Below are 57,671 nucleotides of genomic sequence, written 5' to 3'. Positions count from 1 at the left end.
AAACAATCCAAAGTTTACAACATGAGCGGTAAGCAAGTCTTAATTTTTGGTAACCAAAACAAGTTAGATGTTTCCCAATTATCATCAGGCATTTATTTTTTGGAATGTGAATTATGGACTGGAGAAAGACACATTAAAAAATTTGTAAAAATCTAACAGACAATCCGTCTTTGACCAAAAATTTAAAGCATAAAAAACCCGAGATAATCTCGGGTTTTAGTTTTAATAATAATCTTAAAACTCTACATATTTCGTCGATACTGTCCTCCAACCTCAAACAGTGCCGAGGTAATTTGCCCTAAAGAACAAACCTTTGCCGCTTCCATCAATTCCTCAAACATATTTTCATTTTCTAAAGCAGCACGTTGTACTTTTTTCAAAGTATCTTCAATTCTATCAGCATAGGTGGCATGCAATTGCTCCAATGTTTTTATTTGGTTCTGCTTTTCTTCCTCTGTTGCTCTAATGACCTCTTTTGGCTGAACCGTTGGTGATCCCTTGCTACTTAAAAAGGTATTCACTCCAATTATCGGAAAATCACCATTGTGTTTTAAGGTTTCGTAATACAGACTTTCTTCTTGAATCTTGCTGCGTTGATACATCGTTTCCATAGCACCCAAAACACCTCCACGTTCGGTAATACGATCAAATTCTTGCAATACTGCTTCTTCCACAAGATCAGTTAATTCTTCAATAATAAAAGCACCCTGAATAGGATTCTCATTTTTAGCCAATCCCAGCTCTTTATTAATAATCAACTGAATCGCCATAGCCCTTCTTACAGACTCTTCAGTTGGCGTTGTAATTGCTTCATCATAGGCATTGGTATGCAATGAATTACAGTTGTCGTATATCGCATAAAGCGCTTGAAGCGTTGTACGAATATCATTGAAATCAATTTCTTGAGCATGCAAACTCCTACCTGAAGTTTGAATGTGATATTTCAACATTTGAGCTCTAGCATTGGCTCCGTATTTATTTTTTAAGGCCTTAGCCCAAATTCGTCTAGCTACACGACCTATAACAGCATACTCGGGATCGATTCCATTACTAAAGAAAAAGGACAAATTAGGACCAAACTTATTGATATCCATCCCTCTACTCAAATAATACTCGACGTAAGTGAACCCATTAGCCAGTGTAAAAGCCAACTGGGTTATAGGGTTTGCACCGGCTTCCGCAATATGATAACCTGAAATGGAAACCGAATAAAAGTTCCTTACATTATTTTGGATAAAATATTCCTGAACATCCCCCATCAAACGTAGGGCAAATTCTGTAGAAAAAATACAAGTGTTTTGAGCTTGATCTTCTTTCAAAATATCTGCCTGAACAGTTCCCCTAACTTGTGAAATGGTTCTAGCTTTTATTGTTTCATAAACCTCTTTTGGCAACACTTGATCCCCTGTTACACCTAGCAGCATCAACCCCAAACCATCATTTCCTTCTGGTAGTTCTCCAAAATATCGAGGCCTTTCCTTACCTTCATAAATAGCATTTATCTTGGCCTCAACCTCAGCTTCCAAGTTATTTTCCTTAATATAAAGCTCACACTGTTGATCAATAGCTGCATTCATAAAAAAACCTAACAACATAGGCGCCGGACCATTAATGGTCATACTCACAGAAGTCATTGCATCAGCCAAATTAAATCCGGAATACAATTTCTTAGCATCATCCAAACAACAAATACTCACCCCTGCATTACCAATTTTCCCATAAATATCGGGGCGGTAGTCAGGATCATTTCCATATAAAGTCACACTATCAAATGCTGTTGAAAGTCTTTTGGCCGGCATGCCTAAACTCACATAATGAAAACGTCTGTTTGTACGCTCTGGCCCTCCCTCACCGGCAAACATCCTGGTAGGATCTTCCCCTGTTCTTTTAAAAGGGTACAAACCGGAAGTGAACGGAAACTCACCAGGAACATTTTCCTGTAAGACCCACTTCAGAATATCTCCCCATGCCGAATACTTTGGCAATGCTACCTTCGGAATTTGTGTATGGGATAAAGACTCAGTATGTGTTTCTATTTTAATTTCCTTATCCCTTACCATGAAGGAATAAATCGGCTGTCTGTATTTATTAACTTTTTCATCCCAGCCTAAAATAACCTCCCAATTGTAAGGATCCAAATTCATTTTTACTCTATCAAATTCTTTCTTCAAGAGGTCAATAAATTCAGAATTCCCATTTTCTTTAGAAGCCTCCAAAACCTCATCGTCAATGCCATAGGCATTTAGTTTCAGTGAAGCATTTGAAACGCTTTCCAAAGCGGTAAAAATTCCAAATAATTTTTGGGCTACCTCAACCTGAGCTTCAACTTGCTTATCATAAGCCCGATTATTTTCTGAAATTTCAGAAAGATAACGGGTTCTAGCCGGTGGAATTACAAAAATCTTCTCACTCATTTCTTTAGAAACTTCAAACGTAGATTCTAAATCAGCTTGAGCTTTATCCACTAACTCATCCATAACGGCTTTATAAAGGGAATTCATTCCAGGGTCGTTAAACTGAGATGCAATAGTACCAAAAACCGGCATATCATCTGGATTGGCATGCCACAGGTTGTGATTACGCATATATTGCTTTTTCACATCCCTAAGAGCATCTTGAGCTCCTCGTTTATCAAATTTGTTGATTGCTACCAAATCAGCAAAATCCAACATATCTATTTTTTCCAACTGTGTGGCAGCTCCAAACTCAGGAGTCATTACATATAGAGACACATCGCTATGTTCCAAAATTTCGGTATCGGACTGGCCAATACCTGAAGTTTCCAAAATAATTAAATCAAACTGAGCGGCTTTTAAAACTTCAATAGCTTCATTCACGTGCTTAGATAGGGCCAAATTGGATTGACGTGTTGCCAAACTACGCATATAGACTCTTGGCGAATTAATGGCATTCATTCTGATTCGGTCTCCCAATAGGGCTCCCCCTGTTTTTCTTTTAGATGGATCTACAGAAATAATACCGATGGTTTTTTCAGGAAAGTCAATAAGGAATCGACGCACCAACTCATCTACCAAACTAGATTTACCAGCACCTCCTGTTCCTGTGATTCCTAAAACAGGTGATTTAGCTGTTTTATTTCTATCGTGAATAATATTTAGTGTATCCTTTGCAACTTCCGGGAAATTCTCAGCCGAAGAAATAACTCTAGCAATGGATTTAACATCTCTGGATTCCAAATGATTTACTTCACCATTTAAATCATTGCCAACGGCAAAATCTGACTTCTCTACCAAATCATTGATCATTCCTTGCAATCCCATTTCCCTACCATCATCAGGGGAGTAAATTCTAGTGATTCCATAAGCCATAAGCTCCTCTATCTCTTCTGGAAGGATAACACCACCGCCACCACCAAAAATTTTGATATGGTCAGCACCTTTCTCCTTTAGTAAATCATACATGTATTTAAAATACTCATTATGCCCACCCTGATAGGAGGTCATTGCAATAGCATTGGCATCTTCCTGTATCGCTGTATTGACAACTTCCTCAACACTTCTGTCGTGACCTAGGTGAATAACCTCAACGCCAGTAGCTTGAATAATACGACGCATGATATTGATAGCTGCATCATGACCATCAAAAAGAGAGGCCGCAGTAACAATTCTAACTTTATTTTTGGGTTTATATGGTGTTATTTGTTCCATTGATAAAAAAACAGTTTTAAAGCGGAACAAATTTAAAGAATATTCAACAAAAGGAAGTATCTACTTTAAATATTCTAAAAAAATAGATTAAAAAAATGGGATATAAAATAAGTTAATTGATATGCTGATTGCTTAACCCGTCCTCCAATAGTTTCTGAAATGCTGGATATGAGTGATTATGAAGGATAAAAATTTGTTGGACCGCTCTTATAAATGGTAAAACTTTAAATAAGATTGGACCATTTTCTGAGGATTCCAAAAGTTCCTTCTGCCAGACCAAAAACAGCTCATTGAATAACTCTTTATGTGCCTCATAATTATTTTCAATCTGGAACAGCATACTTCTGGAATAACTCTTAAACAATAACGGCATATTAATGATGCGATTAAAAAAACATTTGGTTTGCTCAGCAATTTCCAATTCACTGTTCATGGTTCTAACTATGAAATCGTTCCTTTTCCTACCTTTAGTAGTCACCAATAGCAAAAAGGCACTAACAATCAAATCATCATGTGACACTTCACTTCTGTAATAAAAATCAACTCCTATATTAGTATTGATAATCATGACATTTCTTTTTAGCAAATCCTTTAAAAAATGTTGTAACGTAAAAACATCTTTTGGTGTAACCAACAATTGACGTTTGTAGGCCTTATCAGAAATGCTAATTATTTTTAAATGAAAATGAGGTGTCATAACTTTTATCGAATTACTAAATTTAAAAATAAAAAGCGATATAATTAAACATTTATCAAAATACGACCCTGTTTTTATCTATTTTGATAATTATTTAATGTGAAATTGGCACTCCTTCTTAAATTATTACGCTTTGGCACACGGGTAACAAACCAATAATTCGCAATGAAGTTGATTGGCAATTAGTATCTTTACTCTCAAATTTAACCTCAAAATACGAATGAAAACAAAATTTCTAGCCCTTTGCTTAACCTTTACTATTTTTAGTTGTGCCGAATTGCAAGATGTAGTCAACAACCTTCCAGACACTACTCAAACTCCCGGTATAGGAAATTCAGAAATTGCTGCTGGCTTAAGACAAGCCTTAGATAAAGGCATACAAGAACAAGTAAGCAAACTCACTCAAACAGATGGTTTTTATAAAAATGACATAGTCAAAATTTTGCTTCCTGATGAATTGAAAAAAGTTGACAAAACATTAAGAGACATAGGCCTAGGTAATCTAGCTGATGAAGGTTTAAAACTTTTGAATAGAGCTGCTGAAGATGCCGTTAGTGAAGCCACCCCTATATTTGTTGATGCGGTAAAAGGAATCACCTTTAATGACGCTAAAAACATTTTACTAGGATCTGACAATGCCGCCACCCTTTACCTTGAAAATAAAACACAGGTAGCTCTATATGAGAAGTTCCATCCGGTTATCAATAAGTCTTTTTCCAAAGTAGGTGCAGACCAAATTTGGGCTACCTTAATTCAGAAATATAATTCAGTTCCATTTACTGATGACGTAAATCCAGACTTAACCGATTATGTGACTACCGAAGCACTTCAAGGTGTCTACAAAATGATTGCTGTTGAAGAAAAGGACATCAGAAACAATATAGGATCCAGATCCACCGATCTGCTGAGAAAAGTATTTGCTCTACAGGATTAAATCTGAAATCATAGACCACAGAACCGAATAGCGTAAGTTATTCGGTTTTTTTATATAAACCGTCAAACACGATCTTAGGATCTTTTCCTTCTGTAAAGGTTTGCCAAAACTGCCTTACGGTTCCATCGGGATTATTAGTCCAAGTAATTTGATGATAGCTCTTTCTACCTTCTTGATCCATAAACCCATCTGATTTTAAAATCATTTGATTTCCACTCAAACCGCCTCTTAAATGTAATTGCCCGCCTTGATTATCAATCCATAATTGTTCCCATTGGTCAGTTGCAGCATTATAAAAACTGTAACTACTACCGGTAAAATTACCATTAGCACTTTTCCAGTTTTCTTGAAGCGCACATCCATCCTGAACTTTAACAATTTTATTTGAACCTGCCTTAGTGCCATCGAGTTTATAAACCTGCCAATTTCCTACCCAAAAATCAAAGGCCTGATGGCTTTCTGCGCAGCAACCACAATTTGGTTCTGTTTGAGCAGAAAGCTGCAAACCGATAAAAACAAACACAAGATTAATTAATCTACTCATAATCTATCATTTACAGTTAAAATTATTTAATTACAATTAATAAAAAGCTAATATTAACATAACATTAGACTTGAATTTTTACAACATCTTTGCACTACGCTATCAAGGCGTCACTTCACCATAAAATTTGAATTAGTAAGAGTTAGTTAGTTTAAGGAATCGGGTCAAGTCCTTTGACCCGATTTTTTTATCAACAATTACAAAATTTAACTTGCTGTTTTCCAAGTTTTTAAATATATTTAATTTCTAACGCGTTGTTACAATGAAAAATCTCACAAAAATTAGGACAACCCAATCTCGACTACTTAAACGCTATAAACAACTTATGGAGCAGGCTTATAATTTTCGAGAAACGGATTCAGCTTTGAGTGATATTTCAGAGTATGATGCTATCAAGCTTTTAAATAAAATAAATCGATTAAAGTACCTTCACATCGATGAAGTTACAAGCATACCTCCCCCTTTGAATAATTAATATAATTTTAACCTTTTAAATACATCTAGCACACTTTAATTAACGTAATTACATATAAAATTCAATCCTTTATATGAAATCACATTTTTGTAGAGTTGGCAGAAGAACAGTAAGCCCTCTAAGCAATAACAATTTAGACGAATTGAAAAAAAATCACGATAATATGGTGGAGCAAGCATATAGCACTATGCATACTGATTCTAGTTTAAGTGATTTACTTTTTCATGAAGCGTCAAAAATTAAGAAGAAAATTTTGAGCCTTAAGAATGATCTTAATGCGTCAAATCTAGATGCAGCGTTTTAAAGTATTTAAACGCATATTGCAACCTGGATCCATACCAGGAAAAAAATTCGCCATCAGCAAGGACTAATTGGGAATTGGGGAAATTTTTTCTTAATAAGTTTTTATGCTCTACATTGAAGGGGTAAGGCTCCGAAGAGAGTAGTACCAAATTAACCTCGTCATACACTTCATTCAACGCCACCTCTGGATATCTCTCCAATGATTTGAAATAATTTTCAAAATGATTTTGTTGCAACATGGCATTTATAAAAGTTTGGTTGGCAGCAACCATCCATGGATCTTTCCAAATAAAATAAGCAACCTTTTTTGAAGGCTTCCCATCCATCCAATAAGTAAATTTTTGATACTCTTTTGTGATTGTTGAAATAAGATCTTGTGCCCTTGTTTGAACTTGAAAGACCTCTTGATACATCCCTATTAATTCAAACACATCCTCCAAATTGAAAATATCACTTAAATGTATTGGAGCAATTTGTACCAGTTCCTGAATCATTTCTAGTGTATTCTCTTCTTTGTTGCACAAAATTATATCTGGCTGAAGCGACTTTATTTTTTCAAAATTCACTTGTTTAGTTCCTCCCACAACAGTCACTTCTTTTCGTATGTGTCTTGGGTGTACACAAAATTTTGTAACACCAACCAATTGACTTTCTAGTCCCAAGTCACAAATAAGCTCTGTAATACTTGGCACTAAGGATATGATTCTAGTTGGAGATTTGGAAAAGTATAGTTTTCTATTTAGTTGGTCTCTAAACTCCATTATAGATTTTCCAGAAAAGACTCCATTTGCCTTTGTAATTCTTGCGCTTTTTGACACGCAACTTCTGCATAATCCGCTTGATTGGAAGCATAAATAATTCCTCTGGATGAATTGACCAACAGGCCGCAGTCTTTAGTCATTCCATATTTACAAACATCTTCCAAACTTCCACCTTGGGCACCAACTCCTGGCACCAATAAAAAGCTTTCTGGAACAATTTGCCTGATCTCCTTTAGATACTCTGCTTTGGTTGCACCCACCACATACATCAAATTTTGAGCATTCTCATAGGATTTAGACGTTTCCAAAACATGTTTGTAAAGCTCTGTACCATCAATTTTTTTTGTCTGAAAATCAAATGCTCCTTCGTTGGAAGTCAAGGCTAACAAAATGGTGTGTTTATCTGGAAAGGATAAAAAAGGCTCAACAGAATCTTTCCCCATATAAGGTGCTATTGTCACACTATCAAATCCTAAGTCTTCAAAAAAGGCTTTAGCATACATCTTACTTGTGTTTCCAATATCTCCTCTTTTAGCATCAGCTATCGTAAAAACCTCTGGATACTTATCATTGATATAGTCTATGGTCTTTTTCAAAGATTGCCACCCTTTGATTCCATAGGCTTCAAAAAAAGCAATATTAGGCTTATAAGCCACAGCCAAATGATGGGTTGCATCAATAATAGCCTTATTAAATGAGAAAATGGGATCTTCCTCCTTCAATAAAAATTCTGGAATTTTGTTTAAATCGACATCCAATCCAACACATAGAAAGGATTTCTTTTTTTTGATTTGCTCAATGAGTTGTTGCGTAGTCATAATCAGTTATAAAAAAAGCCCCGTTAGAGGCTTTTTATTAAATAGTTTCATCACTTGCTTTTAATTTCTGAGTGTTTTCAGCAAGCATTAATTCATCTATAATTTTTTGAATGTCGCCATTCATAATATTTTGTAAGTCGTATAAAGTCAAACCAATTCTGTGATCTGTTACTCGTCCTTGAGGGTAGTTATAAGTTCTAATTTTAGCACTTCTATCACCAGAACTTACCATACTTCCTCTTTTGGCTGCTTCTTCCTCCTGCTTCTTAGCCAATTCCATATCATATAATCTGGAACGTAATACACGGAAGGCCTTCTCTTTGTTTTTGTGCTGCGATTTTTGATCTTGACATTGCGCTACCAACCCAGTTGGAATGTGAGTCAATCTTACCGCTGAATAAGTGGTATTTACCGATTGTCCACCAGGACCAGACGAACAGAAATAATCAATTCGCACATCCTTTGGATCTATTTCCACATCAAACTCTTCAGCCTCAGGAAAAACCATACATGTAGCTGCACTGGTATGAACCCTCCCCTGAGTTTCTGTTTGAGGAACACGTTGCACGCGGTGCACTCCTGCCTCAAATTTTAATGTGCCATAGACATCCTCACCGTTTACTTCAAACTGAATTTCTTTGAATCCACCATTGGTTCCTTCACTAAAATCCACGGTACTTACAGACCAACCTTTGCTTTCACAATATTTGGTATACATTCTGAACAAATCACCTGCAAAAATACTTGCTTCATCACCTCCGGTTCCTGCACGTAACTCAACCACCGCATTTTTAGAATCCTCAGGGTCTTTTGGAATTAAAAGAAACCTAATTTCATCTTCCAGAACTGGAATCTGTTCCTTGGCTTCATCATATTGCATTTTGGCCATTTCAACCATTTCAGCATCACTACCATCAGAAATAATTTCTTCAGCTTCTTCCAATCTATCTAAAACCTGCTTGTACTCATCACGCTTGTCAACTAGTACTTTCAGGTCTTTATATTCTTTATTTAACTCAACATAACGTTTTTGATCTGCAATAATATCAGGCTGAATGATTAAATCACTCACCTCATCAAAACGCTGTTTAACTATGTTTAATTTATCTAACATACAGATACCTCGAATTAGGCTGCGAAATTACGAAAAAATAGTTTAAGCCTAATGTTCGTATTTAGGAGTTGTCATTATTTTTTATATTCGCCTAAAACCAATTATTTAACACCTATTGAAACTCCTTAGACTACTATTATTTTGCCCCCTACTCATCCTTGCACAAACACCAAACACCTCTTACCTGGCCCCTGAAATTCAGTTAGGAAAAACTCTGGAAGCCAATGATGGATTTCCCAACACCCAGCTCCAAAAAAGCTTTTTTTTAAGCTGGGGAAATTATAATAATCACAGGGATCAAGAATGGGTTTACAGACTCAACCAACCAAAAACAGGAGTTACTTTAGGCTTCATTGACTTTGGAAATAGCGAAGCTATTGGCACCGGTTTATCTGCTATGACTTTCATTGACTTTTCATTGAACAAATCCAAAAAACTAAGATTAAAGATGGGCTTAGGTACATCCTATTTTAACAAACAATATGATAGCATCTACAACCCAATGAATAGAGCTATAAGCACCAATTTTACCTGGTCTTTCAATTCCTTTCTCTACTATCACATACATCAATCTGAAAATATAGACTATAACTTAGGCCTAGGATATTACCACCATTCTAACGGCCACACCAAACTGCCCAACCAAGGCTTAAATTCCCTATTAGTGAGTTTCTCAGCAGATATTAGATGGCAACCCATAAACCAAACCGAGGAACCAATAACTAATGATTTTAAGAGAAATAGCTATAGATACTTTTCGAGTGCATTTGGTCTGGGTTGGAACACCTTATCAAATAAATTCAATTCCACCAAAAATGTTTACAACCTGACTCTTTCTTATGGTAAGGTGATCAATAGAACCTTCAAGTTTGGTTTTGGAGCTTATTATAGATTCTATGAACATTATTATGACTATATTAAAAATGAAGAAACACTAATATTAGATGAATATCCACAATTTAAAGACAATCCTTATGGATATGCTACTAATATTGGTCTATTAGGAAAAGGTGAATTACTTCTGAATCATTTTGGCTTGGAATTTCAAATTGGAATAAATATTTACAAACCTTTTTACGCGATTGATTGGAAACTAAACCAAGGTTATACTTATGAAAGACCTACAGAAAATGGACCTGTAACCGTTGAAGTTCTGGGTGAACTCGACTGGTATTATGAAGTAAAACGAACGATCTCCAGTAAAATGGGAATCAATTATTACTTTATTGGAACTGATAAAACTCCCAAACACAATTTTTTCATTGGCGCCCATATCAATGCTAATTTAGGGCAAGCGGATTTCACAGAACTTTCAGCTGGCTATGTTTACAGTTTTCATTTTAGAAAATAAATCTTTTATCTAGTCGTTTTTAATACATGAATCAATTGGGAGCTATACTACTTTTCTACAAACCCTATGTTTTATGGTCTTTCGCCATTAATACTTTATTACTGGCCTACAATCCGGATATCATCCCTCTCATATTTACTAAATTCTTTCTTGTTCTTTTATTGTGGTTCATCATTAAGGAATCCCATGCCAGAAAAAAGCTCGTTTTTTACAAAAACTTAGGTATTAGTACCTTCAAATTATTCTCCACTTTATTTTTCATAGACATTTTCGTTTCCTTAACTTTCATCTTGACTTTAAAAGTATTTATATGATCCTGGAAGTTGATAATGTTGAATTATCATTTAACAACAAAACCATTCTTAACAGCGTCTATTTTAAGGCAGAACAAGGGAAAATCACTAGTTTTATTGGTAAAAACGGCTCTGGTAAAAGTTGCTTGCTTGAAATCATTTTTGGTTCGTTACAACCTAAATACAAACTAATAAGAATAAACAAAAAACCCTTTTTAAAGCCTTTACACTTATACAAGAATAAAGTTGGCTTTCTACCACAACACCAAATTAGCCCAAATAGGTTAAAAATTAAATCAATTTTCAAGTTGTTTGGAGTTTCATTAAACCAATTTATGATTGACTTTGAGAGCTTTAATAAATACAGAAACTCAAGAATCAATGAGCTTTCAAGTGGCGAGATTAGAATTCTTGAAACGTATGTGATTTTAAAAAGCCAGATGGATATTATTTTGCTAGACGAACCCTTTTCTTATCTAGCCCCCATAGCCGTTTTTAAATTAAAGGAATTAATAAAAGAAGAAAAGGAGAAAAAAATCATCATTCTCACCGACCACCAATACCGAGAGGTCTTAGATATTTCAGACACCTGTTACTTTTTAAGTCAAGGAGGAACAAAATTGATTTCATCAGAAAAGGATCTACAAAACCAAAACTATATATCATAAAAAAGCGCTTCGTTATCGAAGCGCTTTTCATTTGAATTAGCCTTGGCTTAACCACATTTGGAGGACCCACAATCTGTACAGGTCAAACATCCTTCTTGGTAAACCAATTTATCTGAATTACAATTACTACATCTTCCTTTGGCTTGTGTACCATCTTCCACAAAACGCTTCAAAGCTCTTACAACACCATTTTTCCACGTATTAATTGACTCGTTATCCAATTGCAAACTATTAATCAAGTCAACAATCTTGTCAATTGGCATACCGTGTCTCAAGGTACTTGAAATCAGTTTTGCATAGTTCCAAAACTCAGGATTAAATTTATGGCTTAGGCCTTCAATGGTAGTTTTGTAACCTCTCTTATTCTTGTATTGGAAATCGTAACGAGAAGTTCCATCTTCATTTCTATTTTTGATGATTAATCCATCGGTAGCCCAACGAGGAATCAGGATGCCATCTTCATCATCAGCTAGCCCGGTGAAAATTTCATATGGCTTACCATCAATCAAACCAATAAATGCAATCCACTTTTCCTTATTGTTTTGGAATCTTACCACATCAGCCTCTAGAACCTGTGGACGTTTCGTTGGGAAAGCAGTCAATGTTTCTTGATCTTCTTCCTTTTTTTCTTCATTGGTAATCAAAACTCCAGAACGAGATCCATCACGATAAACAGTCACACCTTTACAACCAACTTCCCATGCTTTAAGATACAAATCACCTACCAAGTCCTCTGAAACATCATTTGGTAAATTAATGGTCACACTAATGGAATGATCTACCCATTTTTGGACCGCTCCCTGCATGCTCACCTTACTTAACCAATCCACATCATTTGAAGTAGCCTTATAATAAGGAGATTTCTTAACCAAAGCATCTAATTCTGACTGTGTATAATTTTTATCGGTATCAATACCGTTAACTCTCATCCACTCCTTGAACCTGTGATGGAAAACCACATACTCTTCCCAAGAATCACCAACTTCATCAACAAAATCAACTCGAACACCTTTGTCATTAGGGTTCACTTTACGACGACGTTTATAAACAGGAAGAAAAACAGGTTCGATTCCAGAAGATGTTTGAGTCATTAAGCTTGTTGTTCCCGTAGGAGCAATCGTTAACAACGCAATGTTTCTACGGCCATATTCCATCATTTCATAATAAAGTTTTTCATCAGCTTCCTTCAATCTTAAGATGAACGGGTTGTCTTTTTCACGTTCTGCATCAAAAATTGAAAAAGCACCACGCTCTTTAGCTGTATAAACAGACCCACGATATGCTGCTATAGCCAATGTTTTATGGACTTCAACAGAAAAAGCATTTCCTTCGTCAGACCCGTATCTGATACCTAAAGCCGCCAACATATCGCCTTCAGCCGTGATCCCTATTCCAGTTCTTCTTCCCTCATAGGCTTTTTGACGAATGTTCAACCAAAGGTTTTTCTCCACAGATTTAATTTCCTCATTCTCAGGATCGGCATCAATTTTAGCTAAAATAGCATCAATTTTCTCCAATTCCAGATCAATAATATCATCCATCATTCTTTGAGCAAATCCTACATGCTTTTTGAATAATTCAAAATTGAATTTAGCTTTATCCGTAAACGGGTTTTCTACATAGGATAACAAATTGATAGCCAATAAACGGCAAGAATCATAAGGACACAAAGGAATTTCACCACAAGGATTTGTGGAAACCGTTTTATAACCTAAATCGGCATAGCAATCGGGCACAGACTCTTTGGCAATGGTATCCCAAAACAAAATACCAGGTTCTGCAGATCTCCATGCATTATGCACTATCTTTTTCCAAATACCATTGGCGTCAATCGTTTTTGAAAATTGAGGGGATTCACTGAAAATTGGATATTTTTGCGTGTATTCGCTACCATTTTTAACCGCTTTCATAAAATCATCATCGATACGCACAGACACATTGGCTCCTGTGACTTTCCCTTGCTCTAATTTGGCATCAATAAAATCTTCTGAATCTGGATGGTTAATAGATATGGATAACATCAATGCTCCTCGACGCCCATCCTGCGCCACTTCTCTGGTAGAATTGGAATAACGCTCCATAAAAGGAACAATCCCCGTTGAAGTCAACGCAGAATTCTTCACATGACTCCCCTTTGGTCTAATATGAGACAAATCATGACCTACACCACCGCGACGCTTCATCAATTGAACCTGTTCTTGGTCAATTTTCATAATCCCACCATAAGAATCAGAATCTCCATTATTGCCTATCACAAAACAGTTGGATAATGATGCAATTTGGTATGGATTACCAATACCCGCCATAGGACTTCCTTGAGGAACGATATACTTAAATTCCTTAATCAAATCAAACACCTCATCTTCCGTCAATGGATTGGGATATTTTGCCTCAACTCTTGCAAGTTCTTTTGCAATTCTGCGATGCATATCATCTGGGGTTAATTCATAAATATGCCCTTCAGAATCTTTGAGAGCATACTTATTCACCCAAACCCTTGCAGCTAAATCATCTCCTTTAAAATATTTGAGGGATGCTTCAAATGCTTCTTCTGGTGTATAAGTCTTCTTAGACACGCCAACTGTATCTGTCTTCATTTAGTAATAGTTTGTTTGGATTAATATGAGTATTGAACAAATCGAATTTCGATATGTGAACTTACTAAAAATTTAAAACACCACACATGATAAATATCAGAAAGTTATCAAGATAAATGTGTTAATTTATTAATTATCAATAAGTTATTTATTTATCAACATAAAAAAGTTGACAAATTTTTATTTTTTGTTTAAAATTAATTTGGATGTTTTTTTTGGAAATACGAACTAAAAATCTACTACTACCCCTAGTCCTAAAATTTGTTTCCACTGAATTCTAGCGCCTTTCTCCACCAAATCCCCATCCTCAGCTTCTTCAAGGATTTTAATATCATCATCATACTTGAGGTGTGATGCCAAAGTGGCCCTTACGTAGTTATTCACTTTACAATCTAGACTAACTTGCCAATCTACATCTACATTTCCAAAGTTATTGATGTAATCTGTATAAAGGCTAATCCCATTCTTGAGATAGATGTTGTAGAAAATCTGTGATTCATAGGCGCTTGTAAACAAAATCCCTAATTCACGCCTTACTTTTTGGCCTCTTCTAATTAGGTTACCCTCTTCATCGTAAACAGCTGGATCAACACCAAAAGACCCCAAATTTGCCAAACGCTCATCTAAAACGAAGGTTGACTTGAGGGTTAAGGGTGAAAAATACATTGAAAACTTTTCTATATTCTTGCCATATTCCATACCGCCCCCAAGGAATAAATAACCTGGAGCCATAAATCTAGAAATAGCATTTTCGGTATCTGGATAATTATAACCATTGGAAAACTGGGACTTAAAATTGAATCGTGCAGAGAAATACCAATTACTTAAGGTATCCCTTCGATACCCTAAGTTTGATGTGATATCCATTAAATCATCAGTCTTCCTTAGCGTTTGCTCCTCCTGCTTATTAACACCATATCGTGCTGTTGCTACGTTAACCCATGTTAAGTTCTTCGTCTCATACTTCAGTGAGCTTTCAAACCCTAGTAACCCAGAAATAGAGTTGGTACCCCCTGCATTCCAATTCACAAATGCCACCTGAGTTATATCAACACCAGCCTTGTTTTTAAGTGTCCAAAGCGGCTCCTCAGTCTTCAGCTTTTCTTTTTCAAAAAAAAGGGAGTCCGGTTGACCCACCATATTTTTCGAACAAAGAACAACCAAAAGGAGAATAAGTCCTTTAACAAATTTCTGCATTCAATCAATAATTAAATTCTCCAAATTCACTTTTGATAGTTAATTTTTTGACTTCAGAAGCCTCCACTCTACCAATGATTTGAGCATTAACGTTAAATGATTTTGAAATTGCTATAATATCATCTGCAATCTCTGGCTTCACATACAATTCCATTCTGTGCCCACAATTAAATACTTGGTACATTTCTTTCCAGTCGGTATTAGACTGCTCCTGTATCAATTTAAACAACGGCGGAACCGGAAACATATTATCTTTTACAATATGAAGATTCTCAACGAAATGAAGTATTTTAGTTTGAGCTCCACCACTACAATGCACCATTCCATGCAGAGACTCTTTATCGTATTTAGAAAGAATAGCTTTTATTATTGGAGCATAAGTTCTGGTAGGCGACAAAACCAATTTACCTGCATCGATTGGCGAACCTTCGACAGCATCGGTCAATTTCACACCTCCAGAATATATCAACTCTTCCGGAACAGAAGGGTCAAAACTTTCAGGGTACTTCTTCATTAAATAATTATGAAAAACATCATGACGCGCAGATGTCAGCCCATTACTACCCATACCACCATTATACCCTTTTTCATAAGTAGCTTGACCGAATGATTCCAGCCCTACAATCACATCGCCTTCATCAATATTTGAATTATCTATAACAGCATTTCTTTTTATTCGAGCAGTTACGGTTGAATCCACAATAATCGTCCTTACTAAATCCCCTACATCAGCGGTTTCTCCACCCGTAGAATGTATGGTTACTCCAAATTCTTTCAACTCAGAAATAAGGTCCTCTGTACCATTTATTATGGCAGATATCACTTCTCCAGGAATCAAATTTTTGTTTCTCCCTATCGTTGAGGAGAGCATAATGTTATCAGTAGCCCCAACACATAGAAGGTCATCCACGTTCATTATCAAAGCATCTTGTGCAATTCCTTTCCAAACGGACAAATCCCCAGTCTCCTTCCAATACATATAAGCCAAAGAGCTCTTAGTTCCAGCACCATCTGCATGCATAACTAAACAATAATCATCATCATTGGTTAAATAATCTGGAACAATTTTACAGAAAGCCTTAGGAAACAATCCTTTATCAATATTTTTAATGGCATTGTGAACATCCTCCTTTGAAGCCGAAACACCTCTCTGAGAATATCTTTTGCTTACTTCTTCGCTCATAAGTTTGGTTTGAAATGCAAAAGTAATAATTGTAATTTATTTAACGCTGAAGAATCGTTTTGGAATTTTTTCAAAATGATAGAATCCGAAACCAAAATAGAATTGGATTCTAATCCCTCTTCCCTCTCAAGAATAAAAATAAAAAAAAGATCTATCGCCCATAATAGCAACAGATCCTCGTCTCTTAAAATTGGAACATAAGAATATTATTTTCCTTGCATTTGTTCCAAGTGAATTTCGTCTAAATTTGATTTCGCAACTTTCTTATCAACTGACCTCTGAGAAAAAATCAAGGTTGCAGCCATAAGCATAAGAACACTTACAATAAGCCTTTTCATGTTAAAATTAAGAATTGATTAATAGCAGTACTAAAGTACAAATAAATATCCTATGATATTTGTCATACTTTTCCTTTTCGTTAATCGCACATGAAATCAAGATGAAATGCAACGCTCAAAAAAAACCCGTAAAAAATACGGGTTTATAACATTTAAAAAACACCAAAGCTTATTTGGTAAATAGTAGTTCTCTATACTTGGTAAGAGGCCAAAGCTCATCATCAACTTCCAGCTCCAATTTATCACAATGGTATCTTATCTCCGTTAAGTAAGGCTTAACATTTTCGCAATAACCATGGGCCTTTTTATCAAGATCAATCAATTGATTCAATGTTTTTCGTTCCTCAATCATTTTAGTGACATTGGAATTGATTGCTGCAATATGTGATGATATATCTTCGATAAGACTTAATTGCTCGTTCGCTAATTTTTTATAATCCTTTCCATATATCTCCTTTAGTCCTCTCACGTTTTCTATAAGCAAATTTTGATATCTAACTGCCGTGGGGACCACATGATTTCTTGCAATATCACCCAGCACTCTACTTTCTATTTGAAGTCTCATGATATATTCTTCCACTTCAATCTCATACCTTGCCTTAGACTCCACTTCATTCATGACCCCAAGGTCTTTAAACAACTTGATGGCTTCCTTGGAAATCTTAACCTTTAAGGCTTCGGGAGTTGTCTTATTATTGCTTAAACCACGTTTGTGCGCTTCCTTTTCCCAAGCTTCACTGTACCCATTACCCTCAAACAAAATGTTACGGGATTTTTTGATATAATCTCGTAATATATTAAATATCGCCTCATCCTTTTTTAGGTTTTTCTTAGCGATAAGCTTATCCACTTCCCCTTTAAAATCGATTAATTGTCTGGCAACAATCGTATTTAAAACCGTCATCGGACTGGCACAATTTGATTTTGAACCTACAGCCCTGAACTCAAATTTATTCCCTGTAAATGCGAAAGGGGAAGTCCGGTTCCTATCTGTGTTATCTAATAAAATTTCAGGAATCTTTCCAACAACATTCAATTTAAGATCTGTTTTTTCCTCTGGAGAAAGTTTTCCAGAAGTGACATTCTCCAATTCATCCAACACCCTAGTCAATTGCTCACCTATAAAAACAGAAATAATAGCAGGAGGCGCTTCATTGGCTCCCAAACGATGGTCATTGCTGGCCGAAGTTATAGAAGCCCTAAGCAACTCTTCATAATCATAGACCGCCTTTATGGTATTTATAAAGAAGGTGAGAAATTGCAAGTTACTCATAGGTGTTTTACCTGGACCAAGCAAATTAACCCCAGTATCTGTACTTAAACTCCAGTTGTTATGCTTTCCTGAACCATTAACTCCTGCAAACGGCTTTTCATGAAGCAAAACTTTAAAATTATGACGCTCTGCCACTTTCTCCATGACATCCATTAGAAGGGAATTATGATCAACAGCCAAATTAGCTTCTTCATAAATTGGAGCCAACTCAAATTGGTTAGGTGCCACTTCATTATGCCTGGTCTTTACCGGAATACCCAACAAAATACACTGATGCTCTAAATCACGCATATAAGCCATCGCTCTATTGGGAATAGTACCAAAATAATGATCATCTAATTGCTGCCCTTTTGCAGCAGAATGCCCTAACAAGGTTCTTCCGGTTTGTACTATATCTGGTCTGGATGCTGCCAAACCACTATCAATAAGAAAATACTCCTGCTCCCAACCTAGGGAAGCATTTACTTTCTTTACATTTTTATCAAAATATTTACAAACCTCTACCGCAGCATTATCCACAGCTTGAAGTGCTCTCAAAAGCGGGGTTTTATAATCTAAAGCTTCACCTGTATATGCTACAAATACGGTAGGTATACAAAGCGTTGTTCCATAAATAAAAGCGGGAGAAGTAGGATCCCATGCCGTATAACCTCTCGCCTCAAAAGTGTTTCTTATACCTCCATTTGGAAAACTAGAAGCATCAGGTTCTTGTTGAACCAACTGTCCGCCACCAAATTTCTCTATTGCCTGCCCCCCGCCTATTGGCTCAAAAAAGGCATCATGCTTCTCTGCTGTAGAACCCGTCAACGGTTGAAACCAATGCGTGTAATGCGTTGCTCCCTTTGATATTGCCCACTCCTTCATTCCTGTAGCAATATGCTCTGATACTACCCTATCAATTTTAGCCCCCTTCCTAATAGCGTCCATGACACTAGTGTAGGCCTCTTTAGTCAGATACTGAAGCATGGAGTGCTCGTTAAATACGTGGTTACCAAAAATTGAAGACCTACGCTCATCTTCATTGACACTTAATGGCCTTTTATTAATAGCTTCTTTTAAAGCATGAAATCTTAAAGTTGACATATAGAAAAATTATTATTCTGATTACAATATTAAAAGCTAAGAAATTACGAAAAAAACAGATTAAGACATAATTATTAACAAATATTCACCCGAAGCCTATCAAAATTAAAATTTATCAAACACACCCCTATCTTTCATAGGGCACCCTAAAAAGAAATGTAAAATTTATCAAAAACCACCCTTCATAAATAGCAGATAAGTTAAAATAACATATATTTGCCCCATTATTGAATTATCAAAAATTAATTTAAAAAATGGCAAAATCTAAACTTGAGTATATATGGTTAGATGGTTACTATCCAACTCAAAACATGAGAAGTAAAACCAAAGTTGAAGATGACTTTAGCGGGAAGTTGGAAGACTGCCCAATTTGGTCATTTGATGGAAGTTCTACTAAACAGGCAGAAGGCGGGTCATCTGACTGTCTTTTAAAACCGGTTGCAATTTATCCAGATCCTGCAAGAAGAAATGGATACTTAGTAATGACAGAAGTTTTAAACGCTGATGGAACTCCTCACGAATCAAATGGAAGAGCTACTATTGACGATGATGATAATGATTTTTGGTTCGGTTTTGAACAGGAATACTTCATCATGGATAAGAAAACACAATTGCCATTAGGATTTCCAGTAGGTGGATATCCAGGACCACAAGGATTATATTATTGCTCTGTAGGCGGGTTAAACACCCACGGAAGAGCCTTTGTTGAAGAACATGCTGATTTATGTATAGATGCTGGATTAAACTTCGAGGGAATTAACCAAGAAGTCGCTTCAGGTCAGTGGGAATTCCAATTGTTTGCAAAAGGAGCTAAGAAAGCAGGAGATGAAATTTGGATTGCCCGTTACTTACTTGACCGCTTAACTGAAAAATACGGTTATTATATTGAATACCATCCTAAACCAGTTAAAGGAGACTGGAATGGTTCTGGAATGCATGCAAACTTCTCTAATTCAGTATTGAGAACATGTGGAGACAAAGAAACCTACATGAAAATTTGTGAAGCTTTCAGACCAGTGACTAAAGAACATATTGAAGTTTATGGTGAGTTTAACGACCAACGTTTAACTGGAAAACACGAAACCGCTTCAATTAACGATTTCAGCTATGGCGTATCAGATAGAGGAGCTTCTATAAGAATTCCTATTATCACTGTAGAAAAAGGATGGAAAGGATGGTTAGAAGACCGTCGTCCAGCTTCTAATGGTGATCCTTATAAAATTGCAGGTAGAATTGTTAAAACAGTTAAATCTGCTATTTTAGACTAGACTGCCTCATTAATTTGTTCATAATAAAAAAGCTTACGGTATCGTAAGCTTTTTTTTATTTTAAATAATTCTACAAACAAACTTATTTTATAGCCATATAAACAAATAAAATGTAGGCTCCTAATAGAACAAAACCCTTATACCTATAAATTTCAAATCGACGCGGGATATATACCATAGGTAATAGTACAGCAGCAATTCCTATCATCCAAAAAATATTAGTGGATAGAATTTCAGGAGTTGCAGGATTAACTTGAATTGGTTTAATGATAGCTGTTAGCCCCAAAACAGAACAAATATTAAAAATATTGGATCCTATCAAATTACCAAGTGAAATGGCCTTTTCCTTTTTCAATGCCGCAATCACCGATGCCGCTAGCTCTGGAACACTCGTACCAATAGCAATCACCGTAACTGAAATAGCATATTCAGAGACCCCTAGCGCTAAGGCCAATTCCTTGGCTCCAAAAACCAACCATTCACTACCAAAATATAATGCCAAAGCACCTATCAACAACCACATAAATATTTTAAAACCAGATACTTCTTTTAAAGCATCGTCTACTTCTTCCAAATTAATTGTCAAAGTCTTTCGGGAATCCCTTATCAGAATGATTAAAAACAGGATCAAAACAGCCATAAAAGAAACGCCCTCCCATTTGCTCAATAACTGATCGTTTTTTAGAAAAACATAAAGCAACAGAGACATTATCATCATCATGGGCCAATTTAATTTGAAAAAACTGCGATCCACTATCAAGGGCGAAATTATCGCTGTCACTCCTAAAACCAACCCAATATTAGCTATATTAGAACCTATAACATTACCCAAAGAAATATCTGAAGAACCATCCAAGGCTGCCTGAAGACTCACCAACAATTCTGGCGCTGAAGTTGCAAACGACACAACAGTCATCCCGATGACCAGTTTAGATAATTTCAGCTTAAAAGATAGTGCGACTGACGACCTTACCAAAAATTCTCCTCCCACGACTAAAAGTAAAAGCCCTAAAAGCACCCAGACAAAACTCATATTACATTTTTGTGCGAAGATAGACAACAGGAATTTCTTTTCACAATGGAACTAGAAAAAGGTAGAATTGAGTACTTTTTAAAATCATATTAATATTCTTTCACAGTATTTAACAATTAAGGTCATTTTCGACCTAAAGTCATGTTAAACTTTTACAGAAATCAAACTTCCGTTGTAATTTTGACTAAGAAATTTAAATGAGATTATAATATACTACATGACCATGTAGTTGTTTTCATAAATAGTTAGTTAGTTAAGAGTTAAAAACGTGCCGATGGCACGTTTTTTTTTACTCCTTCTTGAAAAAACTAAAAAAACAGTTAAAAAACTACAAATTTAGTTGTGTAACTATTTTTTTAGTTATATGTTTGAATTAGAACAGTCAAATTTTAGATCGTTATGCAAAAGCTCACAAACAAAGAAGAAGAAATCATGCACATTTTATGGAGGCTTGAAAAAGCCTTTGTAAAGGATGTTTTAGCTGAAATTCATGACGACAAGCCACACTACAACACCCTTTCCACTATAATTAGAAACCTAGAAGATAAGGGCTATGTAACCTATAATGCCTATGGCAAGACCCACCAGTACTACCCTATTGTTTCTAAAGAGGATTACAAAAAGAAATTCATGAACACGGCCATTGAAAGCTTTTTCAATAATTCTTATAAAAATGTCGTATCCTTTTTTGCCAAAGAAGAGAAAATAAGTGTAGAGGAGCTTAAGGAAATAATCGATTTAATCGAAAATAAGAAATGATATGGAATATTTCATTAAGGCTTCGAGCATTTTAACCATTTTCTATTTGGTTTATTTCTTATTCCTAAAACAGGAAACTTTCTTCCAAAGCAATCGGTTATTTTTGCTGACTGGGATTATATGTGCAATCATTTTACCTAATATTCTCATTCCTATTTATGTTGAACTAGAGCCTCAAACAATAAATTTAGACTTACCACAAGGCGTCTTGATTGAACCTACTGAAATTACCTCAAAGTTCGATTGGCTTATTCTTATTCCTTATACCTATTTTACTGTTACCATCGTTTTATTGGGTAAATTTTTAATAGAGATTACCTCAATTTTTGGTCTTATAAAACGGGGGGATGTAAGAGATTCGGAAGATTTCAAAATGGTAGAGACCATTGATCCCATTTCGCCCTTCTCCTTTTTTAAATGGATTTTTTACCATCCAAAACAATTTCACCTTAGTGAACTCGAGTTAATCATAAACCACGAAAAGGCTCACGCAAAACAATACCACTCCCTAGATGTCCTATTTATGGAACTGACATGTATTATATTCTGGTTTAATCCTATTTCATGGATTTACAAAAAATCTCTAAAACAAAATTTGGAGTTTATAGCTGATAAGGAAACGCAAAAATCATCTCATTGTCAAAAGACCTATCAAAGATTACTTTTAAAAACAAGTCTCAAAAATCATCACATGGCCCTGGCCAACCCTTTTTATAATTCATTAATCAAAAAACGAATAGTTATGTTACAAAAATCAAAATCAAGTAAAATTAAGGCATGGAAATACATCCTTATTCTTCCCCTTTTAGCAGGGTTTCTTATGAGCTTTAATACCAAGGAAGTGTTTCTAACCAAGAAGACAGAACCTACTAGTACCAATCAAATAACAGTGAGGGCTTCATCAACCACTCAAGAATTGAATAAGATAGAGGATATGTTCACCAACAAGAATTTACAATTTAAATTTACAGATCTTACAAGAAATTCAAATCAGCTTATTGAAACGATTTCTATCAGCACCAAAAAGTTTAATGATTCAAAATTTACCAAACGCCTAACTATTAATAAACAAGATAATGCAGAAGGGATTGCTTCCTTTAAAATTTCAAAACAGGGTGATGGCGATGACATTTTATTTCAATTAGCAGACAATAAACGTTTTCCCCAATCGAATCCAACCGTGCTTTTGGGAGAAAGAACAATAGGAATGTTTAAAGAAGCGGAAAAAGAGGAAAAGACGTTAGGAGACTCTCCACTTTACATTGTTAATGGAAAACCTTTAAAAACACACCAAATTCCCTCCAAACAATTTACTGTAGACAGCTCTATCAAACTTATACCAAAAAAAGAAGCTATTAAAACCTACGGTAATCAAGCGAAGGATGGAGCAATCATTTTTAATGGAAAGGTTTCCTTTGACCAAAATAAAACAATCACAGAAATAATTATTAATAAGGATTTCACAGAAGCAGACTTGGTCAAGGTCAAGAATGATTTCAAAAAGGAAGGTATTGAAATTAAATTCAAAGGAATTAAGCGTAACGAAACAGGTGAAATAATAGCAATTAAAATAACGGCCAAGGGAACCAATTTAAGCGCCAATTATCAAATATCAACAAGTACTCCCATAAACCCAATCGTTATTCAATACAATTCAGATGGCAACAAAATATCAATCGGTAATTGGAAACAAAAAGAAAAGGGAGAACCTATATATGTCATAAGGAAACCTCAGGATGACACAGTAGAAATCAAGGTTGATGGAAATGGTGAAGGCGATATGATCTTTATAGATGAAGATGGAGAAAAACAAACAGTCAAAGTTGCGGGTACAACTAAATTTCGAAAAAAAGATTCACAAGAAATAATTGAAATCAAAACCGATAAAGATGGAAAAGTGTCAAAGAATGTTTGGGTTACTAAATCTGAAGGTCAACCTCTGATTTGGAGATCTGATGAAAACGTAGAGATTGAAATTAACTCAGAAAAATCTGGTGATTTCTTCTTCACCAGTCCATCAAATGCAAATCCGCTTTACTTAATCAACGGAAAGGAAGTTTCTAAAGAGGAGGTCTTGAAAATAGATAAGGAGAAAATTGAATCTATTGATGTGCTTAAGGGCAAAAAAGCCCTAGAAACTTACGGTGATAAAGCCAAAGATGGTGTCATAAGCATTAAAACGAAGTAAAGAAAAATAAAGTTTATTTATTTAAAACCAGCTAAATTTAGCTGGTTTTGTGCTTTCATTGCGATTCTTTTTCTTTCCTATACAACTATTGTTTTCTTCACACAGAAAGATGAAACACACCCAAAACCATCCAAAATGTGTCCATTTTTAGAAGATAGAGCCAAAAAACCATCAAAAATCACCTAGAAAAGTTACAAAACAAAACTTAAAGAACGAATTTAAACTATATTTTGAAACCACCCTCAAGGGATTAATGTTTCTTTTTGAAATAATAAACAACCAAAACACTTTTAAATCAGAAATCAATTTCATCAATTTCAAGCAAAACATTTGGAGACAATTATTCGGTCATTGTATATTGAAAAAACAATTAAACTATTAACCTTTAAAACCTCAAAATTATGATCGTTATTGCTTTGTATCTCATTGACCTTATTTGTTCAATGTTCTAAAAATGTTTCTGTAAAACTTAGTTCTAGAATAAGTTTTACTATTTTTAAACATTACAGAGTATTACGAAACATGAAATCCAGGTTTTTTAAGTTTTTAGCTTCAATAAATAAGTACGTCTTACCAAGTTTCACCAAACAAAAATTAGATCTTGCAAAAGCTAAAAAATGGCAATTAGCCATTATTGGGTGGCGGGCTTATGTGACCAAACAAGCCTTAGATTAAAAAAAAACCACGAAAAGATTCCGTGGTTCATCGCTATTAATAATTACCTAGTTCTTAGTGTGGTAATTTATTTCTTAATAATCCGTAAACATAAGTTCCTAAAAGAGCAGATACGATCACTACCAAGATTGGCAGAAACCCTGCTCCCAATAAAGTAAACATAGGACCCGGACAGGCTCCTGCAAGTCCCCATCCCAGTCCAAAAATAATGCCTCCTATTAAATAGCGGCTAATACTCATGTCCTTAGGCGAAAAGCTAATTTCCTTTCCAGTTGTATCTTTTATATGTTTTCTTTTAATGACTTGAACCATAACTACGCCTATAGCCAATGCAGATCCAATTATACCATACATATGGAAAGCATCAAATTGAAACATTTCATAAATCCTAAACCATGAAGCCGCTTCTGATTTAAACATGGTAATTCCAAAAAGCATTCCTATCACCAAATATGTTATTGTTTTCTTCATCATAATCTAAAATATTAATGGGAATAATAAATGCACCATCACTAAACCTCCAATAAAGAAGCCTATAACAGCAATTAATGAAGGTAGTTGTAAATTACTCAAACCCGAAATGGCATGACCCGAAGTACATCCACCTGCATATCTTGATCCAAATCCAATGAGAAAACCTCCAATAATCAATAATGACAAGATTTTAAAATTTGATAAAACAGATAAATCAAACATTTCTGAAGGCAAATAAGAAGAGCCTGCACTGTCAAAACCCAACTCCTTTAAAGAAGCTATAGAATTAGCACTGATATCAACTGCTGTGGAGTTAGATAAATAATGAGAGGCAATAAAACCTCCAATGATTGTACCTACAACCACCACCAAATTCCAACGTTGCTTCTTCCAGTCAAAACAAAAGAACTCGCAATTCTTATCTGCACCACATATGGTACATAAAGTTCTCAAGTTAGAAGACATTCCAAATTCCTTTCCTACTTTTAAAAGTAGAAACATCACAAACGCTATTAATGGCCCAGACACATACCAAGGCCATGGCTCCAAAATAAAATCCATAATTTTATTCAAATTAATTATTGTACAAAGTAACGGCAATATAAGCCTATTGTATGTAACATTTGTTACTTAATCACCCAAAAACTTAGTGTTCTCCATAGCTCACATGATCCATTTTACCTTTAAAAACCTTGTATTGAATGAAAAAATAAACTGCCACTAATAGAATCGCAACAACAAACCACTTAATCCCTACGGACAACCCATAATCATCGGCTGCCATATTGTAAATAGTTAATGAGGGGTTTAAAGAATTGGTAGATGGCAACAAGTTTGGAAAGATGGAAGCCGCAGTTGATGCAAAACCACCAACAAGAAATAACGTTGAGAAAATAAGTCCTGTACCGTCCTTCTTAAAGCTTCTAATACGAAACAATCCAAATAGCCCGACAACCATTAAAACTGGAAACACCCATAAATATGGGTTCTTTATAAAATTATCAAATGGATTTGGTTCAATAATATGCCATGTTAAAACAGAAACAATTACCAAAGCCATTAGAATAAAGTTCAAAATAAATATGGCCTTTCTTAATTTCTTATTCAAAGAAGAATTGGTTTTAAAAATGATCCAATTGGCTCCATGGATGGTTAAAATAACAACTGCAATTATACCCAGAAGAATGGTAAACCAATCTATAATACCCAAATGCACCGCTTTCGGACTAAAAGTAGGATTCCATAATGGCAGAAAAAAATAATGAGGTTCATGTGCAGACACTCCATTTTCAACCATTCCCAAGTTCACACCTCTTACCACATTTCCTAGAGCTATCCCAAAAAACAATGCCAACAATAAACTTGAGATACCAAATGCCTTATCCCAGATACTTTCCCACATTTTATTGTGAACTTGCCCTCTCAATTCCAAACCTACGGCTCTAAAAATTAACAACCATAAAATCATCATTAAGGGCAAATAAAAACCACTGAATGAAGAGGCATACAACGTAGGGAAAGCAAAAAACAAAACACCCCCAGAAGCAATCAACCAGACCTCATTAGCATCCCAAAATGGACCTATAGATTTAGTAATTGCTTTTTTATCTTCCTCTGATTTTGCGAAAAACAAATGAATAATACCAGCTCCAAAGTCATAACCATCTAAAACCACATATATGGCTAACATAAACATAAGTACGATATACCAAAATAATTCCATAATTACGATTTTACGGGATGTGGCCCTTTATAAATAATTTTCCCCACTAAAATTAAAAACAACATTCCTAACAGTAAATAAAGGCCGATAAACCCTAAAAGCGTAAACAAGGTATTCCCTGAAGACACTGTTGGTGAGGCCCCTTCTGAGGTTCTCAGTAAATTATAGACCAACCATGGTTGTCTACCCAGTTCTGCCGTATACCAACCTGTAGTATTGGCGATATACGGAAATGGAACCATAAACAATAGCGCCCATAATAACTTTTTGGTTTGAAATAGTTTCTTTCGCTTCAACTGTATAAAAGCTAAAAGCATTAACCCAATAAAAATGGTTCCCAGACCCACCATAATGTGGTAAGAATAATACAATCCAGGAATATTGGTTGGATACAAATCGGCATCAAATTCATTTAATCCTTTAATTTCAGCATCCCACTTTTGATAGGTCAAAAAGCTTAAAATGTTAGGAACCGCAATTTTATTGTCTAACTTCTTATCTAAGATATTAGGTTGTCCTATAAGGATTATTTCAGAACCCCCATCTTCTGTTTCAAAAATACCTTCCATAGCAGCAAAGGTTACCGGTTGATGTTCCACCACATTTTTAGCTGCTAAATCTCCAGTAGGAAATGCTACCAAAATTGTTGAAATCAAACCAAAAATAATGCCCGTTTTTAGGAATAATTTTCCAAACTCAAGATGTTTATTATTCAAAATATAGAAGGCTCCAACAGCAGTCACTACAAAGGAACTAGTCACTACAGAAGCAGCTTGATTATGTAAAAACGAGGGCCACAACCAAGGATTTGAAAATAGTGCTGAAAAATTGTTCAAAACAAACTTTCCGTTTTCTAGAATCTCATACCCCACTGGATATTGCATCCAGGAATGAGTGGCAATGATAAGGAAACCACTTGCCCAAGAGCCAAGAAAAACCAAAAAACCAGTTACAAAATGAAGTTTATGGCCTAAAAGTTTTTCTCCAAAAAGAAACAAACCAAGAAAAGAAGATTCCAAGAAAAAGGAAAACATCCCCTCCATGGCTAAGGTTTGTCCTATAATACCTCCAGTTAGTTCCGAAAATTTAGCCCAATTGGTTCCAAATTGAAATTCCATTGGGATTCCTGTCACCACTCCCATAGCAAAATTAAGAGCAAAAATTTTCATCCAAAACTTGGCGGCATCATTGTACTTCTCTAAATGAGACCGAAGATATTTCCATTTAAAGTAGACAATCATTAAAGACAGTCCCATGGTAAGTTGTGGAAATAAATAATGGAAGGTTATTGTGAACGCAAATTGCATTCGATCGTAGAAAAGCATATCCTCCATAAAGGCAATTAATTTTAGCTTATCAAATTTAAGAATTTAACTAAGGAACACAGCCATAAATACCAATAATAAAACTTCATTTCTAGCTGTAATTAAAAATTTAACACAAGTGATTTTTAGTAAAAAAACTCTAACTATCATTTCATACTTCAAAAGGCTTTTTTTGCAAAAAACCTGATGACTGAGGCTTCACCTTGATGATATTCACCCTCATCAAGAATAATAAAATCTTTTCTCAATTCTAAAAATTCCAGACCATCAAAATAGTCCTTTACCTCATCCAGTGAGAACAACATATCTTTATCTTTTGGTCCACCAGAACTAAAATTCAATTGTTCTTTTGAAAAACCCTCAAAAATCACATGCCCCCCTGGCTTCAAAAATTTCAATAGGTTTTGGAATACTTGTTTTTGGATGGATACAGGAAAATGAGTAAAACTAAATCCTATCACATCAAACAGTGTTTCTGATTCAAAATCTAAAGCATCGCAGACTTGATATTTAAATTCCACCCCATTCTTGGTAGCCAATTCAAGTGCTTTCTTCCTTCCTACTTCACTGTAATCAAAGGCCGTAACCCCCCAATTTTGTAATGCGGCATAAACCGCATTTCTACCTTGACCTTCGGCAGGTAATAGAAGGCTTCCCTGATTTAAATCCCGCAACTTTCCCTTAAGATATTCATTGGGCCTTGTGCCATAGGTATACTCCTCTTCTTGATATCTGTTATTCCAAAAGTCTTTCATACTCAAATAACGTTAAAAGAGAAGAGATGGATTCTACCATCTCTTCCCTACCTAACTAAAAATCTAATTACATCAATCTAATTATACATTTTGGCCTTTTAACATTTTGTTCCAATACAAATAAGGCAATCCATATTTTTTCAACAACCACAATCTATAATGCTCCTTAGAACTATCAAAAATTAGCATTTGTTTTAACTTAGGGTCTGGAGTAAAATTGCCGTCATAGTCAAATTCAGCCAAAGCCATTTTACCATATCCAGTTATCAAAGGACAAGAAGAATATCCGTTATATTTCTTGTTGGTTGCTTTCTGTGACGCCATAAGTTTTTTTATGTTATCAATTACTACAGGCACTTGTTTTCTAACTGCAGCCCCTGTTTTTGCGGTTGGCAACCCTGCAACATCTCCCAAGCCAAATATGTTTTCATACTTGTTATGCTGTAACGAGTGTAAGTCAACATCTAACCAGCCATCAGCGTTTACCAGACTTGATTCCTTAACAAATTTTGGTGCCGTTTGAGGTGGTGCTAAATGCAACATATCAAATGGCATTTCAACTACTGTTTCTCCAGACATTTTTTCTCCTAAAGAATTGTCTTCAGTCACATAACAATTGCTTTCATCAGGGTCAACATTTTTAAAATAAACCAATTTTTTATCCGCATCAATCTTCACTGGAGCATAAAAAGGTTTGAAATGCATACCATATCTATTGATAACCTTCTCTAATGTTTTTTTAATGGGTTTCACACCAAAAATAACACTACCTGGGGTAGCAAATACCACATTAGTTTTATCCAAAAGATCATGTTTTCTGAAATAATCAGCAGATAAGTAAGCTATTTTTTGTGGTGCCCCACCACATTTTATTGGCGTTGTTGGCTGGGTAAACACGGCATTACCTCCTTTAAAATTTTTCAAGGTTTCCCATACATGTTTTGGATTGGTATAAATACTACAAACCACTCCTTTCTCCATAGCTTCAGGAAGTCCTTCAATGAGCTCTGGTGCCATCACCAATCCTGGTGCAACCACTAGATAATCATAGGAAATATCCCCATTCTCTTTGGTTGAAACAGTATTATTCTCTGGAATAAATCCAGTTGCAAAATCCTTAATCCAAGTCACCCCAGAAGGAATAACCTCTTTCATAGGCTTTGAGGTATCTTCATAATCATAAGTCCCAGCTGCTACCAAAGTAAATGCTGGTTGATAGTAATGAGTATCTGATGGCTCTATGATTGCAACATCAAAATTTTTATTTTGATTTTTTAATTGGGCTGCAGTCATAATACCAGCCGTCCCTCCTCCAATAATAAGTATTTGATAATGTGATTTCATCTCGTCAAAATTTTACACTATAAAGATACCTCAAGGTCACAATTTATTCAGTAACCTTTGTTACAGATTGTTTATTTACAAAGAACTTAGAAATCTGACTAAAATCTATTTCTTACAAGTATTTATTCCTAAAATAGGATATAGCGGACAAAAACCGACCAAGCTGGTTAGGATAAAAACTGCTGCCAAAACGTACAGAATAATTGCAATCGTACCTTCTATGATATTAAAAAACCCTAAGGCAATAAAAACGACAGCCAATAAAAGTCGAATGGTCCTGTCTGGATTTCCCATGTTATTTTTCATGACATTAATCTTTTAGCAAGTTTATAGTTTATCTAAAGTTAAGCAATAATATGCTCTAAAACATACATTTACACTTATATCTAACCAAAAACATTACATTCCTTTTGATCCTTTATTATAAAAGTCCTAAATGGATGTTAGAATTTTCTGGGTCAAATCTCTTTCTTGAAGAACACCAGGTTGTTTCCACAAAATTTCCCCTTGCTTAAATAACATAAGGGTAGGTATGCTTCTAATGGCATATTTTGCTGATAAGGCTTGATTCTTGTCCACGTCAATTTTGATAATCCTAACCTTATCACCCAAGCTTTCTTTAACCTGTTCTAGGATAGGAGCCATCATTTTGCACGGACCACACCAATCGGCATAAAAGTCAACCAAAGTAGGTTGAGATGAAGCAACTATTTCTGAAAATTTTGCCATAACTAATTGCGTTTAAATTTTTAAATAATTTTATAAGTCAAAGTGGTTTCCCAAATATGATTTGTCACAAATGAATCTGAGTTGAGTTTCAAATACACATCGTGATACCCACTTCTGATTGATACCTTATCATTAATTCGATACTTCAATCCCAAGAACATCCAATTCTGATTGAGCGACTTAGGCCTTACACCCTGATCCAAATTTAATAAAACCTCATCATAAGCCGTAACCTGTAATTTGGTTTTCAATTCCTCCTTAAAAATGGGAATATTAACTATGAAACGGTATCGAAACCTATGATTAAACTTAGTTCCCTCAATTTGATAAACGCCTTGGTTGTTCACCAAGCGATCTTTAAATCGTTGTTCCAATCTTAATCTATGCGCCAGATTGAAGTTCTTATACTTATTTTTGAGTATCAACTGCTCCCAGACATTATTTTCCAATACATCAAGTCTAGTGCTAAAACTTGAATACGCATAATTTTTAATGTATGAATATCCGATTGAAAGATCCACTTCCTCTTTTGAAATATAATGAAACGAGGGTCTAACAATAAACTGCTCCCAATCTGTCGTAAAGTTGGTGCGTCTAAAATTAAATTCGGTACTCACATAATATTTAGCACTAATAGCACCTTCTAAGATTAGGGTATTCCAACTACTATAATGCTTGTAATTTGTATCTTGAGATTGTGCCTGTGGTATTACTAAAAGTAATAAAATACCCCACAAACAACTTTTTAAATTCTTCATTTAGCTTTTTAATTACAGAAGAAAGCTTATTGGCTAAAGTCTTTTGTTCTGACATCCCTGCTTTTGATGGTCTTTAAACCATTCTGGCTGGTTCAATTCATTGTCAAACATATAATCTGCAATCAACCTAATGTCTTCCTCACTAAATGCTTGTTTGGGCATCAATTTAAACTTCCTGACGGCCCCAGGCATTTGGGATTTTTCCAGAGTAGGTTCTTTAACAAACTCCCAAATCGCAGATTTAAAATCTTCTTTACTAGTTTCTGATCCCAAATAGTGCATTTTCACAGCTTGCATAGGTGGAGCCAACCTATTATCCATTGTAGCCGTAGGACTGTGACAAACTGCACATTTTGAATCTAAAAGTGCTTTCCCTGGATGATTTTCACGACTAGTCTCTACACGGTCTGCCGCTAGTAGATAGTTCTCTTTTTTTTCGGGTTGTTCACAAGCATTCAAGCCTATAAAAACCATTACTAATGCCACTATTTTTTTCATAATTAACTTATTTTACCTGTCATACAACTTACCATTGACTTGGCTTTTGCTGTTAGACCATTTTCTTCATCAATTGATGGATATCCCAATGACTTTAAAGTCTCTTTTACCTTCAAACTATCTGCTTCTGAATTACTGTGAAAAGAAACTTTGGATTGCATCACGTCAACCTCAACGTCAGAAATATTCTGTATTTCAGACACTTTGGAAATGATTGTTTTTGCACAACCTCCACATTTTAGATTTTGAACTATTATTGCTGTTTTCATTTGAATTAAAAATTTTTCTCCCAGGCGAGATATCCTCCTTTGAGATCATATATTTGAATGAATCCCATTTTTTTCAAAACTTTTGCAGCATTGAAGCTACGCTGTCCTGATCTGCAAAAAACATAAACGGGTTTTGATTTGTCCATTTTGGAAAAACCTTCTCGAAAAGATCCCTGATCAAAATAATCTAAATTCAAGGCATTTTTAATAGTGCCTCTTTGGTATTCTTCAGGTGTTCTGACGTCTACCAGTTGCACATTGTCTTGAATAGCCTTTTTATATTCTGAAATTTCAAGGACATCTATTCCTTCTATATTCTGGGCACCTAGCCCCATTAAATCACTTAAAAATGACATACTTACTAATTTTTGTTTAATGAATTGAGTTTGGGTTTATTGGTTTAAAGTGGATGGACATACATAATCTGTAACAGGAACTCCCGCTTCTTTAAGACCATCAATCCCTCCATTTATATCAATTAAATTATGATATCCTCTACTTTTTAAAATTGAAGCTGTAATCATACTTCTATAGCCTCCAGCACAATGCAGATAAAATGTATCATCCTTAGGGAACTTTGATAAATAATCATTAAGATAATCTAAAGGTGTATTTTCTACATCCAACAAGTGCTCTGAAAAATACTCGCTCTCCTTTCTAACATCAAAAACTTCAATGGGTGCTTCAGTTTCCAAAATTTCCTTAAAGGTTTCTGAAGAAATGGAGCAAACCGAATCATAATCTTTTGATTCTGTTTTCCAGGATTCAAACCCACCTTTTAAATAACCTAAAGTTTGGTCAAATCCTACTCTTGACAATCTAGTAACTGCCTCTTCGACACGATCCTCTTCAACTACCAACAACAAGGGTTGAGCAATATCTGCTATCAATGCTCCTACCCAAGGTGCAAAATTGCCATCTAAACCAATAAATATGGACCTTGGGATATGACCTTTTGAAAATTCTTCTTCTGATCTAACATCCAACACAATAGCTCCTGTTTCATTAGCTGCCAATTCAAACTCATTAGGTGTTAAAGCTCTAGTACCTTGAGCCAAAACCTTATCTATATCCTCATAACCTTCTTTATTCAATTTGACATTCAAAGGAAAATATTCAGGTGGAGGCAAAAGACCATCTGTTACTTCTCTTACAAACTCCTCTTTGGTCATATCTGCTCTCAAAGCATAATTCATTTCCTTTTGGTGACCTAAGGTATCTACAGTTTCCTTCATCATGTTTTTACCACAGGCTGAACCAGCACCATGTGCCGGATAAACCACTACGTCATCTGATAAAGGCATAATTTTATCCCTTAAGGAATCAAAAAGGGTTTCTGCTAATTGTTCTTGGGTCATATCTGCCGCCTTTTGAGCTAAATCAGGTCTTCCTACATCTCCCAGAAACAAGGTGTCTCCACTAAAAATAGCATGATCCTTACCATGTTCATCTCGCAACAAATAGGTCGTACTTTCCATTGTATGACCTGGAGTATGCAAAACTTTAATGGTAACAGCCCCCAAAGAAAATTCTTGCCCATCTTTTGCTATAATAGCATCAAAACTAGGGTTCGCATTTGGACCATATATAATTGGGGCTCCTGTTTTCTTGGAAAGGGTAACGTGTCCGCTAACAAAATCAGCATGAAAATGCGTTTCAAAGATATATTTGATTTTAGCATTTCTGCAATTAGCTTTTTTTATATATGGCTGAACCTCTCTAAGCGGATCAATAATAGCGACCTCACCATTGCTTTCAATATAATAAGCTCCTTGAGCTAAACATCCGGTATAAATTTGTTCTATAGTCATTCGTTCTATTTTATTTTCAAAAATAATTTCAAACCTATTGTCTTACAGTAACATTGGTTACATTCCCGTGATACCCACAAAAAAAAGCAGCATTGACATAATCAATGCTGCTTTCTAAGAAAATGAGTAGGTACTTTGACGAGTACTTTATAATAACGTTGTGGGACAGACGTAATCTGTTTTCGGAATTTGGGTGTTGGCAGAGATTTCATCAAGACCTCCTTCAACATCTACAAAATTTTCCCATCCTCTTTGTTTTAAAATAGAGGCTGCAATCATACTTCTGTAACCTCCTGCGCAATGTAAAACAAATGGTTTGTCCTTCGGAAATTCGGACAAGTGTTTATTGATTTCATTTAAAGGTACATTTACCGCATCGATAATATGTTCAGAATCAAACTCACTCTTTTTTCTGACATCAATAATAAGTGGTTTGTCTTCATATCTTTTTTCTAACTCTTTAGGAGAAATTCGGGATACGGAATCAACTTCCTTTCCGCTTTCTTTCCAGCTTTCAAATCCACCTTTTAAATAACCTATAGAATGGTCATACCCCACTCTAGATAATCTTGTGATCGTTTCTTCTTCCTTCCCTGGATAAGTGATAAATAATATTTCCTGTTTCACATCGGGGATCATTTCTCCTACCCACATAGCAAAATTACTTTCCAAACCAATATTGATACTATTTGGAACGAACCCTTTTGCAAAGTCTTCATTCTCTCTAGTATCTAACAACAAGGCCCCAGTTTCATTGGCTATGACTTCAAATTCCTCTGGCGTTAAAGCTTTGGTAGCGCGATCCATAATGGTATCCAAACTTTCATACCCCTTGATGTTCATTAAAACGTTCTGAGGAAAATAACCAGGAGGTGTAGTAAGCCCAGTAAGCAATTCCTTAATGAATTCCTCTTTGGTCATATCTGCTCTTAAAGCATAATTGGTTTTCTTTTGATTTCCTAAAGTATCTGTTGTCTCAGTACTCATTTTTTTCCCACAAGCTGAACCAGCTCCATGGTTAGGATAAACAATTAGGTCATCACTTAAAGGCATAATTTTATTACGCAAGGAGTCAAATAAATGAGCCGCCAACTTCTCTTCTGTCAAATCTGCCACCACATGTTGGGCCAAATCAGGTCGTCCTACATCTCCAATAAATAAAGTGTCACCCGTAATAATACCGTGTTCCTTTCCTTTATCATCGATTAAAAGGTAAGTCGTACTTTCCATAGTATGCCCAGGGGTATGAATTACTTTTACTTGATAATTTCCAACCTTAAATATTTGACCATCTTCAGCTACAATAGCTTCATAACCTGGTTTGGCGTTAGGTCCAAAAACAATATCAGCTCCAGTTTTTGCTCTCAGGTCAAGGTGACCACTTACAAAATCGGCATGGAAGTGAGTTTCAAAAACATATTTGATTTTAGCTCCATCTTCTTTAGCTCTGTCAATATAGGGACCTACTTCCCTTAACGGATCAAATACCGCTGCTTCCCCATTATTTTCAATATAATAGGCGGCATGCGCTAAACATCCTGTATAAATTTGTTCTACTTTCATTGTAATTAGATTTAAATTAATTTGATATAATTCAAAATTAAAAGGTAAACTCCTTCTTTTCAGTAACTTTGGTTACATTTAATTTTTCACAAAGAATTCCATATAAAATATGAAAAAAGCCATTACGAAAATGAAATATCCAAATCCTTTTTTTAGTTTTTTACCATCTATAAAATTACTTAAATAGCTTCCGATAAAAATTCCTACAAAAGAGATTGATGTAAAGACCAAAAGAAAGGTCCAGTCAATATTCATAGTTAATGCATCTCCCAAGAAAAAGCCCATTAGTGATTTTAAAGCAATGATAATAAGAGATGTCCCTACCGCCACTTTCATTTCAACATTGGCTAAGATCACTAAGGCTGGAATAATTAAAAATCCACCACCAGCACCAATCATTCCTGTGATTCCTCCTACAATTAATCCTTCCAAAAGAATTAGTGGATAATTATATTTGACTTCTTGTTTTTCAACAGCCTTTAATTCTTTTTTGACTTTCTTGTTTTTTAACATAGAAAACGCCGCCGGAATCATTAATGCAGCAAAAAGCCCAAACATTCCCATCCTTCTTGTAAACTCGAAAGAACCTATTTCAAACAAAACTTCTGGTAGTGCTGGAACTACATAATGTCTTACAACAGACACTCCAATGATGGCTGGCGCTCCAAAAACAAAAGCAGTCCTCCAATCTACATATCCCTTGAAATGTTGTTTTATCCCTCCTACTAAAGCACTTGCTCCCACAATAAAAAGGGAATACGCTGTAGCTGCTTTTTCATTAATTAAAAACAAATAAGCTAAAACAGGGACCGCTAAGATGGATCCTCCTCCACCTATAAGGCCTAAAGAAATCCCAATAATTAAAGCGCTGATATAGCCAAAAATTTCTAGTAGTGTCATGATTTTGATTTCGTTTTAAGGCAAATTTATGGGGAGACACTCAGGCTCGCAGTAACAAGTGTTACATAAAACTACAAATCAATTATTTCAAGATAATTTCTATGCAGCTCTATCTTTCCCATTTGCTCTAGCTTTTTCAGCAACCTAGATATGACCACCCTTGATGTATGCAAATCATAGGCAATTTCTTGATGGGTATTTTTAATAATATTTTCCTTATTTACACGAGCCTTTTCCTTTAGATATTGAATAAGGCGTTCGTCCATTTGGTAAAAGGCTATACTATCTATTGTTGATAACAGCTCGTTGATGCGATTATGATAACTTTCAAAGATAAAGTTCCTCCAACTTTTATATTTGGAAGTCCACTCTTCCATTTTGGCTATAGGCACCATAATCAATTTTGAATCGACTTCGGCAATCGCTCTAATCTGACTTCTATGCTGCCCCATACAGCAAGCCATAGTCATAGAACAGGTATCTCCCTTTTCTAAATAATATAAAAGTAGTTCATCACCATCTTGATCTTCTCTTAAAACCTTAATAGCCCCAGATATCAATAGAGGCATAGACTTTACAAACTCACCTATTTCCATCATTTTATGACCTGCGGGAATTTCCTTAAAGGTTCCAACCTGAATGATATCGTTGATTAAAGCTTTTTCAAATATATGACCGTATCCTTCGGTGAGTTCCTGTATCATAATTAATGTGAAGTTTTTTGATCTTCCTTTTTAAACTTAAAAAAAAGATTGGCCCAAATAATTTTGGACAATCTATATAATATTGGAGCTAAGATAACCAAAGATACCAAGAAAGTCACAAAAAGAAACCCAGGACCTTTATCTGGGAAAAACAATAGTTTTAAAACCCATATGGCTACAAACAATGCCACTCCCAAACTATAAGAAACATAGTATGAGCCCTGATAAAAACTTGGCTCCATATGATATTTCATTTGGCATTTAGGGCAATGGTCTCTCACTTTTCCAATATTGGAAACATCAAAAATAGACCCTTCAAAAAAGGCTCCCTCTTGACATCTTGGACATGTCATAGTAAATATGCTGTACAGTTTTGTTCCTTTCAACATTTTTAAAAATTTGAAGTAAAACTAAACCTTTCAAAAAGGTTTAAAAGTAACATTGGTTACATATAAGTCTGCCGGGAAATAAAAAACCCTATCAAAATTGACAGGGTTTTATGTTGTGACCTCGGCAGGATTCAAACCTGCAACCTTCTGAGCCGTAATCAGATGCGCTATTCAGTTGCGCCACGAGGCCTTTTTAAAGTGGGTGCAAATATAAATCAATTATTTATTATCCGAAAGGGATTTAAAAAAAAATAAAAGTTTATACAATTTCTGCACTCAAACCAGCATCCAATAACATACTGCAACGCGGTCTTAAATCATCAAAATCACCTGTTTTTACCGTACACTTTCCTTTATAGTGAACTATAATGGAACACTGTTCTGCCTGTTCAGGAGTGTGGTCACAAGCATAAATTAAGGTGTTAATTACATGATCAAAGGTATTTACATCATCATTGTACAAGACAATCTCATTTTGGTTTTGTACTTCTTCTTCAAGGAGTACATCGACTGAAACTTTTTCCTTGATACTCATAAGCTATTAATTTCTACTAATTTATAAATTTTAGGGCAACCCAATGGTTCTTTTCCAGAGTTTCAACGAGTTTTAACATATGCTTATTGCACTCAGCCTCAATGGATGGGATGTCCTCTCGGTAAAAACCACTCAACAAAAGTGTGCCATTCTCATTCAACGAAGCCACATATGTCTTTATGTCATTAAGAAGGATATTCCTGTTGATATTGGCAATGATGACATCATAGCTTCTATTAGCAAGCATATTGGCATCTCCTTCATAAACATTAATATGGCTGCAATTATTACGCTCAACATTCTCCAAACTATTGATATAGCACCAATTATCAATATCTATGGCGTCCAAATGTGTTGCGCCTCTCATTTCTGCCAAGATGGCCAAAACACCTGTACCGCACCCCATGTCCAGGACCGATTTCCCTTCAAACTCATTTTTCAATACGTATTGAATCATCATATGGGTTGTTTCATGATGCCCTGTACCAAAACTCATTTTGGGCTCAATAACAATGTCATACTTGGTATCAAATTTCTCGTGAAAAGGCGCTCTAATAGCACAAAGGTCATCAACAATAATTGGAGAAAAATTCCGCTCCCATTCCTCATTCCAATTCACCTGTTCTATATCCTCAAAATGATAGGAAATTTCAAACTCATCAGATTTTAAAATCTGTATATCGTCCAATATGTTTTCCCTCCATTCGTCTTTAAGAATATAAGCAGACACACCTTCTTCGGTTTCAACAAAGCTATCAAATCCTACATAGCCTAATTCTGCGATTAAAATCTCAACAGCAGGTTCCAAAGGTTGAACCTTAAAATAGTAGCCAATATAAATCATGGGAGGTTAATTTTTTGGCAAAAGTACTAATCGTTTTAGTGCCAAATAGAATTTTATATTTCTTTTTGCATTTTCCCATTATACCTTCCTGCAAAAAATCTAGTTTAGAAAGGTTGCCATCAGAATTGAAACATAAATCTTGAAGAGACCCTATAGAAATTTCCAATGGCTACAAGAAAGGTTGAATAAAAAAGGGGTGAAAATTTCACCCCTTTTGATCTATTTAAAATGCGTTTACAATCGCAAAGAAATCGTCTGCTTTTAAGGAGGCTCCTCCTATAAGACCTCCATCAACATCCGGTTTTGAAAAAATCTCTTTCGCATTATCAGGTTTAACACTACCTCCGTATAAAATGGAAACCGAATCTGCGACATCTTCTCCATACTTATCAGCCAAGGTCTTTCTGATAAAAGCATGCATATCTTGAGCTTGTTCTGGAGAAGCAGTTTCTCCTGTACCAATAGCCCAGACCGGCTCATAAGCTAAAACAATACTCTTAAAAACCTCTTTTGGTAAATGGAATAAGGCTTCTGAAATCTGGCTTTTTACTACATCTTCTTCTTTCCCCGATTTTCTATCACTTAATTCTTCACCAAAACAATAAATCACACTCATATCGTTATCCAAAGCAGCATCTACTTTCTTGGCCAACAATTCATTCGTCTCATTAAAATATGCTCTTCTTTCACTATGACCTAAAATAACCGTGGTTACCCCAATACTCTTTAGCATTTGCGCGCTTATTTCTCCCGTGTATGCTCCACTTTCTGCAAAGTGCATGTTTTGCGCGATTACCTCAATATCACTTTGACGCAATGATTCAAAAGCCATCCAAAGATTCGTAAAAGTTGGTGCAATCATTACCTCAGCAATGGAGGTGTTTTTTTGTTTTTTAAGGTCCGAAATCAAAGACTCGGTATGTGCCAAATCATTGTTCATTTTCCAGTTACCTGCAACAATTTTTTTTCTCATTTTAATACAGATTTTAAATTGGTATCATCAGCCTTAATGGCTTTGTAAATTTTGATGTTGCCTTTTTCATCAACAACCATATATCTTGGAATCCAATCCAGTTTCAAGAAAGTACCAAAATCTCCTTTCCAACCAGATTGCATAAAATAGTGCTCCCCTTTAACTTCATATTTGTCGATACCCTTTTCCCAACTCTCGATGGACTTATCCAAGGACAAGAACACAAAGTCTATTGCCTCATTTTCCTTTTGCAGTTCTTTTACTTTAGGCATGCCTTTAATACAATCACTGCACCAAGAAGCCCAAACTTCAATGAAGAGCATTTTTCCCTGATGTTTCTCAAGAATGGATTGAAAGCTAACAGAATCACCATCCAAAGTAATGAAAGTATCATTAAGGGCTTTTTCAGAAAAAACTGTTGGATTTTCCTGCGCCTGAGTTGTTATATACATTAGGGCAGCTACAAATAAAAGGGCTATTTTTTTAATCATGTTATTCTAATTTGACTTTAGGATCTAGGTAAACATAGATGATATCTACAAAAATATTGATAATAATAAACAAAAGCGCAATAATTAACACGGAACCCATTATAACCGGTAAATCTAGCGTGTTCAAAGCGTTGACGATTTCTTTTCCAAGACCATTCCAACCAAAAATATATTCAACAAAAACAGCTCCTGCCAGCATGGATGCAAACCATCCTGAAATAGCTGTCACCACAGGATTCAAAGCATTTTTGATTGCATGTCTCTTCACTATTTGAAATTCACTTAATCCCTTGGCTCTTGCCGTTCTGATATAATCTTGATTGAATACTTCCAACAACGAATTTCGCATTAATTGAATTACCACCGCCAAAGGCCGAATACCCAAAACTACGGCTGGAAGCAATAAGTTTTTCCAACGAATGTGTATGGATTCCCCAAAATCATCCAACTCAAATAAGCTACCTGTCATTTCCAAATGGGTATATTTATGCAACACAAATCCAAAAAACCAAGCAAAAAGAATAGCACTAAAAAAAGAAGGTATACTCATCCCAAAAGTGGAACCTATTTGAATGACCTTATCCAGCAATTTATCCTTAAATAGAGCCGAAACAATTCCCAAAACAACCCCAAGGAACATAGCCATCGTAATCGCTGAAACCGCTAAAACAAAAGTATTGGGAAGTGTTTCCGCCAATACGGAACTAACTTTTTTTCCTTGTTTTGTAAATGACTCTCTTAGGTAGGGAAATTTAACAACAATAGTAGAACTCCCAATTGAAAAAAGTTGAGAAGCCGTATATTTCCCTTTTTGTAAATAGGTATAATCGCCTTCATTTTTTGAATGAAAAGAAATGGGACTTAAATCATTCAAGTAATAAAAGTACTGAGTCAATAAGGGCTTATCAAAACCATATTTGGCCTTAACCATGGCCAACTGCTCACTATCTTCATTTTGACCCAACATCATTTGCGCTGGATCCCCTGGTAGCACATTAAAAAGAAAAAAGATGACCGTCACTACACCAAACATAGTGAGGAAGGCATAAAAAGCTTTATTTAAAAAATACTTGATCAATTACAACTTCAAATCTTCTACATCATTCCAATGAACTTTTTGGGTAATGGTTCCATTATTTAGAACCAAAATTCCCGGACTAGCCCTTACAATAGTTTTTAAAGCAGTTTCATCGCAGAAATAGAAATCAAAATCTAAACTGTAGTCTTTTTTTACCCTATTTTGGGTTTCTGGACCACTAGCTGTCATCCCTATCACTTTATAACCTTTAGCTTTTGCTTCCTTTTCCAAAGAACTTAATTTGCTCAAACCTTCAGCCTCTGCATTTTTCAAGTTGTAAGTCACAATCATAACCAGCTTGTCCTCATTCAACATATCCTCTGTATAGTCTTCTCCATCCCTTTCAATTGAAAAATCATGAATAGGCGGTTCGTATCCTGGAGTGACTTCCTCGGTATCCACACCAATAAACTCACCGTTAACCGTTGGATACTCCCCTCTGGTTGTAATGATTTTTTCCTCTCCATTTACTTTGAATTTCCAATGGTAATCATTGACCGCTTTTGGAGCCCCTTCAGGGACTATCATATTTTCGTTGATATTAGCACCCACTTTATATGGTCTAAAATCTTTTGAAGGCAAATGCATTAAAACGTGATATCCAAACCATAAACTACCTAAAAATCCAACCAGCGCAACAACAGTAACCACAAAGGTGCTAAATATGGGTTTGATATATTTTACCCCAATAAACAAAAATAGTATCATGACCAGTAAAGCCACATCCTTCCAAAAACTTTCCCAAGGAGTCAATTTTAAAGCATCACCAAAACATCCACAATCCTTTACCTTATTGAAATAGGCCGAATAAAAAGTAAGAAACGTGAAAAACACTATCATCCCCAGTAAGCTCCAAACTGTGAATTTGGGTTTATATCCAATAAGAAGAAAAACACCCAAAACAACTTCAAAAACAACCACGAACACCGAAATTAACAAAGCATAAGGCTCTAACGCCGGAAGGTTTAAAACTTGTTCACTAAAATACTCTTGTAACTTGTAGGAGAAACCTAAGGGGTCATTCAGTTTAATTAACCCTGAAATAATGAATAATACACCAACTAAGATTCGGAAAACAGTAACTAATATCTTCATAATTTAATTTAAATGGATTAAGGCAAAAACGGCATAGTTGATCATGTCTTGATAATTGGCATCAATTCCTTCACTCACTAAGGTCTTTCCTTGATTATCTTCAATTTGCTTGACCCTCAATAATTTTTGCAGAATCAAATCGGTTAAAGAACTTACACGCATATCCCTCCAGGCCTCACCATAATCATGATTTTTGTCCATCATTAAGTTCTTGGTCACTTCTACTTTTTCATCATATAGTTTGGTAGCTTCTTCCACGGATAAATCGGGTTGCTCAACCACACCTTTGTCCAATTGAATCAAAGCCATCACGCTGTAATTAATGATTCCAATAAACTCACTGACTTCGCCCTCGTTTACTTTCCTTACATCATTTTCTTGCAAGCCGCGAATTCTTTGGGCTTTAATAAAAATTTGATCAGTAAGGGAAGGTAATCTTAAAATCCTCCAGGCGCTTCCGTAGTCTTTCATTTTATTCACAAAGAGGTCCCGACATGTTTTAATAACATCGTCGTATTGTTTTGAGGTATCCTGCATAAATTGAAATGAATTTTGTGTAAATTTCGCTTAAATTGTTTAAAGTTTCAAGTAATCCAAGCCTAAAGTTGATACCTCTTTGCGATTCCATATTTTTGTTGCATCATTCAACCATTGCAATGTTATTTAGACTCTAATTATTATGACCATAAACTGTAAAGGCAACTTAATTGATCTTTCCATCCCTAAAGTGATGGGAATTTTAAACGTCACTCCTGATTCCTTTTTTGATGGTGGGAAATATAAATCTGAAAGTGACATTTTAAGCCAAGTTGAAGCAATGCTTGAGCAAGGTGCCACTTTTATCGATCTTGGAGCTTACAGCTCTCGTCCCAACGCGAATTTTGTTTCGGAAAGTGAAGAACTTCAAAAAAGCATTCCCATTGTTGAGTTATTGATAAAAGAATTCCCTCAAATTCTCATCTCAATTGACACCTTTAGAAGTAAAGTAGCCAAGAACTGCATTGAAGCAGGGGCAGCCGTAGTAAATGATATTTCAGCTGGTCATCTGGACGACCAAATGATAGAGGTGGTTGGAAAATTAAAAGTGCCATACATCATGATGCACATGAGGGGAACACCCCAAACGATGCAGCAAATGACTTCCTATGACGATTTATTGAAAGAAATGATCTATTACTTTTCTGAAAGAATCCAATTGGCAAAATCCAAAGGTATTGTTGATATGATTATAGACCCAGGGTTTGGATTTGCAAAGAGCACCAAACAAAATTTTGAATTGCTGAACAAATTAGAATTATTGAATATCATCGATAAGCCTTTACTAGTGGGAGCATCTAGAAAATCCATGATATACAAAACTTTAGAGACCACCGCAGATCAAGCATTAAATGGAACCACCAGCATTAATACCATCAGCCTTTTAAAAGGGACAAAAATATTGAGAGTTCATGATGTAAAAGAAGCTATAGAGACTGTGAAATTATTTAATGAAATGATTTCAAACTAATTGGAAATTTTTATTTTTACCTAAACGCCTTTCACTTGGAAATCTTTAATGAGCTTTTAAAATTCACGGTTGTCGACATCATTGATGTCATACTGGTCGCCTTCCTACTCTATTACATATACAAGCTTCTTAAAGGCACTGTAGCCATCAATATTTTCATAGGTATTGTAATCATATATTTTATCTTCTTAATTACAGATGCGCTTCAAATGAAAATGCTTAGTAAAATATTGGGCGGATTCATGAGTGTGGGTATTATTGCGTTAATCGTGGTTTTCCAACCAGAAATCAGGAAATTTTTATTGATGATTGGATCTACTAATTTCAGAAAAGGCGGGAACTTTTTCAAGCAATTCAATTTTTTGAAAACAGAACAAGTTTTAGATATGGATGTGGATTCCATAATCTCTGCTTGTAACAAAATGGCAACCACAAAAACCGGAGCTTTAATTGTTTTAGAACGAAACAACAACTTAGATTTCCTCTGTAAAACGGGAGACGACATGAATATTAAAGTAACACAGGCCATTCTAGAAAGCATCTTTTTTAAAAACAGTCCGCTTCACGATGGCGCCGCAATAATTTCTGGAAATATCGTGAAAGCTACAAGGGTTATTCTTCCAGTAAACAATGAAAAAAGTCTACCAAATCGTTTCGGCCTAAGGCATAGAGCGGCAGTTGGTGTTACTGAAAAAACTGACGCCTTGGCCATAGTGGTAAGCGAAGAAACTGGACAAATCTCCTATTTCATGGATGGTGAATTTATCATGTTCAATGATACCCAAGAATTGATTGATATGATTAAAAAAGATCTGTCCTAGGAGCGTATGACTTGTAAAAATTGTGAATCCCATCTTGAAGAAACCGACAACTTTTGTAGGAACTGCGGTGCTCAAATCATCAGAAATAGGCTGACCATTGGAAACATTTTCAACTACATTGGTGAACAATATTTCAATATAGACAATAGATTTCTTCAAACCTTCATCACCTTGTTTACCAAGCCCGAAGAGGTTATTGAAAGCTACATTAATGGAACAAGAAAAAAATATGCAGATGCGATTAGTTACTTTGCGGTTGCTGTTACCATGGCCGGTTTGCAACTTTTTGTAATCAACAAATTCTTCCCAGATGCCATGGATTTTTCTAAGATGAATAAAGATGGTAATCAGTTTACTATTGATATGCAAAATGACATTCAAAATTGGACAAGTGAATATCATACCATCATTATGATGTTTTACATTCCCCTTTATGCACTTTTCTCAAAATTGATTTTTATAAATATTAAGAAATTTAATTATACAGAGCACTTGGTGATCTTCATGTATATCCAATCTCAATATTCTATATTCTCCTTTTTCTATACCATAATACTTCTAGCTTTAGATTTACCGTTCACTATTGTCGGCTTCTCTCTTATGCCCCTTCTCATTCTCTATTCGGCATATTGCTTGAAGCGGCTTCACAGCTTAAGTTTGGCTGGAATTATTCTTAAAACCATAATTTTCAGCATAACCTTCTTCATTTTATTTGTTCTGGCTTCTCTTGCTGTAGCTGCCGTTTACATTTTAATCAATGGTGTTCCTGACACTCTTTAAGCAGTTTCCTTTTGCAAAAATTGAACTTCATAAAGATTCTTGTAGTATCCGTTTTCTTTTTTAAGAAGTTCTTTGTGTGTCCCCTGCTCCACAATTTGACCAGAATCCATAACAATAATTTTGTCAGCCTTTTTAACGGTAGCCAATCTATGGGCAATAATGATAGATGTTCTTCCTTGGGTGATTTTCTCTGTAGCCGTTTGAATTAATTTTTCTGAATAGGAATCCACCGATGAAGTTGCTTCATCCAGCACCAAAATACTCGGATTGGTTACATAAGCCCTTAAAAAAGAAATGAGCTGCCTCTGTCCAGATGACAACATAACTCCGCGCTCTTTTACGTTGTAAAAATAACCATTTGGCAAACTCATGATAAAGTCATGAATCCCTATATCCTTAGCTGCTTGTTGCACATCCTCTAGTGTAATTTCCGGATGATTTAAAGTAATATTACTGAAAATGGTGTCAGCAAATAAAAACACATCTTGCAGCACAACTGCTATTTGAGTCCTTAAAGAAGCTAGTGTAATGTCTTTAATATTTGTGTTATCCACTAAAATGGTTCCGTCAGTAATATCATAAAAGCGATTCAACAGATTAATGATAGTCGATTTACCAGCTCCAGTCGCCCCTACTATGGCCACAGTTTCTCCTGCCTTTACATCAAAGGAAATACCTTTTAAAACTTCTTCATCTGCTACATAGCTAAATCTAACCTTATCAAAATTGAGATCACCTTTCAAGGCATCAATTTCCGTGGTTCCAGAATCATCAATCTGCGAGGTGGTATCCAAAACCTTAAAGACTCTGTTAGCGGCTACCATTCCCATTTGTAGGGTGTTGAAATTATCGGCAATTTGTCTTAATGGTCTAAACAACATGGGAATCATCATAATAAAGGCCGTTAAATCTCCCAAAGACGTACTTTGGTCCAAAACAGCATTGTTCCCTCCGTACCATACTACCAATCCAATAGTTATAGAAGAGGACAATTCTGCAATGGGGAAAAATATCGAATTATACCAAACGGTTTTTAACCATGCTTTTTTATGGCGTTCATTGATTTCTTTGAATTTTCTATATTCTGTATCTTCTCTTGTAAAAAGTTGAAGGATTTTCATCCCCGTTAAACGTTCCTGAACAAACGAATTAAGATTGGAAACCTCGGTTCTCACCTCTTCAAATGCCAATTTCATATACTTTTGAAAGACACGAGTAGCATACAACACCAACGGCAGCATCAGAAATACGATAAGACTTAATTCCCAATCCATAAAAACCATCACTATAGACACGACTATCATGGTTAAGAAATCCCTAAAAATCATAAAAAGACCTTCACCAAACACATCGGCTATACGTTCCATATCCGTTACGGCTCTTGTAATCAAAACCCCTACCGATGAATTATCAAAGTATTTCATTCGGAAGCGGATCATGTGATTGAAAAGCTTAACCCGAATATCCCTAACCACATTTTGCCCTAAAAAGCCCGAGTAAAAAATAAATAAGTACTGACACAAGACTTCACCAATCAACATAGCTCCCATAATTAATATATAGGGCATGAAGCCTTCCAAAGTTCTAGTTGCAATGTTGTTGTCAATAGCCAGCTGAAGAATTTTAGGTCTAGCAGCGGTAAATCCAGCTAATAAAACAACGGCTACCAACACACCATAAAAAACCCTTTTATATGGCTTGATGTATGTAAATAATCTTTTTAAAAGATTGATATCGTAAACTTTGGTACTACTCATTAAAAATATCTTGTGGGTAACAAATTTCCTTTAAATATAAACCGTGAGCTGGTACAGAATAACCTGCCTGCCCTCTATCTTTTGACCTAATAATATCATGTACAGAAGCCACTGGTATTTTCCCTAAACCAACATTCAATAGTGTTCCTACAATGGCCCTCACCATATTTCTTAAAAACCGATCTGCCTTGATATAAAAATGCCATTCCTTATCGACGACCGTCCAATGCGCCTCCATAATATCACACAAATAGGTTTTCACATCGGTATTGCTTTTAGAAAAACACTGAAAATCCTCATATTCAAAAAGGATTTTTGTCGCTTCCTGCATTGCCTCCAAGTTCAATTTTGTTTTTAAAAAATAGGCACTGTCAAAATTAAAGGGATTTTTCTCAATAGCTAACCTATAAACATAAGACCTACTTGTAGCGTCAAATCTTGCATGAGCTTCAGAACTCACTTGAGTGATTCCGTAGATAGCAATATCCTTGGGCAAAAACGAATTTAACTTATAAATCAAATCATCGCTATCCAAAGAGCTTTCATAATCAAAATGGGCATACATTTGTAAGGCGTGAACACCCGCATCGGTTCTTCCGGCACCAACAATTTCAATGGATTCTCCCAATAATTTTGATAAGGCATCTTCCAAAACTTCTTGCACTGAAATGGCATCTGGCTGGTTTTGCCAACCATGATATGCCTTACCATTATAAGAGAGTTCAATAAAATATCTCAAGGATTGATTAATTTTGTAAGTTGAAGATACAAAGATACACAGTTTTAAGAGTTTCCTTTTTAGATTAACATTAAATGAAGAAAATCCTCCTACTCTCTGATTCACACAACTATATAGATGATGACATCATAAAATATGTCAAACAGGCGGATGAAGTATGGCATGCTGGAGATATTGGAGCTCTCTCTGTAACCGACGAAATCAAAAAATGGAAACCTCTCAAAGCAGTTCATGGCAATATAGATGACAACAAGGTTAGACAGGAGTTTCCTGAGAACTTAAGATTCTTCTGTGAAGAAGTCGATGTGTGGATTACCCATATAGGCGGTTACCCTCCTAAATACAATCCTCGAGTCAAACCAGAAATTTACACCCATCCTCCCAAAATTTTTATCTGCGGACATTCACATATTTTAAAAGTCATGCCCGATAAAAAACTAAACCTCATTCATATGAATCCAGGGGCAGTAGGCAAACATGGATTTCATAAAGTAAGAACCATGTTAAGGTTTACCATTGATGGAAAAAAAATTGATAATTTGGAAGTGATTGAGTTTAAGAAATAGCCCAAAATAAATGTTTATGTATGGGCTACTATCATTTTAAGGTATTTAAATTTTATAGGGAATAATAACCGTAAATTAAAAAGCTTAACACAAAGGCTATCACTAATCCCATTTTCTTAATTTTTAAAATGTTTACTGTTTTATCTCTAAAAACAAAAAACATTGCGATCAGGGAAATAACATTAATAGCAATCAAAATATAAAAATCTACCTGCTCATTAAATAAATCCAATTGTTTGGTAACAATCAAATACAAAACGATCAATACAATGGGTAGGTTTTTAAGTAGTTTAAAAGACATAGACTATTGAAGGAAAGGATTAAAGTAATTGGATAAATTATATTAGGAACCAAGGTAGGAAATCTAAATTATAAACATAAAAAACCCAGACAAAAATCTGGGTTTTAACGCACTAATACTACTAAGATGTTAGGTTTACCGTAATCTATCTACTGATTTTACAAGATCTTCATCCTTTTTAATGGCTTTATTGGCTAAAGCCAGTAATACGATAGAAACAATAGGAAGAAAAATCCCAATACCTTTCTCTGAAACAACTGTTTCTCCAGATAAATTTAGAGATCGATACACGAAAAATCCTAGTAAAATAAAGTTTAATATGATGTTAAGTCTGCCCATTACGAACTGAGACTTTCTATTTTTAAAATTAAATATCGAAATCAATGATAACAAGGTGGAACCAAAAAACAATCCCAAAAACAACAATTCATCCTTAGCAAAAACAATTGCTTCCTCATTGGTCACCCATAAGTGGAAAACAAAAATCAATCCACCAGTAACGATAGCCGATAAAAGAAGGTATAAAGTTTGAATGCGTTGTATCATCTAATTTTCTTAAACGAGGCCACAAAAATAGAAGATTATTTTTAGAAAATAAACCCAATTTGTAAAAATAATGTTGTATAATTGCAATACAAAGGGCAACATCCACAGTTGTACTGAATTAAATCTTCCGATTAAAAAAGTCATTTTTTTCAAAATCATTCTAATTCAAATTCAATCACGAATTTTCAATTCAACAATCTAATGTTTGAAATATCACAATTAAAAGAAAAAAAGCTTCCTGAATTACAGGAAATAGCACAAAAATTGAACGTTCCTAAATTTCGTTCACTCAAAAAATTGGATCTTGTTTACCAAATCTTAGACCATCAAGCATCCAACCCAAAGGCAGTACAAGAAGTAGTAAAAGAGGAAAAAAAAGAAGAATCCCAGCCACAAAAAAGGTCTAGAAAAAGAATTCAAAAGTCAGATAATGCTCCGCAAACTGACAACAAGCCACAGGCCACTAAAAAACCTGAAAGCAAACCAGCACAACAACAACAACAAAATAAAACTGAGGATCAAACGAAGCCGGCCAAACCGGCAGCTCAAGAAAAACCAAAACCTCGCGATAATTCCAATAAAGACCAGAACTCTAATAAAGATCAAAATAAAGGTCGCCAAAAGAATACCAATCATAAGAATCAAAATCAAAACCAAAATCAGAATCAGAATAAAGGAAACCAACCTAACGGCAACAAAGACAGTAGAAACCGTTACAGAGAGCCTGATTTTGAATTTGATGCCATTATTGAAAGTGAAGGTGTCCTAGACATCATGCAGGATGGTTATGGATTTTTAAGATCATCTGACTATAACTATTTATCATCTCCTGATGACATCTATGTATCCCAATCACAAATCAGGTTGTTTGGCCTTAAAAAAGGAGATACCGTTTTAGGAAACGTAAGACCTCCAAAAGAAGGAGAAAAATATTTCCCTTTAATCAAAGTAAATAAGATTAACGGTTTAGACCCTCAAGTGGTTAGAGATCGTGTTTCTTTTGAACACCTTACTCCACTTTTCCCTAAGGAAAAATTCAATTTAGCTGAAAGACAAAGTACAATTTCTACAAGAATCATGGATCTTTTCGCTCCTATTGGAAAAGGACAACGTGGAATGATTGTTTCCCAACCAAAGACAGGAAAAACCATGTTATTAAAGGATGTGGCTAATGCTATTGCTGCAAACCACCCTGAGGTTTACCAAATGATTTTGTTGATTGATGAAAGACCAGAAGAGGTAACCGACATGCAACGTAATGTGCGTGGTGAAGTTATTGCTTCTACTTTTGACAAGGAAGCCCATGAGCATGTGAAAATTGCCGATATCGTTTTGGAAAAAGCAAAAAGATTAGTTGAATGCGGACATGATGTGGTTATTTTATTAGATTCAATCACAAGATTGGCCAGAGCCTATAATACCGTTCAACCTGCCTCAGGAAAAATATTAAGTGGGGGTGTTGATGCCAACGCACTGCACAAACCAAAGCGTTTCTTTGGAGCGGCACGTAATATAGAAAATGGAGGATCTTTAACCATCATTGCAACTGCCCTTACTGAAACAGGTTCCAAAATGGACGAAGTCATCTTCGAAGAATTTAAAGGTACGGGTAACATGGAACTTCAATTGGATAGAAGAATTGCCAATAGAAGAATATTCCCTGCTATTGACCTAATCTCTTCCAGTACTCGTAGAGATGATTTATTACTCGATGAGACTACAGTACAACGCATGTGGATTATGAGAAAATATCTAGCAGATATGAACCCCGTAGAAGCCATGGAATTCATCAATGATAGATTTAAACAAACAAGAAACAATGAAGAGTTTTTAATATCCATGAATGGATAATCAAAACTTAATGATAAACAAAAAAAGCCTTGGAAAAATTTCCGAGGCTTTTTTTATTTCATCTTTAAACCACATTACGTTATTCTCGTAATGGTACAAAATAAAAAAGCTTCCCATAAGGAAGCTCTTTCATTATTATATAACCTTTAACCAAATAATTATAGAGCAGCTACATGCTTAGCCAAACTAGACTTAAGGTTAGCAGCCTTATTTGAATGAATAATATTCTTCTTAGCTAATTTATCTACCATAGATGCTACAGAAGGATATAAAGATTCTGCTTCTTTCTTATCAGTTAATTCACGTAACTTTTTAATAGCATTACGAGTTGTTTTGTGCTGGTATCTGTTAAGCACTCTCTTTGCTTCGTTACTTCTGATTCTCTTTAATGCTGACTTATGATTTGCCATTTTCTAACTTCTTTCCTTTTATAAAAAAATTGTAGCCCGTAGGGGAATCGAACCCCTCTTACCAGGATGAAAACCTGGCGTCCTAGCCGATAGACGAACGGGCCATTTTTTTGAGTGTGCAAATATAAAATAAAAATTTAAACTTGCAAAATTTTTCAAAAAACGTTCAATGTTTCCATTGCGGATGCAAAAATACAACTATTTTTAAATGTTGCAACACCTAATCTAATTTTTTTTAAAAAAATTTAATAGGCCTTTGCAAAAAGCACCCTCTTACTAGAAGGATTCCCTGTTAACACACAGTTTCCGGACTCCTCTTTAGCATCTACAGGGATACATCTAATGGTAGCTTTGGTCAATTCCTTGATTTTAGCCTCGGTCTCTGCTGTACCATCCCAATGGGCTGAAATAAAGCCTCCCTTAGTCTCTAATACTTCTTTAAACGCTTCAAATGAATCTACCTCGGTTATGTGATCATCTCTAAACTCCAGAGCTCTTTTATATAGACTCACCTGAATCTCTTCCATCAAGCCTTCTATTTTTCCTGTTAAAGTATCCAATGGAACAATTTCTTTGGTTAGAGTATCCCTTCTCGCCAATTCAACCGTTCGATTTTCCAAATCTTTTGGCCCAATGGCAATTCTAACTGGAACTCCTTGTAATTCGTGTTGAGCAAACTTAGCTCCTGGTCTTAAAGTATCTCTATCATCCAACTTGGCAGAAACTCCCTTTTCCTTTAATTCAGAAATTATGACTTGAGCTAATTCAGAAATTTCATCCAATTGCTCCATTGATTTGTAGATAGGAACAATAACCACTTGATCAGGCGCTAAATTTGGAGGCAAAACCAACCCATTGTCATCACTGTGGGTCATTATTAACGCACCCATTAATCGTGTAGAAACCCCCCATGAGGTAGCCCAAACATAATCTAAATTTCCTTCCTTATTAGCAAACTTCACATCAAATGCCTTTGCAAAATTCTGCCCCAAGAAATGAGATGTTCCTGCCTGCAATGCTTTACCGTCTTGCATTAATGCCTCTATACAATAAGTATCCACAGCACCAGCAAATCGTTCACTTTCTGTTTTCACACCTTTAATCACAGGTATAGCCATAAAGTTTTCTGCAAAACTAGCATACACATTGTTCATCAACTCCGTTTCCCTTACAGCTTCTTCCCTAGTGGCATGGGCCGTATGGCCTTCTTGCCATAAAAATTCTGCCGTTCTTAAAAATAGGCGTGTCCGCATCTCCCATCGTACCACATTGGCCCATTGATTGATTAAAATCGGTAAATCTCTATAAGATTGAATCCAACCTTTATAGGTGTTCCAAATAACCGCCTCACTGGTTGGCCTCACAACAAGCTCTTCTTCTAATTTTGCTTCTGGATCAACTCTTAGTTTTCCTGGTTTGTCGGGATCATTTTGAAGGCGATAATGTGTAACTACTGCACATTCTTTGGCAAATCCTTCTGCATTCTTTTCTTCTGCCTCAAATAAACTTTTTGGAACAAATAAGGGGAAATAGGCATTTTTATGTCCAGTTTCCTTAAACATTCGGTCTAATTCGGCTTGCATTTTCTCCCAAATGGCGTATCCATAAGGTTTGATAACCATGCAACCTCTAACTGCTGAATTTTCAGCTAAATCAGCCTTGACAACCAACTCGTTATACCACTTGGAATAATCCTCTGCTCTACTTGTAAGTTTTTTACTCATGTACAGTGTTTTGGCACAAATATTGTGCTTTTGTTAAATAAGGGAAATAGTTCGGCAAAACTAACTATTTTTGTTATGTTCAACAATAAAAATTAAGAGTTATGAGATTTATTTACAATATGATCAAAGTACCGGTAATGCCTGTTTTAGGAATTATGGTTCTTTTGACTTCTTGCGGGTCATCCCAATATGCAAATCAAAACAACGACGGTATTTATGGTTCAGGAAATAGTGTTGAATACCAAGAAGAATTAGCAGTTCAACCTGATAATTCTGCTTACTACCAAAATTTATTCAAAGAGAAATCCATGGATTATCAAATGCCAGCAGATCAGCAAGGGGAAGTTTTCACCGATATTGATTCTTACCAAGGCAATTATGATGACCAATACTATGCTGAAGATGGCTATACAGGATACGCCGGTTGGGGCCAATCATCAAGTAATATCTCTGTAAACGTTTACAATGACAGTTGGTGGTGGGGCAACCCATATTGGTCTTTAGGATGGGGCTATGCCAACCCTTACTGGGGTTGGGGATATGGCTGGGGCTGGGGAGCTGGCTACTGGGGTGGTTATTGGGGCGGCTACTGGGGCTGGGGCTCTGGATGGTATGGTTCTGGTTATTATTACCCTTATTATAACAACCCCTACTATTATAATAGAGTTTCTACAAGAAGAGGTTACTCAAGATATGCCTACGCTGATAGAGGTTTTAACTCTCGAAATTCTGCAGTTACTAGAAGATCTAGCAGCCAGATGAGAAACAGAAGTAATTTAAATACGAGATCCAACAATTCGGTAAGAACAATGAGATCTACCAGAAATACTACTGTGCGACCTCAAACTAATATAAGAAATAATAATTCTACAAGAAGCACTAGGACGACGAGATCTTATAACAATAGATCAACCTCACCTTCTAGAAGTTATTCTACACCAAGTAGAAGCTCTAGCGGTGGCGGAATGAGATCTGGCGGCGGAGGATCTAGATCAAGTGGAGGCGGTGGTCGACGCTAGTCCTAACTAATTACTTATCTGAAAAGAAAAATATTTATGAAAAAAATTGCCCTTTTGACCCTTTTAATGGGAATGACACAATTTGGTTTTTCCCAAGACATTACAGATGCTGTGAGATATTCAGAAGACAATATCCAAGGTACCGCTCGATTTAGAGCTTTAAGTGGTGCTTTTGGAGCTTTAGGCGGTGACATGAGCGCTGTAAGTATCAACCCCGCTGGTTCGTCTATTTTTAACGATAGCCATATCTCTATTTCTACAGCTATTAACATCAAAAATAACGATGTTCAATATTACAACGGATTTAATAACTCTAAAAAAACGAACTTTGACCTTAATCAAACCGGTGCTGCCTTTGTTTTTTATAATAGAAATCCAGATTCTAAATGGAAGAAATTTGCTTTTGGAGCCTCTTATGATAAGGTAGAAGATTACGACAACAATTGGTTGGCAAGAGGAACCAGTAATTCCTCCATCGATAACTACTTCCTTTCTATTACTCAAAACCAAGCAATTCCATTCGGTGTTTTAAAATTGCAACCTGGAGAATATATTGAAGATGCCTATGCAAATATTGGAGCCAATCCTAATTACGGTTATTCAGTCCAACAAGTCTTTTTAGGGTATTGGGCCGGAATTATTGATCCTGTCAATTTAAATGACCAGACCAATGACGAAGAAACCAATTATCTGTCTAATATAGCTCCGGCGGATTCTTTTAATCAAAGTTACATTTATAATTCTACAGGATATAATGGGAAATTCTCTCTTAATTTCTCTTCACAATTTACTGATAGGATTTATTTTGGTATAAACCTGAATTCCCATTTCATTAACTATGATAAAATCACTCAATATTATGAATCGAATTCTCACCCAGACGCGTTAGTCAATAATGTATATTTTGAAAATATTCTATCTACCTACGGTTCTGGTTTTTCGTTTCAATTAGGATCTATTGTAAAAGTCACCCAAAGTTTAAGAGTTGGATTAACCTATTACTCTCCTACTTGGTATCGTATTGAAGAAGAAAGCAGCCAAAATATAGATTCAAATTATGCTGATCCTGAAATAGGATACATCGGTGATATTATAAATGTGTACCCAGCATACAATCTAAAATCACCTGGGAAATTTACTGGAAGTTTAGCTTATGTTTTCGGAAAATATGGTCTCATTAGTTTTGACTATTCTTTAAGAGATTACAGCAGCACTAAATTTAAACCATCTTCAGACCCCCATTTTTCAGAGCAAAATAGTATTATAAACAATCTTCTTACTACCGCATCAACTTATAAGATTGGAGGTGAATTAAGATTAAATCAATTGAGTATAAGAGGTGGTTATCGATTTGAAGAAAGCCCATACAAGGATAGCTTCTATCAAAGTGATTTGAATGGTTACTCTGTTGGTCTTGGATATTCCTTTGGTAATTTCAATATGGATTTAACCTTTGATCAGGCACAACGAGATTCCAATTACCGCTTATATAGCAATCCAGGCTTTTCAAATAGAGCTTTTATTGATAACAAGCAATCCAACATTACTTTTACCGTTGGTTTCAATCTATAACAACTTTCCACAATTGGATCAAGTCAAAAAAAGAAAACCAGAGAATATATTTTCTGGTTTTCTTTTTTTATAATGACTTAGTCTCACTGATTCATCTTTTCATCATATTAGACAGTCCCAATTTTAATGTTAGACTTATTCTGGAGCTTAAGGGAACTGCAACTAAGAAACTATAAATCCCAAAACCCAATTCTCGTTAGATTCCAGCTGATTAATTAAAATCAATGTCGATGCCAATTCCATATTATAAAAGGAAGCCATTCAATAAAATCATTCAACCAAAACTAAAATAAAAAAGCCCCTGATTTCTCAGGAGCTTTTTAGGTTTATAATGAAGTTAGTTTAAGAGTTTCCTTTATTAACGCTTGAGGGTAAAATGTTCCTTTAGGATCTTTGTTTCCCCGTTGCTTTCTCCCGGTTCGGTGTACTCGACCGTGAACCAGTAGTCGCTCGATGGCATCAGCTCCCCGTTGTAGGTACCGTCCCATCCCTCGCCAGTGGGGCTCAATTGCTTGAGCAGCTTTCCATAGCGGTCAAATATATAAATTTTAGCGTTAACTTGGGTGTTAATATTGTAAATCTGCCAAGTGTCGTTGTCCC

Annotated in this window: 59 protein-coding genes and 2 tRNA genes (1 of these 61 running past the window's edge); 17 read left to right on the top strand and 44 right to left on the bottom strand. The window is 35.4% G+C overall.

From position 1 onward, the window contains the following. Positions 1 to 156 carry the 3' end of a GEVED domain-containing protein gene (locus ZA07_RS13325; RefSeq protein WP_082316610.1) on the top strand. The gene continues 1,602 nt to the left of window position 1, outside the view, so 156 of the gene's 1,758 nt are visible here — the last part of the coding sequence; its start codon lies off the left edge, out of view; its stop codon occupies positions 154 to 156. Positions 157 to 242: 86 nt separating this feature from the next. Here ZA07_RS13325 and ZA07_RS13320 read toward each other — a convergent pair whose 3' ends face one another. Together ZA07_RS13320 and ZA07_RS13315 are read right to left on the bottom strand one after the other, a co-directional pair. Then, a complete protein-coding gene (locus tag ZA07_RS13320) occupies positions 243 to 3,668 on the bottom strand; it encodes a methylmalonyl-CoA mutase family protein (protein ID WP_053972267.1) in 3,426 nt (1,141 codons plus the stop codon). Between the two features lie 112 nt (positions 3,669 to 3,780). Next, complete coding sequence (locus ZA07_RS13315; protein ID WP_053972266.1) at positions 3,781 to 4,365, bottom strand: hypothetical protein; 585 nt, start codon at positions 4,363 to 4,365, stop codon at positions 3,781 to 3,783. 220 nt (positions 4,366 to 4,585) lie between these two features. On the opposite strand from ZA07_RS13315, the gene ZA07_RS13310 reads away from it, so the two are divergent. Next, positions 4,586 to 5,299, top strand: a complete 714-nt coding sequence (locus ZA07_RS13310; protein WP_053972265.1) for a DUF4197 domain-containing protein — start codon at positions 4,586 to 4,588, stop codon at positions 5,297 to 5,299. 37 nt (positions 5,300 to 5,336) lie between these two features. Here ZA07_RS13310 and ZA07_RS13305 read toward each other — a convergent pair whose 3' ends face one another. After that, positions 5,337 to 5,843 (bottom strand): hypothetical protein, encoded by a 507-nt coding sequence (locus tag ZA07_RS13305; protein WP_053972264.1) that lies wholly within the window; start codon positions 5,841 to 5,843, stop codon positions 5,337 to 5,339. 262 nt (positions 5,844 to 6,105) lie between these two features. Between ZA07_RS13305 and ZA07_RS13300 the strand changes: the two genes are divergently transcribed. Beyond that, the gene (locus ZA07_RS13300; RefSeq protein ID WP_053972263.1) at positions 6,106 to 6,318 is read left to right on the top strand and encodes a Lacal_2735 family protein; all 213 of its coding nucleotides are present in this window, start codon (positions 6,106 to 6,108) and stop codon (positions 6,316 to 6,318) included. Positions 6,319 to 6,391: 73 nt separating this feature from the next. After that, complete coding sequence (locus ZA07_RS16375) at positions 6,392 to 6,622, top strand: Lacal_2735 family protein (protein WP_157492149.1); 231 nt, start codon at positions 6,392 to 6,394, stop codon at positions 6,620 to 6,622. On the opposite strand, the gene ZA07_RS13295 is transcribed toward ZA07_RS16375, so the two are convergent. From ZA07_RS13295 to prfA, 3 genes are read right to left on the bottom strand one after another with little or no spacing between them, the layout of a single operon-like run. Beyond that, complete coding sequence (locus ZA07_RS13295) at positions 6,591 to 7,439, bottom strand: ABC transporter substrate-binding protein (protein WP_369793538.1); 849 nt, start codon at positions 7,437 to 7,439, stop codon at positions 6,591 to 6,593. The genes ZA07_RS16375 and ZA07_RS13295 overlap by 32 nt on opposite strands. After that, on the bottom strand, positions 7,382 to 8,200 hold the full coding sequence (gene pyrF, locus ZA07_RS13290) for an orotidine-5'-phosphate decarboxylase (protein WP_053972261.1): 819 nt from the start codon (positions 8,198 to 8,200) through the stop codon (positions 7,382 to 7,384). Before pyrF ends, ZA07_RS13295 begins: the two co-directional genes overlap by 58 nt. Positions 8,201 to 8,237: 37 nt before the next feature. Beyond that, positions 8,238 to 9,314: a peptide chain release factor 1 gene (gene prfA, locus ZA07_RS13285; RefSeq protein ID WP_053972260.1), complete on the bottom strand. Its 1,077-nt coding sequence runs from the start codon at positions 9,312 to 9,314 to the stop codon at positions 8,238 to 8,240. Positions 9,315 to 9,429: 115 nt separating this feature from the next. Between prfA and ZA07_RS13280 the strand changes: the two genes are divergently transcribed. Both ZA07_RS13280 and ZA07_RS13270 read left to right on the top strand, forming a co-directional pair. Beyond that, the gene (locus tag ZA07_RS13280) at positions 9,430 to 10,665 is read left to right on the top strand and encodes an acyloxyacyl hydrolase (RefSeq protein ID WP_053972259.1); all 1,236 of its coding nucleotides are present in this window, start codon (positions 9,430 to 9,432) and stop codon (positions 10,663 to 10,665) included. Positions 10,666 to 10,975: 310 nt separating this feature from the next. Then, complete coding sequence (locus ZA07_RS13270) at positions 10,976 to 11,626, top strand: ABC transporter ATP-binding protein (RefSeq protein ID WP_053972257.1); 651 nt, start codon at positions 10,976 to 10,978, stop codon at positions 11,624 to 11,626. A 47-nt stretch (positions 11,627 to 11,673) separates the two neighbouring features. Here ZA07_RS13270 and ZA07_RS13265 read toward each other — a convergent pair whose 3' ends face one another. The 4 genes from ZA07_RS13265 to ZA07_RS13250 form a co-directional block, all read right to left on the bottom strand. Continuing rightward, positions 11,674 to 14,223 carry an adenosylcobalamin-dependent ribonucleoside-diphosphate reductase gene (locus tag ZA07_RS13265; RefSeq protein WP_053972256.1) on the bottom strand — a complete coding sequence of 850 codons (2,550 nt, stop codon included), beginning with the start codon at positions 14,221 to 14,223 and terminating at the stop codon, positions 11,674 to 11,676. Positions 14,224 to 14,451: 228 nt separating this feature from the next. Further along, complete coding sequence (locus ZA07_RS13260; RefSeq protein ID WP_053972255.1) at positions 14,452 to 15,420, bottom strand: DUF3078 domain-containing protein; 969 nt, start codon at positions 15,418 to 15,420, stop codon at positions 14,452 to 14,454. 4 nt (positions 15,421 to 15,424) lie between these two features. After that, positions 15,425 to 16,603 (bottom strand): AIR synthase related protein, encoded by a 1,179-nt coding sequence (locus ZA07_RS13255; RefSeq protein WP_053972254.1) that lies wholly within the window; start codon positions 16,601 to 16,603, stop codon positions 15,425 to 15,427. Between the two features lie 507 nt (positions 16,604 to 17,110). After that, entirely contained in the window at positions 17,111 to 19,297 is a 2,187-nt protein-coding gene (locus tag ZA07_RS13250) for a glutamine synthetase III (protein WP_053972253.1), read from the bottom strand. Positions 19,298 to 19,551: 254 nt separating this feature from the next. On the opposite strand from ZA07_RS13250, the gene ZA07_RS13245 reads away from it, so the two are divergent. Beyond that, complete coding sequence (locus tag ZA07_RS13245) at positions 19,552 to 20,565, top strand: glutamine synthetase beta-grasp domain-containing protein (RefSeq protein ID WP_053972252.1); 1,014 nt, start codon at positions 19,552 to 19,554, stop codon at positions 20,563 to 20,565. Positions 20,566 to 20,647: 82 nt separating this feature from the next. Here ZA07_RS13245 and ZA07_RS13240 read toward each other — a convergent pair whose 3' ends face one another. Continuing rightward, complete coding sequence (locus ZA07_RS13240) at positions 20,648 to 21,598, bottom strand: calcium/sodium antiporter (protein ID WP_053972251.1); 951 nt, start codon at positions 21,596 to 21,598, stop codon at positions 20,648 to 20,650. A 399-nt stretch (positions 21,599 to 21,997) separates the two neighbouring features. On the opposite strand from ZA07_RS13240, the gene ZA07_RS13235 reads away from it, so the two are divergent. The 3 genes from ZA07_RS13235 to ZA07_RS13225 all read left to right on the top strand — a co-directional run bounded on the left by ZA07_RS13235 (position 21,998) and on the right by ZA07_RS13225 (position 25,220). Further along, positions 21,998 to 22,357 carry a BlaI/MecI/CopY family transcriptional regulator gene (locus ZA07_RS13235; protein WP_053972250.1) on the top strand — a complete coding sequence of 120 codons (360 nt, stop codon included), beginning with the start codon at positions 21,998 to 22,000 and terminating at the stop codon, positions 22,355 to 22,357. Position 22,358: 1 nt separating this feature from the next. Continuing rightward, positions 22,359 to 24,545 carry a M56 family metallopeptidase gene (locus ZA07_RS13230; protein WP_053972249.1) on the top strand — a complete coding sequence of 729 codons (2,187 nt, stop codon included), beginning with the start codon at positions 22,359 to 22,361 and terminating at the stop codon, positions 24,543 to 24,545. Between the two features lie 522 nt (positions 24,546 to 25,067). Then, complete coding sequence (locus ZA07_RS13225; protein WP_053972248.1) at positions 25,068 to 25,220, top strand: hypothetical protein; 153 nt, start codon at positions 25,068 to 25,070, stop codon at positions 25,218 to 25,220. Between the two features lie 54 nt (positions 25,221 to 25,274). Here ZA07_RS13225 and ZA07_RS13220 read toward each other — a convergent pair whose 3' ends face one another. From ZA07_RS13220 to ZA07_RS13095, 25 genes are all read right to left on the bottom strand, one after another. Further along, a complete protein-coding gene (locus ZA07_RS13220) occupies positions 25,275 to 25,691 on the bottom strand; it encodes a YeeE/YedE family protein (RefSeq protein WP_053972563.1) in 417 nt (138 codons plus the stop codon). A 6-nt stretch (positions 25,692 to 25,697) separates the two neighbouring features. Continuing rightward, positions 25,698 to 26,255 (bottom strand): YeeE/YedE family protein, encoded by a 558-nt coding sequence (locus ZA07_RS13215; RefSeq protein WP_053972247.1) that lies wholly within the window; start codon positions 26,253 to 26,255, stop codon positions 25,698 to 25,700. 85 nt (positions 26,256 to 26,340) lie between these two features. Further along, positions 26,341 to 27,417, bottom strand: coding sequence for a cytochrome d ubiquinol oxidase subunit II (gene cydB / locus ZA07_RS13210; protein WP_053972246.1), 1,077 nt, complete (start codon positions 27,415 to 27,417; stop codon positions 26,341 to 26,343). A 2-nt stretch (positions 27,418 to 27,419) separates the two neighbouring features. Next, on the bottom strand, positions 27,420 to 28,751 hold the full coding sequence (locus ZA07_RS13205; protein ID WP_053972245.1) for a cytochrome ubiquinol oxidase subunit I: 1,332 nt from the start codon (positions 28,749 to 28,751) through the stop codon (positions 27,420 to 27,422). Positions 28,752 to 28,900: 149 nt separating this feature from the next. Continuing rightward, positions 28,901 to 29,497: a class I SAM-dependent methyltransferase gene (locus ZA07_RS13200; protein WP_053972244.1), complete on the bottom strand. Its 597-nt coding sequence runs from the start codon at positions 29,495 to 29,497 to the stop codon at positions 28,901 to 28,903. Between the two features lie 81 nt (positions 29,498 to 29,578). Then, the gene (locus ZA07_RS13195; RefSeq protein ID WP_053972243.1) at positions 29,579 to 30,841 is read right to left on the bottom strand and encodes an FAD/NAD(P)-binding oxidoreductase; all 1,263 of its coding nucleotides are present in this window, start codon (positions 30,839 to 30,841) and stop codon (positions 29,579 to 29,581) included. Positions 30,842 to 30,946: 105 nt separating this feature from the next. After that, positions 30,947 to 31,147 (bottom strand): DUF2892 domain-containing protein, encoded by a 201-nt coding sequence (locus ZA07_RS13190; RefSeq protein ID WP_053972242.1) that lies wholly within the window; start codon positions 31,145 to 31,147, stop codon positions 30,947 to 30,949. Between the two features lie 126 nt (positions 31,148 to 31,273). After that, a complete protein-coding gene (gene trxA, locus ZA07_RS13185; RefSeq protein WP_053972241.1) occupies positions 31,274 to 31,570 on the bottom strand; it encodes a thioredoxin in 297 nt (98 codons plus the stop codon). A 20-nt stretch (positions 31,571 to 31,590) separates the two neighbouring features. Then, positions 31,591 to 32,328, bottom strand: coding sequence for a DUF2490 domain-containing protein (locus ZA07_RS13180; protein WP_053972240.1), 738 nt, complete (start codon positions 32,326 to 32,328; stop codon positions 31,591 to 31,593). A 33-nt stretch (positions 32,329 to 32,361) separates the two neighbouring features. Further along, positions 32,362 to 32,826, bottom strand: a complete 465-nt coding sequence (locus ZA07_RS13175) for a c-type cytochrome (RefSeq protein ID WP_053972239.1) — start codon at positions 32,824 to 32,826, stop codon at positions 32,362 to 32,364. Positions 32,827 to 32,828: 2 nt separating this feature from the next. Continuing rightward, positions 32,829 to 33,095: a heavy-metal-associated domain-containing protein gene (locus ZA07_RS13170; protein ID WP_053972238.1), complete on the bottom strand. Its 267-nt coding sequence runs from the start codon at positions 33,093 to 33,095 to the stop codon at positions 32,829 to 32,831. 5 nt (positions 33,096 to 33,100) lie between these two features. After that, complete coding sequence (locus tag ZA07_RS13165) at positions 33,101 to 33,451, bottom strand: rhodanese-like domain-containing protein (RefSeq protein WP_053972237.1); 351 nt, start codon at positions 33,449 to 33,451, stop codon at positions 33,101 to 33,103. 36 nt (positions 33,452 to 33,487) lie between these two features. After that, the gene (locus tag ZA07_RS13160; protein ID WP_053972236.1) at positions 33,488 to 34,906 is read right to left on the bottom strand and encodes a rhodanese-like domain-containing protein; all 1,419 of its coding nucleotides are present in this window, start codon (positions 34,904 to 34,906) and stop codon (positions 33,488 to 33,490) included. 147 nt (positions 34,907 to 35,053) lie between these two features. Beyond that, positions 35,054 to 36,469: a rhodanese-like domain-containing protein gene (locus tag ZA07_RS13155; protein ID WP_053972235.1), complete on the bottom strand. Its 1,416-nt coding sequence runs from the start codon at positions 36,467 to 36,469 to the stop codon at positions 35,054 to 35,056. Positions 36,470 to 36,547: 78 nt separating this feature from the next. Next, entirely contained in the window at positions 36,548 to 37,369 is an 822-nt protein-coding gene (locus tag ZA07_RS13150; RefSeq protein ID WP_053972234.1) for a sulfite exporter TauE/SafE family protein, read from the bottom strand. A gap of 71 nt (positions 37,370 to 37,440) precedes the next feature. After that, positions 37,441 to 38,073, bottom strand: coding sequence for a Crp/Fnr family transcriptional regulator (locus ZA07_RS13145; protein ID WP_053972233.1), 633 nt, complete (start codon positions 38,071 to 38,073; stop codon positions 37,441 to 37,443). 2 nt (positions 38,074 to 38,075) lie between these two features. After that, the gene (locus ZA07_RS13140) at positions 38,076 to 38,462 is read right to left on the bottom strand and encodes a DUF983 domain-containing protein (RefSeq protein ID WP_053972232.1); all 387 of its coding nucleotides are present in this window, start codon (positions 38,460 to 38,462) and stop codon (positions 38,076 to 38,078) included. A gap of 116 nt (positions 38,463 to 38,578) precedes the next feature. Continuing rightward, positions 38,579 to 38,652, bottom strand: a tRNA-Arg gene (locus ZA07_RS13135). A gap of 69 nt (positions 38,653 to 38,721) precedes the next feature. Further along, positions 38,722 to 38,997: an ATP-dependent Clp protease adaptor ClpS gene (locus tag ZA07_RS13130; RefSeq protein ID WP_053972231.1), complete on the bottom strand. Its 276-nt coding sequence runs from the start codon at positions 38,995 to 38,997 to the stop codon at positions 38,722 to 38,724. A 16-nt stretch (positions 38,998 to 39,013) separates the two neighbouring features. After that, on the bottom strand, positions 39,014 to 39,841 hold the full coding sequence (gene prmA, locus ZA07_RS13125) for a 50S ribosomal protein L11 methyltransferase (protein ID WP_053972230.1): 828 nt from the start codon (positions 39,839 to 39,841) through the stop codon (positions 39,014 to 39,016). Positions 39,842 to 40,064: 223 nt separating this feature from the next. Next, the gene (gene tpiA / locus ZA07_RS13115; protein WP_053972228.1) at positions 40,065 to 40,814 is read right to left on the bottom strand and encodes a triose-phosphate isomerase; all 750 of its coding nucleotides are present in this window, start codon (positions 40,812 to 40,814) and stop codon (positions 40,065 to 40,067) included. Then, on the bottom strand, positions 40,811 to 41,305 hold the full coding sequence (locus ZA07_RS13110; RefSeq protein WP_053972227.1) for a TlpA disulfide reductase family protein: 495 nt from the start codon (positions 41,303 to 41,305) through the stop codon (positions 40,811 to 40,813). The genes tpiA and ZA07_RS13110 overlap by 4 nt, the downstream gene beginning before the upstream one ends. A gap of 1 nt (position 41,306) precedes the next feature. Beyond that, positions 41,307 to 42,383 carry an ABC transporter permease gene (locus ZA07_RS13105; protein ID WP_053972226.1) on the bottom strand — a complete coding sequence of 359 codons (1,077 nt, stop codon included), beginning with the start codon at positions 42,381 to 42,383 and terminating at the stop codon, positions 41,307 to 41,309. Continuing rightward, complete coding sequence (locus ZA07_RS13100; RefSeq protein ID WP_053972225.1) at positions 42,384 to 43,478, bottom strand: BT_3928 family protein; 1,095 nt, start codon at positions 43,476 to 43,478, stop codon at positions 42,384 to 42,386. 3 nt (positions 43,479 to 43,481) lie between these two features. Next, entirely contained in the window at positions 43,482 to 44,015 is a 534-nt protein-coding gene (locus ZA07_RS13095) for a DUF1599 domain-containing protein (protein ID WP_053972224.1), read from the bottom strand. 142 nt (positions 44,016 to 44,157) lie between these two features. On the opposite strand from ZA07_RS13095, the gene folP reads away from it, so the two are divergent. The 3 genes from folP to ZA07_RS13080 are packed head-to-tail and all read left to right on the top strand — an operon-like array spanning position 44,158 to position 46,586. Continuing rightward, a complete protein-coding gene (gene folP, locus ZA07_RS13090; RefSeq protein ID WP_053972223.1) occupies positions 44,158 to 44,985 on the top strand; it encodes a dihydropteroate synthase in 828 nt (275 codons plus the stop codon). A gap of 35 nt (positions 44,986 to 45,020) precedes the next feature. Beyond that, positions 45,021 to 45,806, top strand: a complete 786-nt coding sequence (gene cdaA / locus ZA07_RS13085; protein ID WP_053972222.1) for a diadenylate cyclase CdaA — start codon at positions 45,021 to 45,023, stop codon at positions 45,804 to 45,806. 6 nt (positions 45,807 to 45,812) lie between these two features. Next, positions 45,813 to 46,586: a DUF3667 domain-containing protein gene (locus tag ZA07_RS13080; protein ID WP_053972221.1), complete on the top strand. Its 774-nt coding sequence runs from the start codon at positions 45,813 to 45,815 to the stop codon at positions 46,584 to 46,586. Here ZA07_RS13080 and ZA07_RS13075 read toward each other — a convergent pair. Beyond that, positions 46,583 to 48,343, bottom strand: a complete 1,761-nt coding sequence (locus ZA07_RS13075; protein ID WP_053972220.1) for an ABC transporter ATP-binding protein — start codon at positions 48,341 to 48,343, stop codon at positions 46,583 to 46,585. The genes ZA07_RS13080 and ZA07_RS13075 overlap by 4 nt on opposite strands. After that, a complete protein-coding gene (gene truA / locus ZA07_RS13070; protein WP_053972219.1) occupies positions 48,336 to 49,082 on the bottom strand; it encodes a tRNA pseudouridine(38-40) synthase TruA in 747 nt (248 codons plus the stop codon). The genes ZA07_RS13075 and truA overlap by 8 nt, the downstream gene beginning before the upstream one ends. A gap of 74 nt (positions 49,083 to 49,156) precedes the next feature. Here truA and ZA07_RS13065 point away from each other — a divergent pair, with 74 nt between their 5' ends. Continuing rightward, positions 49,157 to 49,648, top strand: coding sequence for a metallophosphoesterase (locus tag ZA07_RS13065; protein ID WP_053972218.1), 492 nt, complete (start codon positions 49,157 to 49,159; stop codon positions 49,646 to 49,648). 52 nt (positions 49,649 to 49,700) lie between these two features. Here ZA07_RS13065 and ZA07_RS13060 read toward each other — a convergent pair whose 3' ends face one another. Then, positions 49,701 to 49,949 carry a hypothetical protein gene (locus ZA07_RS13060; RefSeq protein WP_053972217.1) on the bottom strand — a complete coding sequence of 83 codons (249 nt, stop codon included), beginning with the start codon at positions 49,947 to 49,949 and terminating at the stop codon, positions 49,701 to 49,703. A gap of 135 nt (positions 49,950 to 50,084) precedes the next feature. Next, positions 50,085 to 50,495, bottom strand: a complete 411-nt coding sequence (locus ZA07_RS13055) for a DUF4293 domain-containing protein (protein ID WP_053972216.1) — start codon at positions 50,493 to 50,495, stop codon at positions 50,085 to 50,087. Positions 50,496 to 50,696: 201 nt separating this feature from the next. Here ZA07_RS13055 and rho point away from each other — a divergent pair, with 201 nt between their 5' ends. Then, positions 50,697 to 52,346, top strand: a complete 1,650-nt coding sequence (rho, locus tag ZA07_RS13050; protein ID WP_053972215.1) for a transcription termination factor Rho — start codon at positions 50,697 to 50,699, stop codon at positions 52,344 to 52,346. 158 nt (positions 52,347 to 52,504) lie between these two features. On the opposite strand, the gene rpsT is transcribed toward rho, so the two are convergent. The 3 genes from rpsT to proS all read right to left on the bottom strand — a co-directional run bounded on the left by rpsT (position 52,505) and on the right by proS (position 54,480). Further along, positions 52,505 to 52,756, bottom strand: a complete 252-nt coding sequence (rpsT, locus tag ZA07_RS13045) for a 30S ribosomal protein S20 (protein ID WP_053972214.1) — start codon at positions 52,754 to 52,756, stop codon at positions 52,505 to 52,507. Between the two features lie 32 nt (positions 52,757 to 52,788). Further along, positions 52,789 to 52,860 (bottom strand) — tRNA-Glu (locus tag ZA07_RS13040). A 141-nt stretch (positions 52,861 to 53,001) separates the two neighbouring features. Then, positions 53,002 to 54,480: a proline--tRNA ligase gene (gene proS, locus ZA07_RS13035; protein WP_053972213.1), complete on the bottom strand. Its 1,479-nt coding sequence runs from the start codon at positions 54,478 to 54,480 to the stop codon at positions 53,002 to 53,004. 101 nt (positions 54,481 to 54,581) lie between these two features. Here proS and ZA07_RS13030 point away from each other — a divergent pair, with 101 nt between their 5' ends. Then, on the top strand, positions 54,582 to 55,499 hold the full coding sequence (locus ZA07_RS13030; RefSeq protein ID WP_053972212.1) for a hypothetical protein: 918 nt from the start codon (positions 54,582 to 54,584) through the stop codon (positions 55,497 to 55,499). 36 nt (positions 55,500 to 55,535) lie between these two features. Further along, positions 55,536 to 57,071, top strand: a complete 1,536-nt coding sequence (locus ZA07_RS13025; protein ID WP_053972211.1) for an OmpP1/FadL family transporter — start codon at positions 55,536 to 55,538, stop codon at positions 57,069 to 57,071. 358 nt (positions 57,072 to 57,429) lie between these two features. Here ZA07_RS13025 and ZA07_RS13020 read toward each other — a convergent pair. Beyond that, positions 57,430 to 57,671 (bottom strand): T9SS type B sorting domain-containing protein (locus ZA07_RS13020; protein ID WP_053969865.1); only part of this gene is annotated, 242 nt, incomplete at its 5' end.

The sequence above is a fragment of the Mangrovimonas sp. ST2L15 genome (genome assembly GCF_001280515.1).
GTDB lineage: Bacteria > Bacteroidota > Bacteroidia > Flavobacteriales > Flavobacteriaceae > Mangrovimonas > Mangrovimonas futianensis.
The sequence above is the reverse complement of the archived record's forward strand: the minus strand, read 5'-3'. Positions and strand labels throughout refer to the sequence as shown.

Excerpts from the sequence above, each read along its gene's own strand:
- ZA07_RS13025 (WP_053972211.1), top strand. The coding sequence starts at position 55,536 with ATGAAAAAAATTGCCCTTTTGACCCTTTTAATGGGAATGACACAATTT.
- ZA07_RS13140 (WP_053972232.1), bottom strand. The coding sequence starts at position 38,462 with ATGTTGAAAGGAACAAAACTGTACAGCATATTTACTATGACATGTCCA.
- ZA07_RS13075 (WP_053972220.1), bottom strand. The coding sequence starts at position 48,343 with ATGAGTAGTACCAAAGTTTACGATATCAATCTTTTAAAAAGATTATTT.
- ZA07_RS13315 (WP_053972266.1), bottom strand. The coding sequence starts at position 4,365 with ATGACACCTCATTTTCATTTAAAAATAATTAGCATTTCTGATAAGGCC.
- ZA07_RS13145 (WP_053972233.1), bottom strand. The coding sequence starts at position 38,073 with ATGATACAGGAACTCACCGAAGGATACGGTCATATATTTGAAAAAGCT.
- ZA07_RS13165 (WP_053972237.1), bottom strand. The coding sequence starts at position 33,451 with ATGTCATTTTTAAGTGATTTAATGGGGCTAGGTGCCCAGAATATAGAA.
- ZA07_RS16375 (WP_157492149.1), top strand. The coding sequence starts at position 6,392 with ATGAAATCACATTTTTGTAGAGTTGGCAGAAGAACAGTAAGCCCTCTA.
- ZA07_RS13215 (WP_053972247.1), bottom strand. The coding sequence starts at position 26,255 with ATGGATTTTATTTTGGAGCCATGGCCTTGGTATGTGTCTGGGCCATTA.
- cydB (WP_053972246.1), bottom strand. The coding sequence starts at position 27,417 with ATGGAATTATTTTGGTATATCGTACTTATGTTTATGTTAGCCATATAT.
- trxA (WP_053972241.1), bottom strand. The coding sequence starts at position 31,570 with ATGGCAAAATTTTCAGAAATAGTTGCTTCATCTCAACCTACTTTGGTT.
- ZA07_RS13180 (WP_053972240.1), bottom strand. The coding sequence starts at position 32,328 with ATGAAGAATTTAAAAAGTTGTTTGTGGGGTATTTTATTACTTTTAGTA.
- ZA07_RS13310 (WP_053972265.1), top strand. The coding sequence starts at position 4,586 with ATGAAAACAAAATTTCTAGCCCTTTGCTTAACCTTTACTATTTTTAGT.
- ZA07_RS13100 (WP_053972225.1), bottom strand. The coding sequence starts at position 43,478 with ATGAAGATATTAGTTACTGTTTTCCGAATCTTAGTTGGTGTATTATTC.
- ZA07_RS13245 (WP_053972252.1), top strand. The coding sequence starts at position 19,552 with ATGGCAAAATCTAAACTTGAGTATATATGGTTAGATGGTTACTATCCA.
- ZA07_RS13260 (WP_053972255.1), bottom strand. The coding sequence starts at position 15,420 with ATGCAGAAATTTGTTAAAGGACTTATTCTCCTTTTGGTTGTTCTTTGT.
- folP (WP_053972223.1), top strand. The coding sequence starts at position 44,158 with ATGACCATAAACTGTAAAGGCAACTTAATTGATCTTTCCATCCCTAAA.
- ZA07_RS13150 (WP_053972234.1), bottom strand. The coding sequence starts at position 37,369 with ATGACACTACTAGAAATTTTTGGCTATATCAGCGCTTTAATTATTGGG.
- ZA07_RS13170 (WP_053972238.1), bottom strand. The coding sequence starts at position 33,095 with ATGAAAACAGCAATAATAGTTCAAAATCTAAAATGTGGAGGTTGTGCA.
- pyrF (WP_053972261.1), bottom strand. The coding sequence starts at position 8,200 with ATGACTACGCAACAACTCATTGAGCAAATCAAAAAAAAGAAATCCTTT.
- proS (WP_053972213.1), bottom strand. The coding sequence starts at position 54,480 with ATGAGTAAAAAACTTACAAGTAGAGCAGAGGATTATTCCAAGTGGTAT.
- ZA07_RS13300 (WP_053972263.1), top strand. The coding sequence starts at position 6,106 with ATGAAAAATCTCACAAAAATTAGGACAACCCAATCTCGACTACTTAAA.
- ZA07_RS13175 (WP_053972239.1), bottom strand. The coding sequence starts at position 32,826 with ATGAAAAAAATAGTGGCATTAGTAATGGTTTTTATAGGCTTGAATGCT.
- ZA07_RS13095 (WP_053972224.1), bottom strand. The coding sequence starts at position 44,015 with ATGCAGGATACCTCAAAACAATACGACGATGTTATTAAAACATGTCGG.
- ZA07_RS13230 (WP_053972249.1), top strand. The coding sequence starts at position 22,359 with ATGGAATATTTCATTAAGGCTTCGAGCATTTTAACCATTTTCTATTTG.
- ZA07_RS13320 (WP_053972267.1), bottom strand. The coding sequence starts at position 3,668 with ATGGAACAAATAACACCATATAAACCCAAAAATAAAGTTAGAATTGTT.
- ZA07_RS13060 (WP_053972217.1), bottom strand. The coding sequence starts at position 49,949 with ATGTCTTTTAAACTACTTAAAAACCTACCCATTGTATTGATCGTTTTG.
- ZA07_RS13190 (WP_053972242.1), bottom strand. The coding sequence starts at position 31,147 with ATGAAAAATAACATGGGAAATCCAGACAGGACCATTCGACTTTTATTG.
- ZA07_RS13200 (WP_053972244.1), bottom strand. The coding sequence starts at position 29,497 with ATGAAAGACTTTTGGAATAACAGATATCAAGAAGAGGAGTATACCTAT.
- ZA07_RS13220 (WP_053972563.1), bottom strand. The coding sequence starts at position 25,691 with ATGAAGAAAACAATAACATATTTGGTGATAGGAATGCTTTTTGGAATT.
- rpsT (WP_053972214.1), bottom strand. The coding sequence starts at position 52,756 with ATGGCAAATCATAAGTCAGCATTAAAGAGAATCAGAAGTAACGAAGCA.
- ZA07_RS13055 (WP_053972216.1), bottom strand. The coding sequence starts at position 50,495 with ATGATACAACGCATTCAAACTTTATACCTTCTTTTATCGGCTATCGTT.
- ZA07_RS13160 (WP_053972236.1), bottom strand. The coding sequence starts at position 34,906 with ATGACTATAGAACAAATTTATACCGGATGTTTAGCTCAAGGAGCTTAT.
- ZA07_RS13195 (WP_053972243.1), bottom strand. The coding sequence starts at position 30,841 with ATGAAATCACATTATCAAATACTTATTATTGGAGGAGGGACGGCTGGT.
- ZA07_RS13235 (WP_053972250.1), top strand. The coding sequence starts at position 21,998 with ATGCAAAAGCTCACAAACAAAGAAGAAGAAATCATGCACATTTTATGG.
- ZA07_RS13065 (WP_053972218.1), top strand. The coding sequence starts at position 49,157 with ATGAAGAAAATCCTCCTACTCTCTGATTCACACAACTATATAGATGAT.
- ZA07_RS13080 (WP_053972221.1), top strand. The coding sequence starts at position 45,813 with ATGACTTGTAAAAATTGTGAATCCCATCTTGAAGAAACCGACAACTTT.
- ZA07_RS13250 (WP_053972253.1), bottom strand. The coding sequence starts at position 19,297 with ATGTCAACTTTAAGATTTCATGCTTTAAAAGAAGCTATTAATAAAAGG.
- ZA07_RS13155 (WP_053972235.1), bottom strand. The coding sequence starts at position 36,469 with ATGAAAGTAGAACAAATTTATACAGGATGTTTAGCGCATGCCGCCTAT.
- ZA07_RS13130 (WP_053972231.1), bottom strand. The coding sequence starts at position 38,997 with ATGAGTATCAAGGAAAAAGTTTCAGTCGATGTACTCCTTGAAGAAGAA.
- ZA07_RS13110 (WP_053972227.1), bottom strand. The coding sequence starts at position 41,305 with ATGATTAAAAAAATAGCCCTTTTATTTGTAGCTGCCCTAATGTATATA.
- ZA07_RS13030 (WP_053972212.1), top strand. The coding sequence starts at position 54,582 with ATGAGATTTATTTACAATATGATCAAAGTACCGGTAATGCCTGTTTTA.
- tpiA (WP_053972228.1), bottom strand. The coding sequence starts at position 40,814 with ATGAGAAAAAAAATTGTTGCAGGTAACTGGAAAATGAACAATGATTTG.
- rho (WP_053972215.1), top strand. The coding sequence starts at position 50,697 with ATGTTTGAAATATCACAATTAAAAGAAAAAAAGCTTCCTGAATTACAG.
- prmA (WP_053972230.1), bottom strand. The coding sequence starts at position 39,841 with ATGATTTATATTGGCTACTATTTTAAGGTTCAACCTTTGGAACCTGCT.
- ZA07_RS13255 (WP_053972254.1), bottom strand. The coding sequence starts at position 16,603 with ATGAGCGAAGAAGTAAGCAAAAGATATTCTCAGAGAGGTGTTTCGGCT.
- ZA07_RS13270 (WP_053972257.1), top strand. The coding sequence starts at position 10,976 with ATGATCCTGGAAGTTGATAATGTTGAATTATCATTTAACAACAAAACC.
- ZA07_RS13225 (WP_053972248.1), top strand. The coding sequence starts at position 25,068 with ATGAAATCCAGGTTTTTTAAGTTTTTAGCTTCAATAAATAAGTACGTC.
- ZA07_RS13305 (WP_053972264.1), bottom strand. The coding sequence starts at position 5,843 with ATGAGTAGATTAATTAATCTTGTGTTTGTTTTTATCGGTTTGCAGCTT.
- ZA07_RS13240 (WP_053972251.1), bottom strand. The coding sequence starts at position 21,598 with ATGAGTTTTGTCTGGGTGCTTTTAGGGCTTTTACTTTTAGTCGTGGGA.
- ZA07_RS13205 (WP_053972245.1), bottom strand. The coding sequence starts at position 28,751 with ATGGAGGATATGCTTTTCTACGATCGAATGCAATTTGCGTTCACAATA.
- ZA07_RS13265 (WP_053972256.1), bottom strand. The coding sequence starts at position 14,223 with ATGAAGACAGATACAGTTGGCGTGTCTAAGAAGACTTATACACCAGAA.
- prfA (WP_053972260.1), bottom strand. The coding sequence starts at position 9,314 with ATGTTAGATAAATTAAACATAGTTAAACAGCGTTTTGATGAGGTGAGT.